This window comes from Mesorhizobium sp. M1423, assembly GCF_040317575.1.
GTDB lineage: Bacteria > Pseudomonadota > Alphaproteobacteria > Rhizobiales > Rhizobiaceae > Mesorhizobium.
The window spans coordinates 54312-109332 of record NZ_JAMYKU010000020.1 but is presented as its reverse complement, the minus strand read 5'-3'; the positions used below and the strand labels follow the sequence as shown (position 1 = coordinate 109332).

At 62.3% G+C, this 55021-nt stretch carries 58 protein-coding genes, 1 tRNA gene and 1 pseudogene (1 of these 60 running past the window's edge); 33 read left to right on the top strand and 27 right to left on the bottom strand.

What is annotated here, in order from left to right; all coding sequences use genetic code 11:
- Positions 1–296 precede the first annotated feature (296 nt).
- Positions 297–1190 (bottom strand): LysR family transcriptional regulator, encoded by an 894-nt coding sequence (locus NKG95_RS23660; protein ID WP_352640271.1) that lies wholly within the window; start codon positions 1188–1190, stop codon positions 297–299.
- 394 nt (positions 1191–1584) lie between these two features.
- Here NKG95_RS23660 and NKG95_RS23655 point away from each other — a divergent pair, with 394 nt between their 5' ends.
- From NKG95_RS23655 to NKG95_RS23635, 5 genes are all read left to right on the top strand, one after another.
- Entirely contained in the window at positions 1585–2700 is a 1116-nt protein-coding gene (locus tag NKG95_RS23655; protein WP_353042700.1) for an alpha/beta hydrolase, read from the top strand.
- Between the two features lie 74 nt (positions 2701–2774).
- A complete protein-coding gene (locus NKG95_RS23650) occupies positions 2775–3245 on the top strand; it encodes a cyclophilin-like fold protein (RefSeq protein WP_352790302.1) in 471 nt (156 codons plus the stop codon).
- Positions 3246–3350: 105 nt separating this feature from the next.
- Positions 3351–3809, top strand: coding sequence for a (R)-mandelonitrile lyase (locus NKG95_RS23645; protein ID WP_353042699.1), 459 nt, complete (start codon positions 3351–3353; stop codon positions 3807–3809).
- 27 nt (positions 3810–3836) lie between these two features.
- Positions 3837–4613 (top strand): carboxymuconolactone decarboxylase family protein, encoded by a 777-nt coding sequence (locus NKG95_RS23640; RefSeq protein ID WP_502900404.1) that lies wholly within the window; start codon positions 3837–3839, stop codon positions 4611–4613.
- A 15-nt stretch (positions 4614–4628) separates the two neighbouring features.
- Positions 4629–5852: an arabinose transporter gene (locus NKG95_RS23635; protein ID WP_352895290.1), complete on the top strand. Its 1224-nt coding sequence runs from the start codon at positions 4629–4631 to the stop codon at positions 5850–5852.
- A gap of 249 nt (positions 5853–6101) precedes the next feature.
- Here NKG95_RS23635 and NKG95_RS23630 read toward each other — a convergent pair.
- Both NKG95_RS23630 and NKG95_RS23625 read right to left on the bottom strand, forming a co-directional pair.
- Positions 6102–6178: transfer RNA gene (locus NKG95_RS23630), tRNA-Arg, on the bottom strand.
- A gap of 325 nt (positions 6179–6503) precedes the next feature.
- Entirely contained in the window at positions 6504–7991 is a 1488-nt protein-coding gene (locus NKG95_RS23625) for a sensor histidine kinase (RefSeq protein ID WP_023718217.1), read from the bottom strand.
- A 334-nt stretch (positions 7992–8325) separates the two neighbouring features.
- Here NKG95_RS23625 and rpmH point away from each other — a divergent pair, with 334 nt between their 5' ends.
- The 5 genes from rpmH (at position 8326) to yihA (ending at position 12113) form a co-directional block, all read left to right on the top strand.
- Positions 8326–8460 carry a 50S ribosomal protein L34 gene (gene rpmH, locus NKG95_RS23620; RefSeq protein WP_008833937.1) on the top strand — a complete coding sequence of 45 codons (135 nt, stop codon included), beginning with the start codon at positions 8326–8328 and terminating at the stop codon, positions 8458–8460.
- Positions 8461–8483: 23 nt separating this feature from the next.
- Positions 8484–8837 (top strand): ribonuclease P protein component, encoded by a 354-nt coding sequence (gene rnpA, locus NKG95_RS23615; RefSeq protein WP_023718216.1) that lies wholly within the window; start codon positions 8484–8486, stop codon positions 8835–8837.
- Between the two features lie 13 nt (positions 8838–8850).
- Positions 8851–10674 carry a membrane protein insertase YidC gene (gene yidC / locus NKG95_RS23610; RefSeq protein ID WP_353042698.1) on the top strand — a complete coding sequence of 608 codons (1824 nt, stop codon included), beginning with the start codon at positions 8851–8853 and terminating at the stop codon, positions 10672–10674.
- 144 nt (positions 10675–10818) lie between these two features.
- A complete protein-coding gene (locus tag NKG95_RS23605; protein ID WP_353042697.1) occupies positions 10819–11457 on the top strand; it encodes a CatB-related O-acetyltransferase in 639 nt (212 codons plus the stop codon).
- Positions 11454–12113, top strand: a complete 660-nt coding sequence (gene yihA, locus NKG95_RS23600; RefSeq protein ID WP_031193748.1) for a ribosome biogenesis GTP-binding protein YihA/YsxC — start codon at positions 11454–11456, stop codon at positions 12111–12113. Before NKG95_RS23605 ends, yihA begins: the two co-directional genes overlap by 4 nt.
- 21 nt (positions 12114–12134) lie before the next feature.
- On the opposite strand, the gene NKG95_RS23595 is transcribed toward yihA, so the two are convergent.
- On the bottom strand, positions 12135–12884 hold the full coding sequence (locus NKG95_RS23595; protein WP_352484315.1) for a TetR/AcrR family transcriptional regulator: 750 nt from the start codon (positions 12882–12884) through the stop codon (positions 12135–12137).
- Between the two features lie 143 nt (positions 12885–13027).
- Here NKG95_RS23595 and NKG95_RS23590 point away from each other — a divergent pair, with 143 nt between their 5' ends.
- A complete protein-coding gene (locus NKG95_RS23590; RefSeq protein ID WP_352484316.1) occupies positions 13028–14206 on the top strand; it encodes an HlyD family secretion protein in 1179 nt (392 codons plus the stop codon).
- A 67-nt stretch (positions 14207–14273) separates the two neighbouring features.
- Positions 14274–15827, top strand: a complete 1554-nt coding sequence (locus tag NKG95_RS23585; RefSeq protein WP_353042714.1) for a DHA2 family efflux MFS transporter permease subunit — start codon at positions 14274–14276, stop codon at positions 15825–15827.
- Positions 15828–16039: 212 nt separating this feature from the next.
- On the opposite strand, the gene msrB is transcribed toward NKG95_RS23585, so the two are convergent.
- The 4 genes from msrB to NKG95_RS23565 form a co-directional block, all read right to left on the bottom strand.
- On the bottom strand, positions 16040–16540 hold the full coding sequence (gene msrB, locus NKG95_RS23580) for a peptide-methionine (R)-S-oxide reductase MsrB (RefSeq protein ID WP_292655897.1): 501 nt from the start codon (positions 16538–16540) through the stop codon (positions 16040–16042).
- Positions 16541–16711: 171 nt separating this feature from the next.
- Entirely contained in the window at positions 16712–17269 is a 558-nt protein-coding gene (locus NKG95_RS23575) for a fasciclin domain-containing protein (protein ID WP_353042696.1), read from the bottom strand.
- 204 nt (positions 17270–17473) lie between these two features.
- A complete protein-coding gene (locus tag NKG95_RS23570) occupies positions 17474–18178 on the bottom strand; it encodes an anti-sigma factor (RefSeq protein WP_353042713.1) in 705 nt (234 codons plus the stop codon).
- Positions 18175–18714 carry a sigma-70 family RNA polymerase sigma factor gene (locus NKG95_RS23565; RefSeq protein WP_353042695.1) on the bottom strand — a complete coding sequence of 180 codons (540 nt, stop codon included), beginning with the start codon at positions 18712–18714 and terminating at the stop codon, positions 18175–18177. The genes NKG95_RS23570 and NKG95_RS23565 overlap by 4 nt, the downstream gene beginning before the upstream one ends.
- Positions 18715–18841: 127 nt before the next feature.
- On the opposite strand from NKG95_RS23565, the gene NKG95_RS23560 reads away from it, so the two are divergent.
- Both NKG95_RS23560 and argB read left to right on the top strand, forming a co-directional pair.
- Positions 18842–20338, top strand: a complete 1497-nt coding sequence (locus tag NKG95_RS23560) for an amidase (RefSeq protein ID WP_353042694.1) — start codon at positions 18842–18844, stop codon at positions 20336–20338.
- Positions 20339–20434: 96 nt separating this feature from the next.
- A complete protein-coding gene (argB, locus tag NKG95_RS23555; protein ID WP_023677482.1) occupies positions 20435–21328 on the top strand; it encodes an acetylglutamate kinase in 894 nt (297 codons plus the stop codon).
- Between the two features lie 132 nt (positions 21329–21460).
- On the opposite strand, the gene NKG95_RS23550 is transcribed toward argB, so the two are convergent.
- The 3 genes and pseudogenes from NKG95_RS23550 to NKG95_RS23540 all read right to left on the bottom strand — a co-directional run bounded on the left by NKG95_RS23550 (position 21461) and on the right by NKG95_RS23540 (position 24206).
- On the bottom strand, positions 21461–21859 hold the full coding sequence (locus NKG95_RS23550) for a RidA family protein (protein WP_352495032.1): 399 nt from the start codon (positions 21857–21859) through the stop codon (positions 21461–21463).
- 221 nt (positions 21860–22080) lie between these two features.
- Positions 22081–23627, bottom strand: a pseudogene (gene bchE, locus NKG95_RS23545) (magnesium-protoporphyrin IX monomethyl ester anaerobic oxidative cyclase).
- Between the two features lie 102 nt (positions 23628–23729).
- The gene (locus NKG95_RS23540; RefSeq protein ID WP_023718203.1) at positions 23730–24206 is read right to left on the bottom strand and encodes an Lrp/AsnC family transcriptional regulator; all 477 of its coding nucleotides are present in this window, start codon (positions 24204–24206) and stop codon (positions 23730–23732) included.
- 140 nt (positions 24207–24346) lie between these two features.
- Here NKG95_RS23540 and phhA point away from each other — a divergent pair, with 140 nt between their 5' ends.
- Positions 24347–25180: a phenylalanine 4-monooxygenase gene (gene phhA / locus NKG95_RS23535; RefSeq protein WP_353042693.1), complete on the top strand. Its 834-nt coding sequence runs from the start codon at positions 24347–24349 to the stop codon at positions 25178–25180.
- Here phhA and NKG95_RS23530 read toward each other — a convergent pair.
- Positions 25175–25675 carry a MarR family winged helix-turn-helix transcriptional regulator gene (locus NKG95_RS23530; protein ID WP_352591278.1) on the bottom strand — a complete coding sequence of 167 codons (501 nt, stop codon included), beginning with the start codon at positions 25673–25675 and terminating at the stop codon, positions 25175–25177. The genes phhA and NKG95_RS23530 overlap by 6 nt on opposite strands.
- Positions 25676–25687: 12 nt before the next feature.
- Between NKG95_RS23530 and NKG95_RS23525 the strand changes: the two genes are divergently transcribed.
- Complete coding sequence (locus NKG95_RS23525) at positions 25688–25936, top strand: hypothetical protein (RefSeq protein WP_353042692.1); 249 nt, start codon at positions 25688–25690, stop codon at positions 25934–25936.
- Positions 25937–26006: 70 nt separating this feature from the next.
- On the opposite strand, the gene NKG95_RS23520 is transcribed toward NKG95_RS23525, so the two are convergent.
- Positions 26007–26768: a GGDEF domain-containing protein gene (locus NKG95_RS23520; RefSeq protein WP_023718199.1), complete on the bottom strand. Its 762-nt coding sequence runs from the start codon at positions 26766–26768 to the stop codon at positions 26007–26009.
- Between the two features lie 161 nt (positions 26769–26929).
- On the opposite strand from NKG95_RS23520, the gene NKG95_RS23515 reads away from it, so the two are divergent.
- Positions 26930–27637 carry a pyrimidine 5'-nucleotidase gene (locus tag NKG95_RS23515; protein WP_023677476.1) on the top strand — a complete coding sequence of 236 codons (708 nt, stop codon included), beginning with the start codon at positions 26930–26932 and terminating at the stop codon, positions 27635–27637.
- Positions 27638–27671: 34 nt separating this feature from the next.
- Here NKG95_RS23515 and NKG95_RS23510 read toward each other — a convergent pair whose 3' ends face one another.
- Positions 27672–28511, bottom strand: a complete 840-nt coding sequence (locus NKG95_RS23510; RefSeq protein ID WP_023718198.1) for an LOG family protein — start codon at positions 28509–28511, stop codon at positions 27672–27674.
- 145 nt (positions 28512–28656) lie between these two features.
- Here NKG95_RS23510 and dapD point away from each other — a divergent pair, with 145 nt between their 5' ends.
- From dapD to NKG95_RS23490, 4 genes are all read left to right on the top strand, one after another.
- Positions 28657–29511, top strand: coding sequence for a 2,3,4,5-tetrahydropyridine-2,6-dicarboxylate N-succinyltransferase (gene dapD, locus NKG95_RS23505; RefSeq protein WP_352484324.1), 855 nt, complete (start codon positions 28657–28659; stop codon positions 29509–29511).
- Positions 29512–29535: 24 nt separating this feature from the next.
- The gene (locus tag NKG95_RS23500; protein WP_031193743.1) at positions 29536–29907 is read left to right on the top strand and encodes a DUF805 domain-containing protein; all 372 of its coding nucleotides are present in this window, start codon (positions 29536–29538) and stop codon (positions 29905–29907) included.
- Positions 29908–29928: 21 nt separating this feature from the next.
- The gene (locus NKG95_RS23495) at positions 29929–30717 is read left to right on the top strand and encodes a hypothetical protein (protein WP_353042691.1); all 789 of its coding nucleotides are present in this window, start codon (positions 29929–29931) and stop codon (positions 30715–30717) included.
- Positions 30718–30950: 233 nt separating this feature from the next.
- Positions 30951–32051 carry a GGDEF domain-containing protein gene (locus NKG95_RS23490; protein ID WP_023718195.1) on the top strand — a complete coding sequence of 367 codons (1101 nt, stop codon included), beginning with the start codon at positions 30951–30953 and terminating at the stop codon, positions 32049–32051.
- On the opposite strand, the gene NKG95_RS23485 is transcribed toward NKG95_RS23490, so the two are convergent.
- Positions 32041–33072, bottom strand: coding sequence for a 2-dehydropantoate 2-reductase (locus NKG95_RS23485; RefSeq protein ID WP_353042690.1), 1032 nt, complete (start codon positions 33070–33072; stop codon positions 32041–32043). The genes NKG95_RS23490 and NKG95_RS23485 overlap by 11 nt on opposite strands.
- A 129-nt stretch (positions 33073–33201) precedes the next feature.
- On the opposite strand from NKG95_RS23485, the gene dapE reads away from it, so the two are divergent.
- Positions 33202–34401 carry a succinyl-diaminopimelate desuccinylase gene (gene dapE, locus NKG95_RS23480; RefSeq protein ID WP_352484327.1) on the top strand — a complete coding sequence of 400 codons (1200 nt, stop codon included), beginning with the start codon at positions 33202–33204 and terminating at the stop codon, positions 34399–34401.
- Between the two features lie 2 nt (positions 34402–34403).
- Positions 34404–35012, top strand: a complete 609-nt coding sequence (locus NKG95_RS23475) for a hypothetical protein (RefSeq protein WP_023718193.1) — start codon at positions 34404–34406, stop codon at positions 35010–35012.
- Here the strand turns inward: NKG95_RS23475 and truA are convergent.
- From truA to def, 4 genes are read right to left on the bottom strand one after another with little or no spacing between them, the layout of a single operon-like run.
- Positions 34994–35749, bottom strand: a complete 756-nt coding sequence (gene truA, locus NKG95_RS23470) for a tRNA pseudouridine(38-40) synthase TruA (protein ID WP_023718192.1) — start codon at positions 35747–35749, stop codon at positions 34994–34996. The genes NKG95_RS23475 and truA overlap by 19 nt on opposite strands.
- Before the next feature lie 18 nt (positions 35750–35767).
- On the bottom strand, positions 35768–36277 hold the full coding sequence (locus tag NKG95_RS23465; RefSeq protein WP_353042689.1) for a GNAT family N-acetyltransferase: 510 nt from the start codon (positions 36275–36277) through the stop codon (positions 35768–35770).
- Positions 36274–37203 carry a methionyl-tRNA formyltransferase gene (fmt, locus tag NKG95_RS23460; RefSeq protein WP_352548109.1) on the bottom strand — a complete coding sequence of 310 codons (930 nt, stop codon included), beginning with the start codon at positions 37201–37203 and terminating at the stop codon, positions 36274–36276. The genes NKG95_RS23465 and fmt overlap by 4 nt, the downstream gene beginning before the upstream one ends.
- A gap of 16 nt (positions 37204–37219) precedes the next feature.
- Positions 37220–37750, bottom strand: coding sequence for a peptide deformylase (def, locus tag NKG95_RS23455; protein ID WP_353042688.1), 531 nt, complete (start codon positions 37748–37750; stop codon positions 37220–37222).
- A 103-nt stretch (positions 37751–37853) separates the two neighbouring features.
- Between def and NKG95_RS23450 the strand changes: the two genes are divergently transcribed.
- Positions 37854–39116: a DNA recombination protein RmuC gene (locus NKG95_RS23450; protein ID WP_023718188.1), complete on the top strand. Its 1263-nt coding sequence runs from the start codon at positions 37854–37856 to the stop codon at positions 39114–39116.
- A gap of 43 nt (positions 39117–39159) precedes the next feature.
- On the opposite strand, the gene NKG95_RS23445 is transcribed toward NKG95_RS23450, so the two are convergent.
- From NKG95_RS23445 to NKG95_RS23435, 3 genes are all read right to left on the bottom strand, one after another.
- On the bottom strand, positions 39160–39564 hold the full coding sequence (locus tag NKG95_RS23445) for a GFA family protein (RefSeq protein ID WP_352484328.1): 405 nt from the start codon (positions 39562–39564) through the stop codon (positions 39160–39162).
- A 67-nt stretch (positions 39565–39631) separates the two neighbouring features.
- Positions 39632–40594 carry a cation diffusion facilitator family transporter gene (locus tag NKG95_RS23440; RefSeq protein ID WP_352548083.1) on the bottom strand — a complete coding sequence of 321 codons (963 nt, stop codon included), beginning with the start codon at positions 40592–40594 and terminating at the stop codon, positions 39632–39634.
- Between the two features lie 106 nt (positions 40595–40700).
- Positions 40701–41510, bottom strand: a complete 810-nt coding sequence (locus tag NKG95_RS23435; protein WP_353042687.1) for a transglutaminase-like domain-containing protein — start codon at positions 41508–41510, stop codon at positions 40701–40703.
- Between the two features lie 214 nt (positions 41511–41724).
- On the opposite strand from NKG95_RS23435, the gene NKG95_RS23430 reads away from it, so the two are divergent.
- Positions 41725–41850, top strand: coding sequence for a hypothetical protein (locus tag NKG95_RS23430; protein WP_013528464.1), 126 nt, complete (start codon positions 41725–41727; stop codon positions 41848–41850).
- A gap of 154 nt (positions 41851–42004) precedes the next feature.
- The gene (sugE, locus tag NKG95_RS23425; RefSeq protein ID WP_353042686.1) at positions 42005–42319 is read left to right on the top strand and encodes a quaternary ammonium compound efflux SMR transporter SugE; all 315 of its coding nucleotides are present in this window, start codon (positions 42005–42007) and stop codon (positions 42317–42319) included.
- Positions 42320–42401: 82 nt separating this feature from the next.
- On the opposite strand, the gene NKG95_RS23420 is transcribed toward sugE, so the two are convergent.
- Positions 42402–42830, bottom strand: a complete 429-nt coding sequence (locus NKG95_RS23420) for a DUF6481 family protein (protein WP_352525883.1) — start codon at positions 42828–42830, stop codon at positions 42402–42404.
- 230 nt (positions 42831–43060) lie between these two features.
- Between NKG95_RS23420 and NKG95_RS23415 the strand changes: the two genes are divergently transcribed.
- From NKG95_RS23415 to NKG95_RS23405, 3 genes are all read left to right on the top strand, one after another.
- Complete coding sequence (locus tag NKG95_RS23415; RefSeq protein ID WP_353042685.1) at positions 43061–44119, top strand: LLM class flavin-dependent oxidoreductase; 1059 nt, start codon at positions 43061–43063, stop codon at positions 44117–44119.
- Between the two features lie 118 nt (positions 44120–44237).
- The gene (locus NKG95_RS23410) at positions 44238–45398 is read left to right on the top strand and encodes an AI-2E family transporter (protein ID WP_353042684.1); all 1161 of its coding nucleotides are present in this window, start codon (positions 44238–44240) and stop codon (positions 45396–45398) included.
- 157 nt (positions 45399–45555) lie between these two features.
- Positions 45556–46557: an LLM class flavin-dependent oxidoreductase gene (locus NKG95_RS23405; protein ID WP_352495038.1), complete on the top strand. Its 1002-nt coding sequence runs from the start codon at positions 45556–45558 to the stop codon at positions 46555–46557.
- 157 nt (positions 46558–46714) lie between these two features.
- On the opposite strand, the gene NKG95_RS23400 is transcribed toward NKG95_RS23405, so the two are convergent.
- Together NKG95_RS23400 and NKG95_RS23395 are read right to left on the bottom strand one after the other, a co-directional pair.
- Entirely contained in the window at positions 46715–47338 is a 624-nt protein-coding gene (locus tag NKG95_RS23400; RefSeq protein WP_353042683.1) for a L,D-transpeptidase, read from the bottom strand.
- 254 nt (positions 47339–47592) lie between these two features.
- Positions 47593–48612, bottom strand: coding sequence for a LacI family DNA-binding transcriptional regulator (locus NKG95_RS23395; RefSeq protein WP_023718178.1), 1020 nt, complete (start codon positions 48610–48612; stop codon positions 47593–47595).
- Positions 48613–48829: 217 nt separating this feature from the next.
- Here NKG95_RS23395 and NKG95_RS23390 point away from each other — a divergent pair, with 217 nt between their 5' ends.
- The 4 genes from NKG95_RS23390 to NKG95_RS23375 all read left to right on the top strand — a co-directional run bounded on the left by NKG95_RS23390 (position 48830) and on the right by NKG95_RS23375 (position 53675).
- Entirely contained in the window at positions 48830–50413 is a 1584-nt protein-coding gene (locus tag NKG95_RS23390) for a sugar ABC transporter ATP-binding protein (RefSeq protein WP_352790260.1), read from the top strand.
- Complete coding sequence (locus NKG95_RS23385) at positions 50410–51723, top strand: ABC transporter permease (protein ID WP_023718176.1); 1314 nt, start codon at positions 50410–50412, stop codon at positions 51721–51723. Before NKG95_RS23390 ends, NKG95_RS23385 begins: the two co-directional genes overlap by 4 nt.
- Positions 51720–52685: a substrate-binding domain-containing protein gene (locus NKG95_RS23380; RefSeq protein WP_353042682.1), complete on the top strand. Its 966-nt coding sequence runs from the start codon at positions 51720–51722 to the stop codon at positions 52683–52685. The genes NKG95_RS23385 and NKG95_RS23380 overlap by 4 nt, the downstream gene beginning before the upstream one ends.
- Before the next feature lie 162 nt (positions 52686–52847).
- Positions 52848–53675, top strand: coding sequence for a DUF5131 family protein (locus NKG95_RS23375; RefSeq protein WP_353042681.1), 828 nt, complete (start codon positions 52848–52850; stop codon positions 53673–53675).
- On the opposite strand, the gene NKG95_RS23370 is transcribed toward NKG95_RS23375, so the two are convergent.
- Both NKG95_RS23370 and NKG95_RS23365 read right to left on the bottom strand, forming a co-directional pair.
- Entirely contained in the window at positions 53598–54449 is an 852-nt protein-coding gene (locus NKG95_RS23370) for a three-Cys-motif partner protein TcmP (RefSeq protein WP_353042680.1), read from the bottom strand. The genes NKG95_RS23375 and NKG95_RS23370 overlap by 78 nt on opposite strands.
- A 143-nt stretch (positions 54450–54592) precedes the next feature.
- On the bottom strand, positions 54593–55021 hold the 3' portion of the coding sequence (locus NKG95_RS23365) for a MarR family winged helix-turn-helix transcriptional regulator (RefSeq protein ID WP_023718174.1). It continues 33 nt past the right edge of the window; the window shows 429 of its 462 coding nt (coding positions 34–462); its start codon lies beyond the right edge, outside the window; its stop codon occupies positions 54593–54595.

The following is a 55021-nucleotide window of genomic DNA, read 5'->3' as shown; positions in this document are numbered from 1 at the left end:
GATCCTGTGCAGGAATGCACCGGCCAAGATTGCACGCCAGTTCCGCCAACTGAACCAGGTCCGGAGGTCAAGCAGGCCGACTGAGCAGCTTCAGCCGACACCGCTCTTTTGGCAGGGATGGCGCTCACTCCTCGCGATCTTCCGGCCGCAGGCGATAGATTCTGTTACCTATGTTCCCGGGGTGGGCATGAGTTTAATGGCGCCGCATCGGGGCGATGATGAGAACTCTGCCTATTGCCTCTAGAACACTCCCAAATGGGGCGTGAGCCAATCGCGCGGGTTTAGATCCTCTATCTTCATTCCCGATGCCGCAATGCGTCGACAATAATCTTGAACGCAGGAAGGTTTTGGCGGCGGCTAGGATAATAGAGGAAATAGCCATCGAAGAAGGGCGACCAGTCGTCGAGGACCTGCACCAGCAACCCTGAGGCGACGTGCCGCTCCACGATGTTCTCGGGAACATAGGCGATACCATAGCCACTCACCGCGGCGTCGATCATGGCGTAGGTGTTGTTGAAGGTAAGTTGACCGTCCACACGGACACGCAGCGCCTGTCCATCCTTCTCGAATTCCCAGGCATAAAGACCGCCGGCGGTCTCGTGGCGCATGTTGATGCAGACATGGCGGATCAGGTCCTGCGGATGGACAGGCACACCGTGCGCCGCGAAGTATCGCGGCGAAGCCACGGCGACCAGGCGCCAGTCCGGGCCGATGCGGACCGCGATCATGTCTTTCTCGACGCTCTCTCCAAGCCGGACACCGGCGTCAAAGCCTTCCTCGACGATGTTGCGGAAGGTGCTGTCCAGGATCAGTTCGACGCCGATGTCGGGATAGGCGCTGAGGACCGGCTTAAGCTTCGGCCAGACCACGCTTTCGAGCGCGTGGTCGGACAGGGTCAACCTGATCGAGCCTGACGGCTTTTCGCGGAACGCCATCAGCGCTGCGATCTCGTCTTCGATTTCACCAATGCGCGGGGTGATCGTCTGTAGCAGCCTTTCGCCCGCAACGGTCGTCGCGACATTACGCGTCGTGCGGGTCAGAAGGCGTATGCCCATGCGTGTTTCGAGCTGCTTGATCGTGTGGCTGAGCGTCGATTGCGCGACGCCGAGCTTTGCCGCTGCCTTGGTGAAGCTGCGCTCTTCTGCGACGGCCTGAAACCACGTCAATTGGTTGAGATCGGTTCTGGCCATGAGCTTCCTTCGTTTGCCATCTCGCAACAGATTATTCGATGTAGTCGATTAGTTCATGCCAATTTCGACGGGTAATCGTTTTATGGCAAAACCACTAGGTTTGCATTGCAACAATTCAGCGGGACCGAACCATATGGCGATCGCCGCCACAGCAGATGCAGGTAGCAACCGGACAGGCGATTTCGATCAGCGGCCTCTTCGCGGTGGCTGCGAGCATGGTCATCACCACTGCTCGGTGCCGTGGTCGGCGGGCTGCTGCTGGCTGGCATGTCAATCTTCGCCGCGTTCGTCGGCAGCGTGATTCTGGCCGGCAATGGGCCGCGTCTGCTCAAGCCTGAATGACCAGCAGGATCGGCCAATCTCAAATCCACTCTAACCTTGCAGGAGATCATAGATGCCTACGAACATCCCTGACGCAACAAACCAGAAAGCCCCGGCCCGAAACATCCACCGGCGTGAGTTGATGAAGCTGACCGGAACAGGCATCGCCGCATTCGGCGCGATGTCACTTGGAAACCTAACCTTCGCAAAGGCTCAAGACATGTCCAACGGTGCAAACAATTTCTATACGAGCGATCAGGTGACGCTGCAGAAAGTCACCTTCAAGAGCCAATACCAGATGAATGTCGCGGGGAATCTGCTCGTTCCCAAGAACCTTGACCGCAATGCACGTCATCCGGCCATCGTCGTCGGCCATCCAATGGGCGCGGTGAAAGAGCAAAGCGCGACCCTCTATGCCACCAAGATGGCCGAGCAGGGTTTCATCGCCATGGCGATCGACCTGCCCTTCTGGGGCGAGAGCGAAGGCGAAGCCCGTCAGATCGTTTCGCCGGATGTCTATGCAGAAGCGTTCAGCGCAGCGGTGGATTTCCTTGGAACACGCGCGTTCGTCGACCGCAATCGCATCGGCGCGATTGGTGTCTGCGGCAGCGGCAGCTTCGTCATCAGCGCCGCCAAGATCGACCCGCGCATGCGCGCCATCGCCACGGTCAGCATGTATGACATGGGCGCGGCGAACCGAAACGCACTCAATCACTCGCTAAGCGTCGAGCAACGCAAGCAGATCATCGCGGCGGCCGCCGAGCAGCGCTACTCCGAATTCGAAGGCGGCCAGATCCAGCATACGGGCGGAACTGATCTCGAACTGACCGCCTCGACGCACCCCATCCAGCGTGAGTTCTACGATTTCTATCGGACATCCCGCGGAGAGTTTACCCCGGCGGGTGTCTCCGACCAGATAACGACCAAGCCGACGCTGACCAGCAACGTCAAGTTCATGAACTTCTACCCGTTCAATGATATCGAGACGATCTCGCCGCGCCCGATGCTGTTCATCAGCGGCGATCAGGCGCATTCGAAGGAATTCAGCGAGGAAGCCTACAGACTGGCAGCCGAGCCGAAGGAACTGGTTCGGGTCCAGGGCGCCGGTCACGTCGATCTCTACGACCGTGTGGACCTGATTCCGTTCGACAGGCTTACCAGCTTCTTCGGTCAGCATCTGGCTGCATAACAGGGCCGTAGCATCGAAGGGTGCGGCCGTGTGCCGGAGCAATGGACATGGCCGCACCGATTGGGAAACCTTAAATGACACGCGACGCCGCATGGCTTTCACGCCGCACCTTGCTGGCAGGTGCTGCCAGCTTCGCGCTTCCCTCTTCGGTGCGCTCTCAGACCTCTACAACCCCGGGTACGAAAGGAGCCCCAATGCGCCTGAGATTTGTTTTTGCAGATCAGGATTTCACGGCGACGCTGGAGAACAATCCTTCAGCGCACGATCTGGTCTCGATGCTGCCGCTGGACCTGACGATCGACGACTATTCGTCCAACGAGAAGATCGCCTATCTGCCGCGCAAGCTCACCGAGGAAGGCAGCGGTCGCTTCGGGAACGAGGCAGCTGGCGATCTTTGCTACTACGCCCCCTGGGGCAATCTCGCGATGTTTCATGGTCTCTATCGCTGGTCGCGCGGCCTGATCCGGCTCGGGCGACTAGACCAGGGACCGGCGCCGCTTCTGATGCGCGGAGAATATCCGCTGCGCGTCGAAATGCTTTCCTGAACCTGGAAGGCCGCTGCGCATCAGCACAAATGCCGCGGGTGTCGGACAAAACCCGCATCATTCACCGAGAACAGCAAGAAGCTGCAAACGCAGAAGGAGACCGACATGAAGAAGATTCTCGCTGCCGCTGCAATCAGCACGGCCGGCCTGATGCCGGCCGAGGCCGAGACCATCGAAATCCGTACGAACGGCGGCACGCCGGCCGTGATCGGAACGGCGGACAACTTCACCGGGCAGGCGGTCATCAGCCAGCTCTATCCGCCTACCGACATTACGCGGGCGAGCACTGGACTGGTGAACTTCGCGCCCGGCGCGCGGACGGTCTGGCACACCCATCCGGCAGGCCAGATGCTTATCATCACGAGCGGTCAAGGCTGGGTGCAGGAAGACGGCAAGGAGCGGCGCGGCATCAATCCTGGCGATGTGGTCTGGATTCCGGCCGGCGTGAAGCACTGGCATGGAGCGACCGCGATCAGCCCCATGGCGCATATCGCCTTGAGCTACATGCAGGACGGCAAGAACGTCGACTGGCTCGAACCTGTTTCCGACGAGCAATACCGCTGACGGGATAACGGAACGAAAGGCTTCATCATGAAAACCTCGACCGTTCTGGCTCTCGCTCTTTCCATGGGAGCCGTCGATACCGCCGCGCAAACCGGATCGCAGACCGGCAGCCTGTCCCGCGAAGACGTGCGAACCGTTTCGCCCGCGCTTGAGCGCTACGCCGATGAGAAGCTTGCAAATGGCCTCTGGAAGAGGCCGGGCCTGTCGCTGCGGGATCGCAGCATCGTCACTGTCGCTGCCGTGATCACGCGCAACCAGGACATTCTCCTGCCGGAGCAGGTGCATCTCGCACTCGACAATGGGGTGAAGCCGGCCGAAATCTCAGAGATTATCACGCATCTCGCCTTCTATGCCGGCTGGGGCAATGCGGTTGCCGCGACGGGCATCACGAAGGAGGTGTTCGCGGCGCGCGGTGTCGGACCCGACCAGCTCCCCAAGGCCATGGTTGATTTCCTGCCGCTGGACGAAAAAGCCGAGGCCGATCGCGCCGCCCGCGTCGCGCAAGGCACGGGACCGGCATCGCCGGGATTGGTGAGGGATACGACCGACGTATTGTTTCGCGACCTGTGGCTGCGGCCCGATCTCGCCCCGCGCGATCGCAGTCTGGTGACGGTCAGCGCCCTGATCTCGGCCGGCCAGGTCGAGCAGATTCCCTACCACCTCAACCGGGCGATGGATAATGGACTGATGCGCATGGAAGCCTCCGAAGCCATCAGCCATCTCGCGTACTACGCCGGATGGCCGAACGCTTTCTCGGCAGCCGCTGTTGCGCGCTCCGTGTTCGAGAAGCGCTCCGCCAACTGAACGCTGCTGGTCGCGATGACTCCTTTGCCCTCATCGTCCAGACCGCCGCCCTCGGCCGCCGTGACGTTGCTGCCGATCATGGCGGCCGTGTTGGCCGGCTTCCTCGTCATCGGCGCGGCCCTGCCGGTGCTGCCGCTGCATGTGAATCAGGATCTCGGCTTCGGAACTTTCGTCGTCGGCCTGGTTGCGGGCTCGCAATTTGCCGCGTCTCTGGTCACGCGCATATGGTCCGGCACCTATTCGGATGCGAATGGCGGCAAACGCAGCGTCGTCCTCGGCCTGATCGCCGCCGCCGGTGCTGGATTGCTGTATCTCCTGTCCTTGACCTTCGTGAGTTCGCCAACCCTCTCTGTTGCGATTCTTCTGGTGGGACGTGCGGTGCTCGGTGGAGCCGAAAGCTTCATCATCACCGGGGGCGTGAGCTGGGGATTGGCAATGGTCGATTCCGGCCATGCGGGGAAGGTCATCGCCTGGGTCGGCACGGCCATGTTCGCGGCGCTCGCCTTCGGCGGTCCGCTCGGCACGATGCTCTTTGTACCGTACGGCTTTGCGGCGATCGGCCTTATCACGACCTTGGCGCCACTGCTCGTTCTGCTGTTCCTATTGCGAGCGCCGAGTCCGCCTGTCCTATCGGCACGGACGAGATCCACTTTTGGCGGCGTGATTGGAGCGGTCTGGCTACCCGGACTTGGCGCGGCGCTTAGCAGCATCGGCTATTGCGCCATTCTCGCATTCAGCTCGCTCCTTTATGCCAATCACGGCTGGCAGCCCGTCTGGCTTGCCTTCACTGCCTTTGGCGCGGCGTTGATCGTGGCGCGAATGATGTTTGGCCATCTACCGGATAAGTTCGGCGGCGCGAGAATCGCCTTGGTGTTCGTTCTGGTGCAAGCGGCCGGATTGATCCTCATGGGATTGGCCCGAAGCACGATGATGGCATCCGCCGGAGCCGCTCTCGCGGGACTCGGCTACTCGCTCGTCTATCCCGGTCTGGGTGTCGAGGCTGTCCGTGACACCTCGCCTGAAAGCCGCGGGCTGGCAATGGGCATCTACACGGTCTTTCTCGATGTCGCGATGGCTCTAGGAAGCCCGGCGTTGGGATGGGCTGCCGATCGAGCAGGTTTGAGCGTTGTGTTCTTTATCAGCGCCGGTGTCACCTTTTGTACGACGGCCATTGCCTTGTATTTAGCCTACAGCACGCACCGAGGCCGACGGGCGCCTGCAAAGAGGTCTTATTGGTAAACTTCGCGGCAATCAGCGGCCTTCTACGTTCGCAACCGAAGTAGATTTAGAGTGAAATGGCTCATGCCACCCAAGTGATATATGGCACGTGCCTGCTGATCAGAAATCAGCCATTCAACCCGAGAGATTCGACCTTTTCCACCGCCTAACGCCGCCGTTTCTACGCCTTTCGCTCGCGGACTATCTCCCGCTCTTTGCGCGGGCGTAGTCTGATGGGAATCGGGCTATATCGTGCGATCGGTGGGTATTTGGCGCGCCCGAAGAGATTCGAACTCCTGACCCCCAGATTCGTAGTCTGGTGCTCTATCCAGCTGAGCTACGGGCGCGCAACAGGCCATGCTTTGCATAGCCCCGCGATCCGATCCTGGCGACCGGCCGCGAATGTGAGCTGTTCCCTAGCGACTGAATTTGCGAAAAGCAAGCCGATCCTGGCCAAAAGTTTTGCCGTCACGTTTTGCCGTCATGCGCCGGCCGGCGAAGGTAAGATCGCGTCACGCGGCGGCTGAGCCGATAGGTCGTCGTCTTGGATCGGTCATTTGCCAATCGGAACGGTCCGTAACGAAACAAGCCGTTGCACGGCGGCCGAGCCGATGACTCTTAGTCCCGGACCAACCATTTGCGAATTGAAACGGTCCGTAACGAAACGGTTCGTTACGCCGGGCGGCGCAGGCCGTTGCGGGCTTGGTCGAGCCGGACCGGCTGGTCGGGAATGGTGACGGCGAATGTGGTGCGGCCGCCGATGCTTTCGACCAGCTCCACCGTGCCGCCATGGGCGCGGATCAATTCATGGGCGATCGCCAGGCCAAGGCCGGTGCCGCCGCTGCGGGCCGAGCCGCGAAACGCCGCGAACAGGTTTTCGCGCGCCTTCGGCGGCAGGCCGGGGCCGGTGTCGGTGACGACGATGCGGCTGACGCTGCCGATGCGCTCGGCCGATATGGTCAGGCGGCGCACTACGGCGCTCTCGGTGTCCGCCGCCATCGCCTGCACGGCGTTGCGGCTAAGATTGGTGAGCACGCGGAACAGCTGATCGGAATCGGCGTCGACCTCGAGCACCGGATCGACGGCGTTGACGAATTCGATGCCGCATTCGATGTCGAGCAGGCCCTGGACGTCCTCGACCAACTGGCGCAGCCGCAGCCTGCGACGCGACGGCGGCGGCTCCTGGGTGCGGCCATAGGACAGCACGCCTTCCGAATAGGACACGGCGCGATCGAGCGCGCGCAGCAGTTTTGGCGCGAAGGCCTGAACAGTCGGGTCCTTTACCTGGCGCAGGCGGTCCGACATCAGCTGCGCCGAGGCAAGGATGTTGCGCATGTCGTGGTTGATCTTCGACACGGCCAGGCCGAGATCGGCCAGGTGCTTCTGCTCGGTCAGCATCTTTTGCAGCCGCTCCTGCATCTGCGACAGCTCGCGTTCGGCGACGCCGATCTCGTCGGCCCGGGCGGCGGGGTGAATGATGCGACCGGGATCGTCGGGCGCCTCGGAAAAGGACAGCATCGAGCGCGTCATCGTCCTGATCGGGCCGATCATGATCAGGTCTATCGCGGCGTAGACCAGCATGGCGGTGAACAGCGAAATCAGCAGCGAGACGAAGGCGACGTTGCGCGAATAGATCAGCATGGCATTGCGCAGGCGGTGGTCGGGCATGATCAGCTCGAACTCCTTGTCGCTGTCGCCGACCGGTCCGAAAACGCGCAGCATCCTCTTGCCGCCGAAAAACAGCGTGTCCAGCGCGCCGGTCATGCCCTTGATCATGCCGACATTGGCGATATCGATATGCTCGTCCACCTGCGGCGGCATTTCGGCCACGACCAGCAGCCGCGAGACGCCGCCGTCGCGCACCGCGATCGCCTTGGCGCCGATCGCCATCAGCACGTCGTTCTGGGCGGCACGCGACAGCGAGGCAGGTTCGCCCTGCACCAGGACGATGGAAACAGCAGCGGCAGTACTCAGCCTCTCCTTCAGCCAACTCAGCCGGTAACTGGCGATCCAGGGCACGAAGATGAGGATTTCAGCCAAGAGCACGAAGACGATGGTGAGCAGCAGCAACTTGGTCGACAGGCCGCGCGCCAAGGGCACCCTGCGGGTGGCGGCCTTCGCCTCGGCGATGCTTTCGTCGGTTGCTGGGACTTCACTCATGCTCGTCGTCACGGCTGCCTGTCATCACGGCTGCTTGTCTTAAGGACTGCTTGTCTTCACGATCGCTTGATCGGGTGAGATTAGGCGATTGCGGCTTTTTTGCCAAATTCATCCTTGGTCGAAGCCGAACAAAGGGCCGCAAGACTTCCCTGCCGGTCCGACAACGCCGGCCCGACGCGCTGGATTGACTTCCAAAACCCTTCTTTCTATAAGCCCGCTCACGCTCGGGCCATTCGTCCCGGCGCGGTTTCGATCGCGCCAAAACCGGCCCGGCAAAGCTCCTGTTACAAAGTGACAGAATCAAGAAGGGCCGCACCCCGCGGTATTTAAACAAATGAAGCGTACTTACCAGCCGTCAAAACTCGTCCGCAAACGCAGGCACGGCTTCCGTGCCCGCATGGCCACCAAGGGTGGCCGCGGCGTCGTCGCAGCCCGCCGCAACCGCGGCCGCAAGCGTCTCAGCGCCTGAGCACCAAGCGAGAGACAAGATCGTTGCCCGCAACCGGCAAGCCAACGGGTCCCCATCCCAAGCGGCTTCTGAAGCGCGCGGAATTCCTGGCTGTCCGCCGCGGCGAAAAGCGCCGCGGACGGCTTTTCCTCGTCGAGGTTCTGGGCCGCGGCGACTGCGAAGCGCCGCGCGTCGGCTATACCGTCACCAGGAAGGTCGGCAACGCCGTCGTTCGCAACCGCATCCGGCGGCGGCTGAGAGAGGCCGTGCGCACGCATGCCGCGGATGACATGGCGCCGGGCAATGATTATGTCATCGTCGGGCGCGAAGACGTGCTTACCACTCCGTTTGGCCAGTTGAAGGCCGAACTCTCCCGCAGATTGCGTGGAACACGATAGGCCAAGGGCTTCGATGGAAAACAACCGCAACTTCTTCATCACCATCGCACTGTCGGTGCTGATCCTGGCGCTTTGGCAATATTTCTATGTGATGCCGCGCAGCGAGATGCAGCGCGAAGCCGCCCGCATCGAAGAGCAGCGCGTGGCGGAGCAGAAGAAGGCCGCCGAAGGCACCAGTCCGGGCGCCAGCGAAACACCGGTACAGCCCGGCGCCATTCCGAGCGCGCCTGGCGGCGACGCGGTGACGCCGGCCGGCCGCGACCAGGCGATTGCCTCGACCAGCCGCGTCAAGATCGACACGCCGAGCCTCGAAGGTTCGATCAACCTCACCGGTGCGCGCCTCGATGACCTCCAGCTCAAGCATTACAGGGAGACGGTCGACAAGACCTCGCCCGAGATCGCGTTGCTCAACCCGGCGTCCCTGCCGAACGGCTATTTCGCCGAGATCGGCTTTTCTGGCGCGCCGGATGTGGGCACGCTGCCCGGCCCCGACACGGTCTGGCAGACCGACGGCAAGGCGACGCTCACACCGGCGACGCCGGTCACGCTGACCTTTACCAACGACAAGGGCCTGACCTTCAAGCGCACCTTCTCCGTCGACAGCCAATATATGTTCACCGTATCCGACACGGTTCAGAACGGCGGCTCGGCGCCGGCGACGTTGTCGAACTATGGCCGCGTTACGCGTTTCGACAAGCCGGCCATCGCCAGCACCTATGTGCTGCACGAGGGCCTGATCGGCGTTACCGGAAGCGAGGGCCTGCAGGAATACAAATACTCCAGCGTCGAATCGGACAAGGAATACAAGCCAGGCAAGTCGACCGACGGCTGGCTGGGCATCACCGATAAGTATTGGGCGGTGACCCTGGTGCCGCCTAGCGGCCGCGACTTTCAGCCCAAATTCTCTTATTTCGAGTTCAAAAGCGGGCCCCATCCGCACAGCTACCAGTCCGATTTCCTGTCCGATCCCGTCACGGTCGCTCCCGGGCAATCGACGACCGTGGAGTCGGAGATATTCGCCGGCGCCAAGGAAGTTTCGACGATCAACGCTTATGAAAAGGACCGTCATATTCGCCAGTTCGACCTGCTGATCGACTGGGGCTGGTTCTATTTCATCACCAAGCCGATGTTCTGGCTGATCGACACGCTTTACAAATTCTTCGGCAATTTCGGCCTGGCGATCCTCGCCACCACCGTCATCGTCAAAGCGCTGTTCTTCCCGCTCGCCAACAAGTCCTATGCGTCGATGGCGAACATGAAGAAGGTGCAGCCCAAGATGCTCGAGATCCGCGAGAAATACGCGGACGACAAGATGAAGCAGCAGCAGGCGATGATGGAGCTGTACAAGACCGAGAAGATCAATCCGCTCGCCGGTTGCTGGCCGGTGGCGTTGCAGATCCCGGTGTTCTTCTCGCTCTACAAGGTGCTCTACATCACCATCGAGATGCGGCACGCGCCGTTCTTCGGCTGGATCCAGGATCTGGCGGCGCCGGATCCGACATCGATCTTCAACCTGTTCGGGCTGATCCCGATCACCTTGCCGCACATGCTGATGATCGGCGTCTGGCCTCTGATCATGGGCGTGACGATGTTCCTGCAGATGCGCATGAACCCGACGCCGCCGGACCCGACGCAGGCGGCAATCTTCACCTGGATGCCTGTGATCTTCACCTTCATGATGGCGGGTTTTCCGGCCGGCCTCGTCATCTACTGGGCCTGGAACAACACGTTGTCGATCCTGCAGCAGGGCGTGATCATGAAGCGGCAGGGCGCCAAGATCGAATTGTGGGACAATCTGGTCGCGCTGTTCCGCAAGAAACCGTCGCCGGCGGAATAGCCGGCGCTCCGATAATGCGAAACCAGAAAGCCCCGGTTCGTCCGGGGCTTTTTGCACAAGCTGCCGGCCTGGATTAAGCGATTGGTACTGCGGGACGGATCGCGCTATTTTGACCTGCCTGGCAGGTGCTCGACGGAGCTCGATATGACCGGACCCAATCCATCGATCAAGCATCCGATCCCGTTGCACACACGCGTCGGCTTTCTGAAACCGCTGGTGACGGCGCCTAATATCGAGATCGGCGACTTCACCTATTATGACGACCCTGAGGGACCTGACAAATTCGCCGAAAAATGCGTGCTGCATCATTATCCGTTCATCGGCGACAGGCTGGTCATCGGCAAGTTCTGCGCCCTCGCCGAGGGCGCGCGTTTCATCATGAACGGCGCCAATCACGCCATGTCCGGCTTTTCGACCTATCCGTTCAATATCTTTGGCCACGGCTGGGAAGAAGGCTTCGACCCGGCGACATGGTCGAAGGAGGTGCGTGGCGACACAATCGTCGGCAACGACGTCTGGATCGGCATGGAAGCGGTGATGCTGCCGGGCGTCAAGATCGGCGACGGCGCCATTGTGGCGGCAAAGTCGGTGGTGACGCACGATGTGCCGGCCTATGCGATCGTCGCCGGCAATCCGGCCAAGGTGGTGAAGATGCGCTTCGATGACAGGACCATCCGGCGGCTGCTGGCGCTGGCGTGGTGGCACTGGCCGGTGGAAAAGATCAGCCGCAATCTCGATGCCATTCGTGGCAGCAACATTTTTCTTCTGGAGGCAGCGGTTTGAACGCGTTGAACAAGACCACGATCGGCATCGAATTGTTCACGCGAGCCTGGATCTTCATCCGCGGCGTGCCGGCGATGAAATTCCTGCCGCCGGAGGGTCCACCCGAGATCGCCTTTGCCGGCCGCTCCAATGTCGGCAAATCGTCGCTGATCAACGCGCTGGTCAACCAGAAGGGGCTGGCGCGCACCTCCAACACGCCGGGCCGGACGCAAGAGCTCAACTATTTCGTGCCGGGCGGATTTTCGGGAGAAGGCGCCGATCTGCCGCCGATGGCACTGGTCGATATGCCGGGCTATGGCTACGCCACGGCGCCGAAGGAAAAGGTCGACGAGTGGACGAAGCTCGTGTTCGACTACCTGAAGGGCCGGGTGACGCTGAAGCGCGTCTACGTGCTGATCGACGCCCGCCATGGCATCAAGGCCAAGGACGACGAGGTGCTGTCGCTGCTCGACAAGGCGGCGGTGTCGTATCAGATCGTGCTGACCAAGACCGACAAGATCAAGGCGGCGGGGGTACCACGGCTGATCGAGGAAACGCTGCAGAAGATCAAGAAACGCCCGGCGGCCTTTCCCTTCGTGCTCGCCACGTCGTCGGAAAAGAGCGAAGGCCTCGAAGAATTGCGTGCGGCGATCGTGCTCGCCGCCAACGGCGGATAGGCAACGGAATCCGACGGCTGGTCAGGCGGGGCTGGAGGTCCGTTCCTGCTCTGCAAGCTGTTCGGTGCCGTAGGCCTTCAGGAACACATCGACGCCCGACCTGACGATATGTTCGATCTCGGCCGCACTTGGCGCTTTGGTGCGATAGGCGAATATGCACTGGCGGAAAAGACCGGCCAGGCACAGCTCGGTGAACTGATAGGCGGCAAGCTCGACATCGTCGATCTTCAGCAGGCCGCGTTCGATAGCCATGTTGAGGAAAACGACAACCCTGTCATGGCCGCGCTTCGGGCCGCGTTCGTAAAATCGCGCGCCAAGCTCCGGAATGCGTTCCGACGCGCCGATCACCGTCCGCTGCGCCAGGATGACCCTCGCCGAGGTGATCTTCATGGACAGCACGATGCCGAACTTCACCAGCGTCTGGCGAAGGTCGCCGATCTGGTCCAGCACTTCGTACATGTTCTTGAAGATCGTGCCGCGTTCTTCCTCGATCAGCGCTTCGAACAGCTCTTCCTTGTTGGCGAAGTAGACATAGATGGTGCCCTTGGACACGCCGGCCTCGCGGGTGATGTCGTTCATCGACGCGGCTTCGAAGCCCTTGTCGATGAAGACACGGCGCGCACCGTCGATGATCTGGCTGCGCTTGACCGGGTCTTGCCCCGCGGCCGGGCGGCCGCGCGGCAGACTGTCCAGCAGATCGCACTGGTCCTTGCCAGCGCCGGGCAATGGGCCTGACTCAGGCAAAGGAGCGGCCTTGGGGGCTTCGGCCATAATGTCACACCTCGTAAAATAATTCGAACCATCCGGTTCGATTGCTCTTGATATGGGCCTCTTTAAGCGCTAAGTCAATGTCGAGATCGAACCGAACGGTTCAGTCTGACAAAATTCAGCGCCAGTTAATTTAGAGAGATATCATGTCCTCGAACGCGCCCACCAGTGCCGAAGTCCGCCCTTTCCCCAGTGCCAAGGTCCAGCCTGCGATCGAAGCGCCGGAAGCCCCTGTCAAACCCGCCGACGTCACCCCGCTGGCTCCCGCCAAAAAGAAGCGCTCGATGCGCTCGATGTTGTTGCCCATCATCGGCCTGGCCCTGCTGGGCGCCGGCGCCTGGTATGGCTATGATTACTGGACCGACGGGCGCTTTATGATCACGACCGACGACGCCTATGTCCAGGCCGACACGGCGTTCATCTCGCCAAAAATCTCGGGCTATGTCGATCAGGTCAAAGTGACCGAGAACCAGCAAGTGAAGGCCGGCGACCCGCTGCTGATCGTCGATGACGGCGACTACAAGATAGCCGTTGCCCAGGCCGAGGCGCAGATCGCCACGTTGAGCAAGACGCTCGACCGCATCGATGCCCAGACTGAGGCGGCGCGCGCCTCGCTCAAGCAGGCGCAGGCGCAGAAGACCGCCGACCAGGCCGCGGCCGATAATGCCAAGCGCGTCCAAGCGCGGGCCGCCCAGCTGCTCAAGACCCGCGTCGGCACCCAGGCCCAGTTGGACGATGCCCAGACGGCGGTCGAGCAAGCCAATGCCGCACTTGCCGGCGCCGACGCGCAGATCGCGGCGGCTCAGGCCAATATCGGCGTGCTCCAGGCGCAGCGCACGGAATCGGCCAGCACGCTGGCCTCGCTGCAGCTTGCCCACGACAAGGCGGTGCGGGACCTGTCCTTCACCGTGCTGCGCGCACCCTATGACGGCGTGGTCGGCAACCGCTCGGTCGAGCAGGGTGACCTGATCAGCCCTGGACAGAAGCTCGCCGTCATCGTGCCAATGGACAAGCTCTACATCGTCGCCAATTTCAAGGAGACGCAGCTTGCCCGGCTGGTGCCTGGTGAAAAGGTCAGAGTGTCGGTCGACGCGATCGACGGCCAGGACATCGAGGGTACCGTGTCGTCGCTGGCGCCGGCTTCAGGAGCAGTGTTCTCGCTGCTGCCGCCGGAGAACGCCACAGGCAATTTCACCAAGGTGGTGCAGCGCGTTCCGGTTCGCATCGACGTGCCAGCGGATGTGCTGAAGACGGGCAAGCTGCGAGCTGGCCTGAGCGTCGTCGTCGCCGTCGACAGCCGCACGGCGCCTTCGGCATCGAAGTAAAGCGGAACCGGGAGCAAAGGTCATGGCGACCGCAACCCTAACTGCAGGATCGGCGCCGGCGCCAGCCATGCCGGTGCCGGTCGACCACATCTCGACACGCCGCGTCATCGCCTTCCTGGCAATGGTGTTCGGCATGTTCATGGCGATCCTGGACATCCAGATCGTCTCGGCCTCGCTGGCTGAGATCCAGGCGGGCCTGAGCGCCAGTTCGGACGAGATTCCGTGGGTGCAGACGGCCTATCTGATTGCCGAGGTGGTGATGATCCCGCTGTCGGGCTTCCTCAGCCGGATGCTGTCGACGCGAGTGCTGTTCACGTTCTCGGCGGCAGGGTTCACCGCGGCCAGCGCGCTGGCGGCGACCGCAACCAATATCGACCAGATGATCGTCTACCGCGCCGTGCAGGGCTTCATCGGCGGCGGCATGATCCCGAGCGTCTTTGCAGCCGCCTTCACCATCTTCCCACCGTCGCGTCGCGCCATCGTCTCGCCGATGATCGGCCTGGTGGCGACGCTGGCGCCAACCATCGGCCCGACAGTCGGCGGCTATATCAGCCATGCCATGTCCTGGCACTGGCTGTTCCTGGTCAACGTCGTGCCCGGCATTCTGGTGACGACGGCCGCCTGGTCGCTGATCGACTTCGACAAACCCAATCTCAAGCTGTTCAGCAAGTTCGACTGGTGGGGGCTTGCCGGTATGGCCGCCTTCCTGGGCTGCATGGAATATGTGCTGGAGGAAGGTCCCAATAACGACTGGCTGCAGGATCAGGCGGTGTTCGTCTGCGCCGTCATCATGACCTTCGGCGCGGTGCTGTTCTTCTGGCGCGTGTTCACCGCCGAGGAGCCGATTGTCGATCTGAGGGCTTTCAGCAATATCAATTTCGCCTTCGGCTCGCTGTTCTCCTTCGTCGTCGGCATCGGCCTCTACGGTCTGACCTATCTTTATCCGGTGTTCCTGGGGCGCATCCGCGGCTACGATTCGATGATGATCGGCGAGGCGCTGTTCGTCAGCGGCCTGGCCATGTTCTTCGCCGCGCCGATCTCCGGCATCCTGTCGAACAAGATGGACCCGCGCATCATGATGATGATCGGCTTCTTCGGCTTCGCCACGGGGACCTGGTGGATGACGCATCTCACCGCCGACTGGGATTTCTATGAACTGCTGATCCCGCAGATCCTGCGCGGTTGCTCGATGATGCTGTGCATGGTGCCGATCAACAACATTGCGCTCGGAACCCTGCCGCCGGAGCGGCTGAAGAATGCGTCTGGCCTGTTCAACCTGACCCGCAATCTCGGCGGCGCCGTCGGCCTGGCCGTCATCAACACCGTGCTGATCGACCGCAATGCCTTCCACTACGCCAGGCTCTCCGAGCACGTGCAATGGGGAAGTGCCGCTGCGCAGCAGAAGCTGCAGAACATGACGCTCAACTTCGAGCAGACCGCCGGGCTCGACGCCTCCAAGGCGGCCATCTCCAAACTGTCAGGCATGGTCCAGCAGCAGGCGTCGCTGCTGTCGTTCATGGACGTATTCTTCATGCTGACGGTTTTGTTCGCGACGCTTGGGCTCTTCACCCTGGTGATCCGCAAGCCAGCCGCTCAGGGCGGCGGTGGCGGAGGCCATTGAGGCGCGCTGGATCCCCCGCCTGGCGCCCTCGCGCATGACCCCGAAAAGCGATTTCGGGATCATGCGCAAAATCAACCATTACGAAGTCTTGGAGCGGCGGACACTCCACCGCTCCAACTTTTTGTTTGAGCATCGGATTTTCCCAAAACCGCTTCGCACTTTTGGGTCCGATGCTCTAGCGCGCTCCGACAAAGTAAGGGGCGCGGCTATCCTCAGGCCGTCGCCGGCTTGAAGGTCAAGGCGACACCGTTGATGCAATGCCGCAACCCGGTCGGCGGCGGACCGTCGTCGAAGACGTGGCCGAGATGGCCACCGCAGCGGCGACAATGGACCTCGGTGCGGGTCATGCCCAACGACCTGTCCACGGTCTTGCCGATCGCGTTGGGGATTTCCTGCCAGAAGCTCGGCCAGCCGGTGCCGGAATCGAACTTGGTCTCTGACGAATAGACCGGCAGGTCGCAGCCGGCGCAAGCGAAGATGCCTTTGCGGTGCTCGTTGAGCAGCGGACTGGTGCCCGGGTATTCCGTGCCCTCCTTGCGCAGCACATTGAAGGCCGCGTCGGACAGGATGGCGCGCCACTCGGCCTCGGTCTTGGTAACCTCGAAAGTCTCGGCCGCGCGTGCATCCTGGGCTCCGCCCATGCGCAGCGCGGTGGCGCCTGCGACAACGCCAATGGCTGCCGCACCACTCAAAAGAAGCTCGCGACGGTTCATGCCCATTCCTCCTGTTACTGCTTGTGCCAAATTCGACCGCCAGACGGAAATCAAAAACCGGTGACGATCGCTGTCCTCAAAGCGGGACTCCGCGCCTATCCACTTGCGTGAACGGCGCGGAGTGTGCGCAGGGAGGCCGTTAGCGATATCTTCGCCGGCAGCGTGCGTTTGTTACATCTTCGGCAGGAGAACCTTGTCGACGACGTGGATGACGCCGTTGGACTGCTCGACATCGGCGATCGTCACATTAGCGACATTGCCGTTCTCGTCGGTCACGGTGACCTTGCCGCCGTCGGTCTTGAGCGACAGTTCGCAACCACCGACCGTCTTGACCTTGTGGGTGCCACCGTCATCCTTGACCATCTTGGCGACGTCGGCGGCCATCGCCTTGGCGCCGATGACATGGCAAGTCAGGATCTTGACGAGCTTGTCCTTGTTTTCAGGCTTGAGCAGCGTCTCCACCGTGCCGGCTGGAAGTGCCGCAAAGGCCTCGTTGGTCGGCGCGAACACGGTGAAGGGGCCAGCGCTTTGCAGCGTATCGACCAGGCCGCCTGCCTTGACGGCAGCGACCAGCGTCGTGTGGTCCTTCGAGTTGACAGCATTTTCGACGATGTTTTTCTGGGCATACATGGCGGCGCCGCCTACCATCGGATTTTGGGCATAGGCAATGGTGGCGAGCGCAGAAATGGCGACCGTGCCGGCAAGCAAAATGGTGGCGAATTTACGCATGATTTCAATCTCCTCGGGTTATCGTTCCCCTTATTCGGGAACGCAAGGAGATACGCGATAGAAAATTCCGGAGTTTCGTCCTCTCCGCAAAAAAATTGTGTCGCTGAAATTTTCCCGGCGCGGATCGACAGCCACCAACAAGCTTTGCAGGCGTTTAAATCGCGGAAGATAGATTTTAGGTCTGCTTCCGGAGATGAGAAGCGGTCAGATGCTCTTCAGATCGCCCGCTGCGACCACCGGTCCAGTCGGCTGGCCGGTCGGTGAACCGCCGGCAGGCTCAACGCTGACCGCGAGCACGGCGCCTTGCGCCAATTTCTCCTGGACGGCGGGCGGGATGGCCAAATGCGCGGTCGCACCAGCCGGGATGACGCCCATCGACACCGGCGCCTTCTTGCCTTCGATCATCCACAATTCGAAGTCCTTGCCGGCGGCCCGCTCGCCGGAAACGTGGGAAAGACCGACCTCGTGACGGGCGGCATCGTAGACGACGAGATATTTGACGTCGCTGCCCTCGGCCGCCAGCGAGGCGACAAGCCGCGTCTGCGGCGGTTCGGTGGACGGGCGGAAGTAAGGCACGGCGATGTAGATCGCCAGCGCCGCAATGGCGGCGGCGGCAAGACCGCGCCAGAAGCCAAGGCTCGACCACAGGCCGGCGCGCGGCTCTGCAGCGAACAGCCGGCGGTCCAATGCTTCCTTGACCCTGATCGGAGGCTCTGTCTCCGGATAGGCGGCGGCCATCGGCGAAAGATGCGCCTCCCAGGCATCGACAAGGCGCGCGAAGGCGGCGTCCGCATCGATGCGGCGCGACGCGATCTCGCGTTCATCGGCGGCTAGAACGCCAAGAACGTATTCGGCGGCGAACAGGTCGTCGCCCCCACGTTCCGGTCCATTGTCGTCAGCCAGCGTCATCTTTCCAGGCATTCTCTCAGTTTCAACAGGCTGCGACGCAGCCAGGTCCGCATCGTGTTCAGCGGTACGCCATAGCGCTCCGCCAGCTCGGCATAGCTTTTGCCATTCAGATAGGCGCCCCGGACGGCCGCCGCCCGGTCCTTCTCCAATTCCTCGAGACAATGGTAGATGCGTCCGGACTCACCGCCCGCCACGGCCATGGCCTCCGGCCCCGGCGCCGGATCGGCCACGTCGAGCGCGGCATCGATATAGGCGGCAGGCTCTCGCCGCGCTCTGATCCGATCGATCGCATGATTGCGCGCAATGGCCACCAGCCAGGAGATCGGGCTTAGATCCGAAACGGCGAAACGGTCCGCCTTCGTCCATATTTTGACGAAGACCTCCTGAAGCGCCTCTTCTGCATCTCCCCGGTCCTTCAATACACGAAGGCAGACGCCGAAAAGTTTCGCGCTGGTCTGCCGGTAGAGCAGATCGAACGCGGCCCGGTCCTTCATCGAGGTCCGGACAATCAGATTGCTGATGTCCTGCGGCGTCATCGGCCGCCAAATTAGGCGATTGCAATGTATTTGCAACGACTGAAATGGTCTGGCCGCACCGGCAGCGCCAGCGTCGATTGCCAAGGAAATCGCCGCCCGCTAGCTTGCCATGAGCGGGAGGGCGACCATGTCGATTGAGCGGGTTCTGTGGGAGCATGACGCAACAGGCCAGGCCGCACTCGTACACAAGGGAGAGATCACACCGCAAGATCTCGTCGATGCGGCGATCGCTCGGGCCGAGGCCACCCGGCCGGAGATCAACGCCATCGCCGAACCGCTTTATGAGGCGGCGCGGGCGCGGGCGAAAACCGTCGACCACAAGCTGCCGCTTGCCGGAGTGCCCTTTGCGCTGAAGGACCTCGGCATCGCCATGAACGGTGTGCCGACGCATGGCGGCAGCCGCATCCCAGCCTACACCCCCGATTTCAACTCGGTGATGACGGAACGCTATCTGGCCGCCGGCCTGGTCCCGATCGCCACCAGCACCGCACCCGAACACGGGCTGAGGCTGGTGACCGAGTCGGTGGCTTACGGCGTCACCCGCAATCCATGGGACACCGCTCACACGACCGGCGGTTCCTCGGGCGGCGCGGCTGCGCTGGTCGCGGCCGGCGTCGTGCCGGTGGCGCACGCCTCGGATGGCGGCGGCTCGATCAGGGTGCCTGCGGCCTGTACCGGGCTGGTCGGGTTGAAAACCTCGCGCGGCCGCGTGCCCTTGACGCCGCTCGTCACTGAAAGCTGGTACGGCTTTGTCGTCGACCATGCGTTGGCCCGCTCGGTGCGCGATACGGCCCTGCTGCTCGACCTGACCCACGGGCCCGAACCGCTGTCGCCCTACGCGGCACCGTCGCCGAACGGCAGTTTCACTGCGGCCGCCGGGCGCGATCCGGGCAAGCTCAAGCTCGCCTTCTACCGAAAATCGCCGCTCGGCCTGCCGATTTCGGACGAGACGTTGAAAGCTCTGGATGCGGCGATTGCGCTGGCGCGCGAAGGCGGGCACAGCGTCGAGGAGATCGACCTGCCCTATATCGACCGCGATTTCATCGCCGATTTCGCCAGAACCGTCGCCGCGGCGGTGGCCGGCACGATGCGTGGCGAGGCCTTGCGCGTCGGCCGCTCCATCTCAGGCGATATCGAACGCGCCACGCGCGTGATGAGCCGGTTCGGTGAAATCCTCTCGGCCGGCGAAATCTATGCCGGCCTGCAGCGGCTGCACGCAACCTCGCGCCGCCTTATCACCGAAACCGCGCACTATGATGCAGTGCTGATGCCTGTCATCGCGCACCCGCCGCTCGCCTGCGGCACCATGGACCCGAAAGGCGCCGACGAATTCATCGAGAATGTCCTGGACAGACTGCGCCTCGCCGGCCTGCTGAAGTTCAAGCCGCTATTCGGCCAGCTGATGGACAAGAGCCTTTGGTTCACCCACTGGCCGGCGATCCAGAACGTCAGCGGGCAACCGTCGATCACGCTGCCGGTTTACGTGACCGATGCCGGCCTGCCGCTCGGCGTCCAGGCCGCCGGCCGCCCCGGTGACGAGGAGACGCTTTTGTCGTTCGCCGCGCAGATGGAAAAGATCTCGGGATGGCTGGGCCGGCGGGCGCCGCTGCAGGTGCCGGCATAGGCGGTGATTTGATCGATCGTGACAGCAAAGCCGTTTGCCCCCTCGTCCAATTCCCGCTAAGACGCCGCCGTTCATGCCAAGCTGGGAACCACGCCGATGACGGATGTCGCCGCCACCGCCGAAATGCAGGCCGCGCTGCTTTCAAGGGCGCTGCCCTATATGCAGCGCTACGAGAACAAGACGGTCGTGGTGAAATATGGCGGCCACGCGATGGGCGACATCGCGCTCGGCAAAGCCTTCGCCCGCGACATCGCACTGCTCAAGCAATCCGGCGTCAACCCGATCGTCGTGCATGGCGGCGGGCCGCAGATCGGCGCCATGCTCAGCAAGATGGGCATCGAATCCAAATTCGAGGGCGGCTTGCGTGTCACCGACCAGAAGACCGTCGAGATTGTCGAGATGGTGCTGGCCGGGTCGATCAACAAGGAAATCGTCGCGCTGATCAATGCCGAGGGCGAGTGGGCGATCGGCCTGTGCGGCAAGGACGGCAACATGGTGTTTGCCGAAAAGGCGCGCAAGACCATGATCGATCCTGATTCCAACATCGAGCGGGTGCTCGACCTGGGCTTCGTCGGTGAACCGGTCGAGGTCGACCGCACATTGCTCGACCTCCTGGCGCGGTCCGAAATGATCCCGGTGCTGGCGCCGGTGGCGCCCGGCCGCGACGGCCATACCTACAACATCAACGCCGACACTTTTGCCGGCGCCATCGCCGGCGCCTGCCAGGCGACGCGCCTGCTGTTTCTCACCGACGTGCCCGGCGTGCTCGACAAGGATAAGAAGCTGATCGACGAGTTGACCGTGGCCGAGGCCAAGGCCCTGATCAAGGACGGAACGGTCTCGGGCGGCATGATCCCCAAGGTTGAAACCTGCATCGAGGCAATCGAGCGCGGCGTCGCTGGCGTCGTCATCCTCAACGGCAAGACGCCGCATGCGGTGCTGCTCGAGCTGTTCACCGAACACGGCGCCGGCACGCTGATCGTGCCGTGAGTGGCCTCAGTCTGTTCAACGCCGCGACAGACCGGAAGACCATCCGATCACCATCGCAGCGCTTGTCGAGACAGGCGGGCGGGCGAACGGTCGACTAGGTAGTCTCCGCCTTCGTCGCTCGCCGCCAATCGATCATCCGGGCTGAGGAAGGCGCGCGATGACCTTTATCTCAAAATCGAAGCCCGCCAGCCAATTCACCCCCACCGCGGTCCAGTTCGGGTAGGGCGGTTCACCGATCGCCCTAAGTCGAACGGCGTCAATCGCCTCCCACTGTTTGGCCGGGTCGGTGTGGAACGTGGTCACGTCAACAATGTCGTCAAACGTGCAACCGGCGGCCTTCAGCACCGCCGCGAGATTGTCGAAGGCAAGCTGGACCTGCTTTTCGAAGGCTGGCTCCGGCGATCCGTCCTCGCGGCTGCCGACTTGGCCCGAGACGAACAGAAAGCCGCCTGAGCGGATCGCCGCCGAATAGCGATTGACTTCGTAGAGGGCCTGCCGACCGGCAGGGAAGATCGCATCGCGTTTGGTCATTGTTTCACTCCAATCAGACAAGGCAGGCCGGTCCCGACCATCGCGATGTGGCTTCTCCGAGAAGGTGAGAGCCGCCCGCAAGACTTCGGGGTTTTGGATCGCTGCGTTCCATTTTCCGGGGCGGTCGCTGATATCCGTCCCGTATCCCGAAGTGGGTACATACATTCCGTATGTCAATATACATACGTTGCGTATGCTTGTTAAAAGATTGCCCGAGCCGGTCAGGCGCGCGACGAAATCGTGGTCGCAGGCGGTGTCAGCCTGCGCGCCGGGTGCGCGACCACCATCGATTCCTCTTCCTCGTCCTGCGGCGCGCCCCAGAATTCGGCGAGCGTCGGGCCATTCTTCAGGCGGCGGTCGCGAACCAGAAAGCCCCAGACTTCGCGGAACCAGACGCGGCGGCCCATTTTGGTGTACCAGCGCATCGAATGCCGTTGCTCCGGATCCTTGTGGAACAGGATGCGCGCCAAGGCCTTGGGCCGCGACTGCACGGCCAGTTCGATCAGCTTGACGGCGAAGAACAACATCCACGGCTTGAGGCGGGTCATCTGCAGCACCTGGTGCTTGTAGTCCCACAGGCGGGCGTCCAGCTGGATCACCTTGCGATCCCTGGCAATCCTGAAGAACGGCGTCCAGCGGTGCGGCGTCACATAGAGCGCCTGGATCTGGTCGGGGTCATAAGCGATCAGCTGGCGGAAGCCGCGCCAGAGGTCGCGGAAACTTTCGTCCTCGAAACCGGCCACCCAGGTCGCCATCGACAAGATGCCGTTGAGGCGCAGCAGCCGTATCGCCTCGCGGTCGGATGAGGTGCTGCCGCCCTTGCGGATCAACTGGAGCGTCTGCTCGTCGGTATTTTCCATGCCAAGCAGCCAGCGGATGACGCCGGCCTTGCGATAGAGATGCAGGCTGTCGGCGTCGCGGACGATGTCGTCGGCGCGGGTGGAGCCGACGATCAGCACCGGCACATTCTCGGCGATCATCGCATCGAGAAAGGCGCGCCAGGCTTTTTTGGACGAGGTCGGGTTCTCGTCGGCAAGGTTGATCAGCTCGACGCGGTGCTCGCGGTATAGCCAGGCAATCTCCCGCGCGAACTTCACGGGGTCGCGGTGCCGCCAGCGCGTCCAGAACCCCGGCTGGCCGCAATAGTTGCACAGATGCGGACAGCCTCGCGAGAACTGCATGACCACCGCACGCTTGCCTCCCCAATAGCTATAGCGAGTGATATCGATCAGTTCCCAGCCGATGCGGTAGTCGTCGAGATTGGCGATCGTCCTTGCCGGCTTGGTGGCAAAAGGCCGGCGCAAATCGTCGCGAAAGGCGATGCCCGCCACATCCGACAGCGGCTGCGTTTTTCAAGCGCTTCGACCAGCGCGACGATGGTCGCCTCCCCCTCGCCACGAACGATGAAGTCGAAGGCCTCCGTTTCGGCCAGTATGTCGCGCCAGTGATAGGTCGGAAACACGCCGCCATAAATCAGGATTGTCGCCAGGTCGATGTGTTTGACCATGCCGGCGATCAGTAGGGCTGTCGGATGCGCAGAGGTCGAGCCGGAATGGCCGATCAGAATACAGTCGGGATGATCGCTCAAGGCGTCCCGGACCAGCGTGGCAAGCGGCATCGGCCCGAATTCGGCGTCCACAAGTCGCACTTGATGTCCCGCGTCGATCAGCGGACCGCCCAGTGCCAGCAAACCGAGCGGCGGCAGATGGTCGTCCGGCACACGGCTGCCGATGGCCGTATGTGGCGGGTTGATCAGGACGATTTTCATGGCGGACCTTATGCAATGGCGGTCCGCATGTCGTAGTCGGCGATCTAGCGCTGGAGATTGGCTCGCTTCAGCAGTTTGTGTGCAGCTTTTCCGCAGAAATGCCTACCGTCTGAGATGTGCAAGCGGGACATGGCCCGGCCCCTTGATGTTCTGCAGCACAAGCTGGGTGTGGACGTCGCGCACGCCTTCGAGCCGCATCAGCCGGTGCATGACGAAGGCATTGAGCTCGTCGACCGACGGCACCATCACATGCAACAGGAAATCATGATCGCCGGTCATGGTCCAGCATGAGGACACCTCGTCCATCCGCTGGACGGCGGCGATGAAGCTTTCGGGCGAGCCGTCGCTGTGGCTGGTCAGGCGCACCTGGATGAACACCTCGACCATCAGCCCGACGGCGCGACGGCTGAGCACCGCGGCGAAGCCCTTGATGATGCCCGCCTGCTGAAGCGCCTCGAAGCGCCGCGCGCAAGGTGTCGTCGACAGGCCGATCTCCTGCGCCAGTTCGGATACCGGCTTGCGCCCGTCGCGCTGCAGGCTGTCGAGCATCTTGATCTCGAATTCGTCAAACTGAGGCATTTTCACTCTCCCAAAGCTCGATCGTGGAGTCTTTTACCTCCAACCCCGCATTTGAGCCACCATCAAAGCTGATTTGCGTCGCGCCATCCGGCTAGAATTTCCGACGATCCGCTGATCATGATTTCCAGGGAGAGCAAGCCATGACGATGAACGTTGCCGACTACGCCCGCGAATGCGCGGCGCGAGGCCTTCGCGGCGATTATTCGGTCTGCCGTGCCGATTTCACCGTGGCGCAGGGCCACAATTATAGCGACGAAGAACAGGCGGTGTGGCGCACGCTGTGCGACCGCCAGACGAAGCTGACCAGGAAGCTCGCCCACCATTCCTATCTCGATGGCGTTGCGGCGCTCGGCCTTCTCGACAAGATCCCGGATTTCGGTGAGGTCAGCGAGAAGCTGCGCAAGCTCACCGGCTGGGAGATCGTCGCCGTGCCGGGGCTCATTCCCGCCCAGCCGTTCTTCGACCACCTCGCCAACCGTCGCTTCCCGGTCACCAACTGGCTGCGAACCCAAAAGGAGCTCGACTACATTGTCGAGCCCGACATGTTCCACGATTTCTTCGGTCACGTGCCGATCCTGACGCAGCCGGTCTTTGCCGACTTCATGCAGATGTATGGCAAGAAGGCCGACAGCGTGATTGCGGTCGGCGGCGACGAGATGATCACCAGGCTTTACTGGTACACCGTCGAATACGGGCTGATACGCGAGCCGGGCCAGCCGCTGAAGGCTTTCGGCGCCGGGCTGATGTCATCCTTCACCGAGCTTCAGTTCGCGGTCAAAGGCGGCGAGGCGCACCATGTCGCCTTCGACCTGGAAACCGTAATGCGCACCGGCTACGAGATCGACAAGTTCCAGCGTGCCTATTTCGTGCTGCCGTCGTTCGACGTGCTGCGTGATGCTTTCGAGACCGCCGATCTTGCGGCGATCGTGGCGCGCCGCAAAGGCGAGCCGGCGCTCGACCCGGCGAGCCTATAGGCTGTCGGCTGTTTCCAGGGCCTCGGATTTCAGCCGGGCAAGCTGGTCGCGCTGAAGGTCGAGCGACGCGGTGACGAAGCGCAGGATCGTGGCCAGCTCGGTGTCGCTGAATGTGGCGATCACCTTTTCTCCCTCCTGCGCGATCGCACCATAATAGCGCGCCGATAGTTCTCGCGTGAGTTCCGTCGCCTCTATGACCACCTTGCGCCTGTCCTCGAGGCTGCGCGTTCGTGTCAGCAGGCCGCGCGCCTCCAGCCGGTCGATCAGCGCGGTGACTGCGGCCGGCGTCAACCCTGTTGCGGCCGCGACCTCGCCAGCCGATTGCGGGCCGCCATAGAGCAGCGCCAGGCAATGGCGTTCCGCCGTACTCAGCTCAAGCCTATCGCCTACTGCCTCGTCATAAGCCTGCGTCGCGTCTTGCCAGCCCATAATGGCAAGGCTGATGGCCGTCTTCATGTCGGCCCGATTCATGCTTGACGAGTTTATTTCGATCATCTAACTATCAATTTGCCTAACATTACGGCCATTATAGTAATACGCTGCGTCGGGCGCAAGGCACGGCCTGTCGCAGCACGCAAGGAGTGGACAAGGAACCAGAACCAGACGCGCGGCCCACTCACACCGGCCGAAGAATTCAAATACGCCAAGCTGGCGATGGAATGGTATGGCTGGGGTTCTCCCATTGGCCTTGGTATTGCACTGGTCGCGCTGGCGGCCGCTGCCCTGCTGTTCCGCATCGCCATCTTCGGATTTTGACAGCACTGGCCGCGGCGCGGTTGAATTCTGATAGGGTAGAATTTTTCCAGCACAAGGCTTAGGGCTGAGCTCACGCCGCTTCGGAAATGTCACGATCGATGATCGACAGGTTGCGGCCGCGATGCTTGGCCTCGTAGAGCCGCTGGTCGGCGGCGCGCATCAGCTCCGACACTGCGGCGTCCTCGCCGCAGGTGGTCCCGCCGATACTGACCGTCAGCGGAACGGTTCGTTCGTCGACGGGCCGGAAACGGATACGCTCTACTTCACGGCGGATGCGCTCGGCGACGCGCCTGGCTTCGTGTTCGGTGGCGCCGATCAGAAAGGCGCAGAATTCCTCACCGCCGATGCGGCCAAGGACATCGCCGCTGCGCACGCCACGCTCTATCGCACTTGCGATCAGGAGCAGCGCCTCGTCGCCGATCAGATGGCCGTAGCTGTCGTTGATGGTCTTGAAATGGTCGGCATCGACGATCAGCAATGCCCCGCGATCGGATTTACGCCGAGAGCCGTCGAGGGCGGCAAAGAAACTTTCGCGGTTGAGCATGCCGGTCATGTCGTCGCGGCTCGCCTTTTCCGCCAAGCGCCTGTGGGCGGCCGCGAGCTGGGCATGGGCGCGGGCGAGTTCGCGATGCGCGGTCTTCAACCTTTCGCCCTGCCAGACCGTATAGGCGCCGGCGCCCCAGGCAAGAGCCAGCGGGCATACGGTAGACGTCAACCAGATGGTGCGATTGATCGGAAAACCCATTGCCGGCACGACGATCAGCGTCAGCAAAAGTGAGACGGCGACGGAGGCGAAAGCGATGGCGGCAGACTTTAGAAATATGCGATTCATCGCTTGCTCCCACTGGTCCGTCTTGGTGCCAGCAAGCGCTGAATGTCACCTTTCGGCGATGCTTAAGATTTTAATCACGGCACCATTTTCACCACCCAGGGCGCGCATAGGTTGTGGATAAACCTCCTGTTAGAAAGATCGTTTCGTGCCATAAGGACGGTATGACCACGCTTCCCGACCCCGCCCGCTTTGCCCATGTCACCGACTGGGTGTTCGATCTCGACAACACGCTCTATCCGCACCATTCCAATCTGTTCTCGCAGATCGATGTGAAGATGACCGCCTATGTCGGAGAATTGCTGACGCTGCCGCGCGAGGAAGCACGCAAGCTGCAGAAGGAGCTCTACCGGGAATACGGCACGACACTGAACGGGTTGATGACGCGCCACGGCATCGACCCCGACGACTTTCTCGAGAAGGTCCACGACATCGATTATTCCTGGCTGGTGCCAGATCCCGTCCTCGGCACCGCCATACGCCAGCTTCCCGGCCGCAAATTCATCTTCACCAATGGCGATCGCCGGCATGCCGAACGCACCGCGCGGCAGCTGGGCATTCTCGAGCATTTCGACGACATTTTCGATATCGTCGCAGCCGGGCTGAACCCCAAGCCGGCGCGACAATCCTACGAGAAATTTGCCGAACTCCACGCCGTCACCGGGCAAAATGCGGTGATGTTCGAAGACCTCGCCCGCAACCTGTCGGTGCCGAAATCGCTGGGCATGACCACGGTGCTGGTGGTGCCGCGCAATTTCGAGCCGACCTTCTCGGAAATCTGGGAACGCGACCCGGCCAACGAGGACGACGTGGACTTCGTCACCGACGATCTCGCCGGCTTTCTCACGGCGATCGTCGAAGTCCCCGCTTGAGGCAGTCGGCGCGCTTCAAATTCTTGCTTGCATATCAGAGCTTATAGAAGCGGCTGACGATCCCCCAGGCCTCGTCGGCGGTGTCGACGAAATCGATGATGTCCTGGTCGCCGGGGGTGATCGTACCTTGCTCGGCGAGGAAATCGAGGTCGATCGCCCGTGCCCAGAAAGCCTTGCCGAACAGGATGACCGGCACCCGTTCCATGCGGCCGGTCTGGATCAGGGTCAGCGTCTCGAAGAACTCGTCCATCGTACCGAAGCCGCCGGGAAACACCGCAACGGCCTTGGCACGCATGACGAAATGCATCTTGCGGACCGCGAAATAGTGGAAGTTGAAGCAGAGTTCCGGCGTCACGTAGGCGTTTGGCGCCTGCTCGTGCGGCAGCACGATGTTGAGACCGATCGACGGCGCGCCTACATCGTCGGCGCCGCGATTGCCGGCCTCCATGACGCCAGGCCCGCCGCCGGTCACCACGACGAATTCGCGATAGTACGAAGTGGCCGACTGCTGCGAGCAGAGGCGGGCGAATTTGCGCGCCTCCTCATAGTATTTGCTGTTTTGCTCGAGATTCTTCTTCTGCGTCTCGTTCTTGGCCGCCCAGGCTTCACCGCCGGGCTCGGGGATGCGCGCGCCGCCGAACAGGATGACGGTCGATTGGATGCCGCGCTCGGCCAGGATCATCTCCGGTTTCAGCAGTTCGAGCTGCAGCCTGACCGCGCGCAACTCGCGCCGCGTCATGAAATCGGGGTCGTTCCAGGCCAGCCGATATGTCTCCGCGCGCGTTTGCGGCGTGTCCGGCACGCTTTTCGACCGCTCCAGATCCTCGTCCGAATGCGGTAGCGGCGTCCACCCCGCCTTTTCCATGGGAGTCATATTTGCTTTACCCGTCCAATCATTCACTTGCGCCGTCCCGTGACGCTGCCGCGATTGACCCTCCCCAAGCCTTCACATAGGGTCCGCGCGACTTTCAAACAGGTTAAGGCGCCGGCCCTTAACAGCTTGGTAATGGAGCGAATTCATGTCGAAGCCCGATCTCGCGAGTCTCGAGAAGATCATCGAGAACGCCTTCGAGGAACGCGACACCATTTCGACCGCAACCCGCGGCGAGACGCGCGAGGCCATCCAATCGGCGCTCGACCTGCTCGACCGGGGCGTCGCCCGCGTCGCCGAGCGGCAGGCCGACGGCAAATGGCACGTCAACCAGTGGCTGAAGAAAGCGGTGCTGCTGTCCTTCCGGCTCAACCCGATGGAGATCATCAAGGGTGGTCCCGGTCAGGCGGTATGGTGGGACAAGGTGCCTTCGAAGTTCGACGGCTGGAGCGCCGTCGATTTCGAGAAGGCCGGCTTCCGCGCCGTGCCGTCGTCGATCGTGCGCCGCTCTGCCTATGTCGCGCCGGGCGCCGTGCTGATGCCGTCCTTCGTCAATGTCGGCGCCTATGTCGATAGCGGCACCATGGTCGACACCTGGGCGTCGGTCGGCTCCTGTGCCCAGATCGGCAAGAATGTGCATCTGTCGGGCGGCGTCGGTATCGGCGGCGTGCTGGAGCCGATGCAGGCCGGCCCAACCATCATCGAGGACAATTGCTTCATCGGCGCCCGTTCCGAAGTGGTCGAGGGCTGCATTGTTCGCGAGGGCTCAGTGCTCGGCATGGGTGTCTTCATCGGCCAATCGACCAAGATCGTCGACCGCGCCACCGGCGAGATCTTCTACGGCGAAGTGCCGGCCAATTCCGTCGTCGTCGCCGGCTCACTGCCGGGCAAGCCTTTTCCAAACAACGAGCCCGGCCCCAGCCTCTACTGCGCCGTCATCGTCAAGCGGGTCGACGCAAGAACCCGTTCCAAGACCTCGATCAACGAATTGCTGCGCGATTGATCTCCCGAGAACGGATGCACCGGGTTGACTGACAAACCTCAATTCCTATGGCTTTTCTTCAGCCTTTCTGGGCGGGTGAATCCGAGCGCTTATGTTTTGGCTGGCCTCTTGCCGGTCATCGTTCAACTCTTTCTGCTCTACCAGTTCGCGCGAACGCCGTTAGGCACTGCCGCGAGCCAGTATTGGGCGCTCGCCTTATGGATCGCTGTGTTCGTCTCGACATGGTCGACCTTTGCGCTAACGGCGAAGCGGTTCCATGATTTCGGCAAGCCTGCCTATTACGCATTGATCTCTCTCATTATCGGCTTCGTCCTGCTTTTTATCCTGGCTTTTTTCAAAAGTGACCCAGGTCCCAACCGCTACGGCAAGCGCACCAACGCACCGGCCGAACCCTGAGCGCCAATCGGACATTTCGTCATGCGCTACCGCTCGCTTGATTCGAAACTGATCCTCGAAACCGCCGAACGGCTGGAAGAGCGCGTCGCCGAGCGCTTTCCCGATGCAGGCCTGCGCGGCGTCGCCGCCGAGCTCGTGTCGCTGTCGCGCGATCTGGCAAAGGCAGCCAAGGCGCTGGAGGCGCCGATCTGGTGGCTGCGCGGCCTCATCATCGCCGCTTTCGTCGTCGGAGCGCTGATGTTCCTGTTCGTCGGCACAATCCTGCCGCTCGGCCGCATCTCGGGAAACCACGATGCCTTCCAGTCGGTGCAAGGCATCGAAGCCTCCCTCAACATGATCATCCTCGCCGTGCTGGGCTTCCTGGCCCTGATCCGCTCCGAGGAGCGGATCAGGCGCAAGCGGGTGTTCCGCCAACTCCACGGGCTGCGGTCGCTCATCCACGTCATCGACATGCACCAGCTGACCAAGGATCCGGCAGCACTTTCAGCCAGTTTCAAGCCGACTGCACATTCGCCAGCCCGCATCACCAACGCCGCCGACCTTGCCCGCTATCTCGACTATTGCTCCGAAATGTTGTCGATCACCGGCAAGATCGCCGCGCTGTTTGCCCAGTCGGTCAATGACGCCGTGGTCATCGATGGCGTCAATGACATCGAGAACCTGGCGTCGAACCTGTCGCGAAAGATCTGGCAGAAGATCACGCTGATCGAAACCCCTCATGGGCAGCCGGCACATGCGAAGAAAACCGATCCCGAGCCGGGTCCGCCGCGTCGGCCTGCAGTCCGCAGACGGCCGGGGCCGGCAAGCTAAGACCCGCGAGCCGGCGGCAGATCCGCTAGAGCGGCAGAGCGGGGAGTTCCGAAACCCCGGTTTTGCGCCGGACGCTCTAAGCGAATGTTAATCACCCTGGCCCAGCATGCCGGCGAAAACTGTGTCGACCGGCACGGAGCGCTCGACTGGCAAGCGACCTATCCCTGACCACCAAGGAGCCGCGCAAAACGTGGAGCGCCGCCGCTCGCCTGTTTGCCTGGTTCTCTTCGCCGATGAGATTGGAACCGGAAGCCGTCCGCGCCCGGCTTCTCGACACCACTTTCGACCGCAAATTCGCAGTCTTGTTCGGCACCATCAGCGTTCTGGTGGTTGCGGTCAGCGCCGCACTTGCCACGAAGGATTGGTGGCCCTACGCCTGGATCGCAGCCGACCTGATGCTTTTCGTCGTCCGCGTTCTGCTGATGCGGGAATGCGAGCAGGCCCGCAGGCGCGGCTCGAAAGGGCCGCTGGCGGGCCTGATGGCAGCCAGCGGTGTATGGTCGGTCGTTTTCGGCCTCGGCTGCTATGGCTGTGTTGCCAGCGGGAATATGGCGCTTTCCGTACTTGCCGCCTTGAATGTCGCAGGTGTCGTTGGCGTGGTGTCGTCACGCAATGCGGCCACCCCGCGCTTCGCCATATTCGTCATGTTGGCCGTAAGCCTGCCTTACGTGGTCGGTGCATTGTTTTCCGCAGCGCCCGGAATGCCGATCGTCGGAATTCAAACGCCGTTCTATGTGGCCGGCGTCATCATCGTGCTGCTTCAGAACCACGCAATCAACGCCCGCATGATCCGCGCCGAGCTGGACAATCGCGACCTGGCGATCAAGGACGCGCTGACCGGCCTGCCAAACCGCATCTTCCTGCAGGAAAAATTGCGCGACATGTGCCGCGACCTTGCGGCGCCGGCCGCCAATGGCGGCAAGCCGTTTGCCGTGCTCAGCATGGACCTCGACGGCTTCAAACAGGTCAACGACCGTTTTGGTCATGCGGTCGGCGACGTGCTGCTGCGCAAGGTGGCCGAACGATTGAAGCGCGGCTTCCGGCCGGGGGACGTGGTCTTCCGTATCGGCGGCGACGAATTCGTCATCCTTTTGCCCGCAACCTCGGAGATCGAGGCCACCTATCTGGCAAAGCGGGCCATCGAAAAGGTCTCGGTGCCTTTCGACCTCGGGGTCGGTTCCGCCATCCATGTCGGCTTGAGCGTCGGCAGCGCCTTTGCACCCGCCGACGGCGGCGATCCGGAAATCCTGCTCACCTGTTCCGACCATGCACTCTACGAAGCCAAGCGCACCGGCAAGGGCCGTTATTGGGCGCCTGTGCGGGCTACGATCTGACGGTCGCAGCGACAGCTTCCGGCGGCAAGCAAGGCGATCCGCGCCTCTCCTGCTCGGCCGCGCGCACCAGTGCAGTGACATGCTTCAGCAAAGGCGCCGGCGTGCCGGCCTTTTCGGCCAAACGCAGGACCGCGCCTTGCAGTTCGCCGATCTCCGTCGACCGGCGGCGCCGCAGGTCATCCCACATCGACGAACGCGCGGCCGGATCGATGGCAAGCATCCGCCGCGCCAAGAACTTGAACAGCCCGTCGGGCAGGCGAAGCACTTTCGGCAGCAGTGCGGGACGCAGGCCGGCGATGCGAGCGGGTTCGATGCCTGTCGCCGTCATTGCCGCCGATGCTTCGTCGATCTGACCGACCAGGATCAGCCGCCAGCGGCGATCGGCAAGCTCTGCCGCCAGCGGCAGACCGGAAAGCGCCACCAGCGCGTTGTTGAGGTTGAGCAGCAGCTTGTCCCATAACACCGCGTCGATGTCACCATGCGTCGCGACGGCAAACCCCTCGACATCAAGCAGTTCGTCAAGGCCCGCCGAGCCCTGTTCGATCATCACTTTGCCGCCGCTGGCGCGGTGCAGGCGAAGCGGCAATTCGCCCTCCGGCGATTGGACCACGTTGAACGGCACCATGCCCGCGAGCACCGGCTGGGCGGTGAGATGGGCTCGCAATTTATCGGCATTGTCGACGCCGTTCTGCAGGCTGAGTATCACCACGTCCGGTCGGGCATGGGCGGCAATCAGCCCGGCCATGTCTTGCGTCGCGCCGCTCTTGACCGTTACCAAAATGACATCGGCATCGGAGAATGCTACCGCCGGATCGGCGGTGACCGACAATGCGTCCGGTTTGACAGAACGGTCGCGGCCGTCAGGGTCGGTGATGCGCAATCCAGCTTCTTGCAGGGCCTTCTCGACGCGCGGTCGCGCCAGCAGAAACACCTTTCGCCCGGCAAGTATCAGGCAGCCGCCGGCGTAGCAGCCGATACTGCCGGCACCGGCGATTACGATCGTCTTGCCACGCGTGACCATGCGATGGCCCTGTTCTGGTCGAGAGACCTTGCCGCAATTATACGACATGAAAACCATAATGTCGGCGGCATGGCTGGCCCTCACGTCTGGCCGTGACAGACCTTGCGCTTTCGACTATCGCTTTTGCCCATGATGCTGCCTACCGATCCGGTTAGAAATCTCGCTGCACTCATCCGCTGTGCTTCCGTGACGCCCGCCGAAGGCGGTGCGCTGCGCGCGCTGGAGGCGATGTTGAAGCCGCTCGGCTTTGCGGTCGAGCGACCGGTGTTTTCCGAAGCCGGCACACCGGACATCGAGAACCTTTACGCGCGGCGTTCCGGCAATGGCCCGCATCTGATGTTTGCCGGCCATACCGACGTGGTGCCGGTGGGCGACGAGGCAGCCTGGACGCACCCGCCCTTTGGCGCCGAGATCGCCAATGGCGAGATGTTCGGCCGCGGCGCCGTCGACATGAAGGGCGGCATTGCTTGTTTCGTCGCGGCGGTGGCGCGACATGTCGAGCAGAAGGGCGGCCCGAAGGGGTCGGTCTCGCTGCTGATAACCGGCGATGAGGAAGGCCCGGCGATCAACGGCACGACGAAGCTGCTCGAATGGGCGGCCGCCAAAGGCGAGAAATGGGATGCCTCGATCGTCGGCGAGCCTACCAATCCCGACGCGCTTGGCGATATGATCAAGATCGGCCGGCGCGGCTCGCTATCGGGCACGGTCGTCGTCAACGGCCGCCAGGGCCACGCCGCCTATCCGCAGCTAGCCGACAATCCGGTGCGCGGCCTGGTGACGCTGGTCGACGCCTTGCTGCACCCCGTCTTCGACAACGGAACAAGGGATTTCCAGCCGACGAATCTTGAGGTGACCTCCATCGATGTCGGCAATCCCGCCACCAACGTCATCCCGGCGAAGGCAGCAGCTACCTTCAATATCCGCTTCAACGACACATGGACCGCCGAGACGATCCAGGCCGAGATCCACAACCGCCTCGACCGGGCGGCGAAACGCAAGAAATACCGCGCCGGCAAGAAGACGCCGGTCGACTACGAGATCGTCTGGCGCGACGGGCCGAGCCATGTTTTCCTGACACGCGACGACAGGCTGATCGAGACGCTTGGCGGTTCGGTCAAAGCGGTGACCGGCAGGAAGCCGGCGCTCTCCACCTCCGGCGGCACCTCCGATGCCCGCTTTATCAAGGATTATTGTCCGGTGGTCGAATTCGGCCTGGTCGGCAAGACCATGCACATGGTCGACGAACGTGTGGCGATTGCCGATCTCGAGACGCTGACGCAGATTTATCTGCGCTTCGTTGAAGACTGGTTTGCGCAGGACATATCCTAGTGATGCTTTCAGCGGATGAAACCTATGCTTCGCTTGCCGGCGCCTGGCGGCTGATGCTCGGCAAGGCCGACGGATTTCGCCTGCTCGACCTTTCGGCGGACGGTTTCTGGAACTCCTTTTTTGCCATCGTCGTCGCGGCGCCGGCATTGATCGTCGGCTGGGTCGGCATTGCCAACGAGATCGGCGATCCCGACGCATTCGTCGGCCGTTTCAGCATGTTGATCCGGCTGGCCACCGTCGATATCGGCGCCTGGGTGCTGCCGCTCATCGGCCTGGCCCTGGTCGCGCCGCGGGTCGGCGTCGGCAGCCGTTTCGTCCATTATGTCGTCGCCAGCAACTGGGCCTCGGCGATCATCGCCTGGATGATGCTGCCATCGGCGTTGATCCGGCTTTTCCTGACATCGGCCAACGAAGTCTCCGGGCTGGTGTCGCTGCTGCTGTTCGCGCTGTCAATGGTATTGACCTGGCGGATGACCAACGTTGCCATCGGCAGGGGTGCGGCTGTCGGCAGCGCTGTTTTTGCCGGCATGTTCGTGGCGTCGCTGATCGTCCTGTTCGGCCTGCAGGCGCTGCTCGGTATCAGCGTGCCGGATCAGCCAGGCGTCGGATAATCGACGCCGACTAGAAACAGCCCGTCGGGCGGCGCCACCTGACCGCAGGCCGCACGGTCGCGCGCCTCGAGCGCGGCCTTGAGGTCGGCAATGGCCCAGCCGCCTTCGCCGACACGTTTGAGCGAGCCGACCATCGAGCGCACCTGGTTGTGCAGGAATGACCGCGCCGAAGCGCGGACTTCGATGAAATCGCCCGCCCGGCTGACATCCAGCCGGTCGAGCGTGCGGACCGGGCTGGTGGCTTGGCACTGGGTCGAGCGGAAGGTGGTGAAATCATGCCGGCCAAGCAGCACTTTTGCCGCTTCGTGCATGGCGGCGGCATCGAGCTGCTTCGGTACCCACCAGATCTTGCCCTTGTCGAGCGCTGCTGGCGCGCGGCGGTTGACGATACGGTAGAGATAGTGGCGGCCAATCGCCGAGAAACGCGCATCGAAGCCATCCGGCACGACGGCGGCCTTCAGGATGGCGATGTGCGCCTTGGCCGCTTGCAGATGCGCGTTGACGGCGTCGCGCACCTTGTCGCCGGGCCATGCCTTGACCAGATCGACATGCGCCACCTGAGCGGTCGCATGGACACCGGCATCGGTGCGGCCGGCGGCGCGCAGAGAGACCTGCTCGCCGCAGAACTTCTCGATCGCCTGCTCGATCGCCTGCTGCACCGAAGGCTGATTGGCCTGGCGTTGCCAGCCGGCAAAGAGACTGCCGTCATATTCGATGTCGAGGCGAAAACGCGGCATTCCCGGATCGAGGCGAAATCAGGCGGCGAGGGCTGAGCCGAAGGCCGAGGCGTAGACCAGCCTGCCGGTCTCCGGCGCCTCGCCCCAGGCAAGCGCCTGCAAAGCCTCGCCTTGGTAGTCGCTCTCGAATTTCGCTGCACGGGCGCGGCTGTAGCCGAAGCGGCCATAGTAGGCCGGATCGCCGAGCACCACAGCGAGCGTCTCGCCGGCGGCTTTCAGGCGGATATGGGCCTCGCGGACCAGGGCACCGCCGATGCCGGTGCTGTGGAACGACGGCTCGACTGCCAGCGGCGCCAGCGCGACTGCCGGGAAGCTCTTGCCGCCATTCTGCACGAAGAGCCGTGAAAACAGGATATGGCCGACCACTTGCCCGTCTTCGTCCGCCACCAGTTCGACGACGGCATCACCGCCGGTGACCAGCGCGTCGACCAGTCCGGCCTCCGCCTGCTGGCCGAATGCGTGTTCTTCGACAAGGCGGATCGCCTCGCGGTCCCGCGGCGTCGCCGCGCGTATGGACATCATGCTCATGACAATTTCATCCCTTTTTCGAGCTTGGCCCCGCGCAGAAACTCCTGCGCGGCAATGGGCCTTCCGCCCGCACGTTGAACTTCGACCAGCCTGATCGCGCCTGACCCGCAGGCAACCGTCAGCCGGTCATCGAGAATTCCTCCCGGTTCGCCGGCGCCTTGCGAGAGCGTCGAGCGAAGCAGTTTCAGCCGTTCCATGCGGCCGCCGATTTCGGCCTCGCACCATGCACCGGGAAAGGGCGACAGGCCGCGAATCTGGTTGTGCACGTCGCCGGCAGGTCGCAGCCAGTCTATGCGAGTCTCCGATTTATCGATTTTCTTGGCGTAGGTCACCCCCACCTCCGCCTGTGTGGTAAATGTCAGCGTATTCCGCTCGAGCCGTTCGAGCGCTTGCACCATCAGCGCAGCACCCAGGATCATCAGCCGGTCGTGCAGATCGCCGGCCGTCATGTCGGGTCCAATGGCGCATTTTTCAACCATTGCCACAGGCCCGGTGTCGAGGCCTTCCTCCATCCGCATCACCATCATGCCCGTCTCGGTATCGCCGGCCATGATGGCGCGCTGGATAGGGGCAGCGCCGCGCCAGCGCGGCAATAGCGATGCGTGGCCATTGAGGCAACCGAGCCGCGGCGCCTCGAGAATAGGTTTGGGCAGAAGCAGCCCGTAGGCGACGACCACGGCGACATCGGCGCGCAAGGTGCGGAACGCCTGCTGCTCCGCCTCGCTCTTCAGCGACACCGGCGACCGCACCTCGATGCCAAGCCGCTCCGCCTCACGCTGCACCGGCGACGGCGTCAGCTCGAGCCCGCGCCGGCCTGCGGCGCGCGGCGGCTGCGTGTAGACGGCTGCCAATTCATGCCCTGCCCCGGCGATCGCTCGCAGCGTCTGCACGGAGAATTCGGGCGTACCCATGAAGATGACACGCAGGGGCATTCGTCGACCCCTATCCCACCATCTTGCCCGGCGCCTTGTCCCTGGCGAGCTTCTTGAATTTCTTGACCACCATGTCGCGCTTCAGCTTGGAGATGTGGTCGATGAACAGCACGCCGTTTAGGTGGTCGATCTCATGCTGCAGGCAGGTCGCCATCAGCCCCTCGGCCTCGAGCTCCTGCAGCTTGCCGTCGCGATCGAGATACTTCACCCGCACCGCTGCCGGACGCTCGACCTCGGCATAGTAATCCGGGATCGACAGGCAGCCTTCCTCGTAGACCGAACGCTGGTCGGAGCTGTCGAGGATTTCGGGATTGATGAAGACGTGCGGTGCCGGCGTCTCGTCCTCCTTGGCGAGGTCGATCACCAGCAAGCGCAAGGGTTCGCCGACCTGGATCGCCGCGAGGCCGATGCCGGGCGCGTCATACATGGTGTCCAGCATGTCGCCGGCCAGTTTACGCAAATCACCGTCGACACGCTCGACCGGTTTTGAAACCTGACGCAGGACGGGATCGGGGAGGATGATAAGCGGCTTGATCGACATGGCGTCTCACCTAAGACCTCGCAGGAAAAGCGTCAACCGGGACGCCTTCTGGTCGTTCACGTTTTGATCTGTGCCGCCAGACCGAATCATCTATGCTGTCGGCATGAACGATCTGGCCACCATCCTGTCCGAACCTGTCGCCCGCCTCGGCGCCACCACGATCACGCTCGGCCATGCCCTGGGTTTCGGCGCAATGCTGTTCCTCGGCCTGTTCGTGGCGCTCGTCATTGCGCTCTGGCGATCGGCCAAGGCGCGTGCAATGGCGGCCGCCGAAGCCGCCGACCACGCCCGCGACGCCGAGGTGCGGATGGCCGGCATCTTAGCAAGCCAGGCGGAAATGCAGGGCCGTATGGGCGCTATCGCCGAAGTGTTCGGGGCGCGTCAGGCCGAACTGACCCAGTCGATCGGCCAGCGCCTCGACGCCATGACCGGCCGCCTCGGCCAGACCATGACCGAGCAGACGAGATCGACGCATGAGAGCCTCGCCAAGCTGCAGGAGCGGCTGGCGGTCATCGATATCGCGCAAGGCAACATCCAGTCGCTGGCCGGCCAGGTCGTGCAATTGCAGGCGATCCTTTCCAACAAGCAGACGCGCGGCGCCTTCGGCCAGTCGCGTATGGAAGCCATCGTCGCCGACGGATTGCCCCACGGCGCCTATGAATTCCAGGCGACCTTGTCGAATGGCAGCCGGCCCGACTGCCTGGTGAAGATGCCGAACGGCGCACCGTCGCTTGCCATCGATGCAAAGTTTCCACTCGAGGCCTGGAATGCCATCCGTGCCGCCGAAGGCGCCGACCTGCAGAAGTCCGCCGCTCAGGCTTTCCGCCGCGACATCGAGGTGCATGTCCGGGATATTTCCGAAAAATACCTGATCCAGGGCGAGACGCAGGACACTGCCTTCATGTTCGTGCCCTCGGAATCGGTGTTCGCCGAAATCCACGAGAATTTCGAGGCCGTTGTCCAAAAGGCGCATCGATCGCGGATCGTCATCGTCTCGCCATCGCTTTTGATGCTGTCGATCCAGGTCATCCAGGCGATCCTCAAGGATGCCCGTATGCGCGAGCAGGCGCACCTGATCCAGGGCGAGGTCATCCGGCTGATGGAAGACGTCTCTCGGCTCGACGAGCGGGTGCGCAAATTGCAGACGCATTTCGGTCAATCGGCCAAGGATATCGAGGACATCCTCGTCTCGACATCGAAGGTGACCAGGCGCGGACAAAAGATCGAGGCGCTGGAGTTTGGCGTGCAGCCGGCGGAGGACACTGCTGGGTCGAATGGCAGCGGAGCAAAAGCGGAAAGCAGCGCGCGTGTTGCCGATTCGAAAACCGGGCAGCTGAGGCTAAGGGTCGTCGAAGGCGACGATTGAGAGCTACGCCGGAACCGGAGCCGAGGCTTCGCCCGGTCTGGCGCTACTGCTCCTCGATGATGGTTGTGCCTTCGAATTCCGGCAGCCAATGCAGCGCCGAGCGATGCCAGATCTGCTTTCTCGGCACCAGTTGATCGCGCTGCCATGCCGTGCCGACCCTGATGCCGTAAACCTTCGGTCCCGCGCCCGCCGACGTGGCGTAGAGATGCGAGCCGCACTCACCGCAAAATGCCTGAGCGCGCTTGGCACCACTCGAACCGGTCTTGATGTAGATTTTCGGCGCGCCCTTGGTGATCGTGTAATTGTCCTCGGACGCCGGCACGGTGACGCGAAAGGCCGTTCCGGTTAGCTTCTGACAATCGATGCAGTGACAAATGGTGGTCTTTTCCGGATCGACCTCGGCCTCGTAAGTAATGGCGCCGCAATGACACCCGCCGTCGATTTTCATCTTCGTTCCTCCTGGAGCTTTTGCGCGCAATCATAACCGGGACTGCCCGATGGCGCAGCCATTTTCCTCAGGCCGGCTCCCCTCCGGACGCCGCCAAGGCCTTGCTCCGCCGTTCCCAGGTGCCGGTGGTCTGCGGCTTGACGAACAGGCGCGTGACCTCCGGCATCTCCGCCTTCAGCCGTGTCTCGAGGCGTTCGACGCAGGTCTCTATCTCGGGCGCCGACAAGTGGTCCTCGAACTCGATGCTCAGAGCGGCGACGATCTCCTGAGGCCCCATATGGAGCGTCAGTACGCCATTTGCCCGCTGCACCGCCGGGTCCTGCTGGACAATGGCCAGCACTTTCATTTGCACCTCGGGCGAGGCCGGCTCGCCGAGCAGCAGGCTCTTGCTTTCGCGGGCCAGGAAGATCGCGGTCGCGCCCAGGATCAGCGCGATGCCGATCGACGCGGCGCCGTCGAGCTTCGGCATGTCCAGCAGTTCCGCCGCCAATATGCCGGCGAAGGCGACAACGAGGCCGAGAAGTGCCGCGCTGTCCTCGAAGAGTACGGTGTAGACACTCGGGTCCTTGCTGAGCTGCACCGCCTCGAGCCAGCCGTGGCTGCCTTTTTGGTGGCGGAACTCGTTCAGCGCCACCAGCCAGGAGGTGCCTTCGAACAGGAAGGAAAGGCCAAGTACAGCGTAGTTCACCTTTGCGTTGGCAATCGGCTCCGGCGCCATGATGTGCGTCACGCCTTCGTAGAACGATATGCCGGCGCCCAGTGCAAAGACGAGGAGCGCGACGATGAAGCTCCAGAAATACAGCTCGCGACCATGGCCTAGCGGATGCGTCCGATCGGCCGGCCGGGCGGCGCGGTGCATGCCGTAAAGCAGCAGGCTGCCATTGCCGGTATCGACGAGCGAGTGGACGCCTTCCGAGAGCATTGCCGAGCTGCCCGTGAACAAGGCAGCGGCGAATTTGGTCAGGGCGATCGCAAGATTGCCGGCGAGCGCCGCATAGATCACTTTTTTCGACCCGCCATGCGCCGCCATGGTGTGCTGCCTTGGTTGATGCACCGAGATTAGCGGAGCACGCCCACGCTCCACAGCTCGAACAACGCCCGAAGTGTCGAGTTGTTCAAAAGGGCAGCGCGAGAGGCTATTCGATGACCTCCTCCGTCCAGACCTTGAAGCCAGCCAGCGCGCCCGGTCCAAAAATGTGGGTGAGTGGGACATCGGCGGCATCGCGTCCGGAGGCAATCAGGATGCGGCCGATGCGCGGCGCGTTGTTGCGCGGGTCGAACGCGTGCCAGCGGCCGCCGAGATAAACCTCCATCCAGGCGGCGAAATCCATGTCCGACCACGGCTTTGGCAGGCCGATATCGCTGATATAACCGGTGCAGTAGCGGGTCGGGATGTTCAGGGCGCGGCAGAAGGCGACTGCGAGGTGGGCAAAGTCGCGGCACACACCACTCTGCTCGCGATAGGCTTCGGCTGCGGTGCGTGTCGGCCGTGCATTGAAATAGTTGAAGACGATATGGTTATGGACGAAGTCGCAGACCGCCTGGACGCGCGGAATGCCGAGCGGGGTGTTGCCGAACAGCCGCCACGCTTCGTTCGCCAGCACATCGCTCTCGCAATAGCGGCTGGGTAGCAGGAACAGCAGCGTCTCCGACGGCAGATCGCGCACCTCGTGCTGCCAGGCCGTCAGGTCGCGCGCCTCGAAGGAGCCGGGGTCGCGGATCACCGCGTCCGTGCCGAACGCAAAGCGCCCGGCCGGCGCAACAAGACGGTTGCACCAATTGCCGAAACTGTCGCGGTAGCTTTCGATCGGCACCGGCGGGTTCGACGTCAGGAAGTCCGGCCGCTCGAGATCGGATGCGCGCGAATAATGGACGTTTAGCATCGCGATCAGCGGTGTTTCCTGCGGGAAGTCGAAGCTCATCTGGCAACCGATGTGGATTCGCATTGTCGTCCTGACCGGCCTGCCCGATCATCAGCCGGCGAAACGCAGGGCTGATGCTGCAGTGCGAAGAAGACCATCGCACGGACCGCCGCGGTTTACGAGGGAATTAGAAAACCAGTTGACAGCCATCGGCCAAGGCGCTCGCATGGCAACGGCCTCTTGCAGTCGAACGTTTCTCTTGTTTCACTTCGCCAGACGTCAACCGGAGGAACGAATCATGGCTAAAGGTGCGATGAAGGCAGGCAAGGAAGCCCGCAAACCGAAGAAGGACGCGAAGAAACCCGCTCCGGCGCCGGCCCTGAAGGCACCGCCGGTGAAGGCGATGAAGCTCAAGGACAAGTAGGGCCGCGACTACCGTTTTGGCTTATTTCCACCGGCCGCAAATGCGGCCGGTGTTATTGTTCATTAAGCGCACGAGCATCCCATATGGATGCAGCGAAGATAGTTTTTGCGCTTTTCAAGAAATCGGCCGGGAGCCATCGAAACGGAGCGTTCCGATGTCGTGGATTTTCCTGTTCTTCGCCGGCCTGTTCGAAATCGGCTGGGCGATCGGCCTCAAATACACCGACGGATTCTCGAAGCCGCTGCCGATCGTCCTGACGGTAGCCTCGATGATCGTCAGCCTGACCTTGCTCGGCCTGGCGCTGAAGGCACTGCCGGTCGGCACCGCCTATGCGGTGTGGACCGGCATCGGCACCGTCGGCACGGCACTACTCGGGATATGGCTGCTCGGCGAGCCGGCGACCGCGATCAGGCTGGCCTGCATCGCGCTTATCGTCTGCGGCATTATGGGACTGAAGCTCGCGGCTTAGCCGATTCCGACAGACCAACGCGTTCGGGGCCGCTGCAAGGCGGCCCTGATTCTTGCGTTCAGCTGATCAGCGCCGGAAGGCGCTATCGCGCGGAGAAGCCAGGCGGCGTCCTGCCGGTGCGCTGCTTGCGCGCCGCATAGCGTGCGTCACGCTTGGCCTTGCGTTCGGCCTCGTCGGCAAGAAAACGGGCGATGCGCTCGTTCTCTTCAGCTTCCCGGATCTTCGCTTCGGCCTGTGCGGCTTCTTCCGCGGCGATGCGTGCTGCTTCGGCAGCTGCCTCGCGCTCGGCCTTTTCGGCCGCTTCGCGCGCCAGTTTTTCCTGCTTCAGCCTGGCCTTTTCGGCCTCGCGTATAGCGCGGGCCTCGAGGATCGCCTTGCGCTCGGCCTGTCGTGCCAGCACCGCAGGATCATCTGCCGCCGGCTTTGACTTGAAGCGCTCCAGAAGCGCCTTCTTTGCCTCGTTTGCGGCATTGCGCCGCTCGAAAACGTCTTTTTCCCTGTAGATAGCCAAGTCCACTTCCCTGGAGTCAATTTGCGAGGCTTACATACGCGTGAAAACCGAGAGTTCAAGCGCCAAAACGGTATGCCAGCCATGAAATTCTGATCTGTTGCAACCGGGAGACGCCATTTCGATCGAATTCGCTGAAAGCCACCCGCACTGTTCACCATCCAGGCCTCTGGCGGCGCAGCGGACTGATCGCTACCTGTAGCGCCAAGACAAAACGCTAGGATGACACCACTATGGAACTCGGTCTCTACACCTTCGCTGACGTCAGCCCGGAACCGGGTCCCGGTGCGATCGGTGCGCATGAGCGGCTGCGCAACCTGATCGAGGAGATCGAGCTCGCCGATCAGGTCGGGCTGGACGTCTTTGGTCTCGGCGAGCACCACCGTCCCGACTATGCTGCCTCCGCTCCGGTGGTGGCGCTGGCGGCGGCTGCCGAACGAACCAAGCGCATAAGGCTGACCAGCGCGGTCACCGTTTTGTCCTCCGACGATCCGGTGCGCGTCTTTCAGCAGTTTGCCACCCTCGATCTTCTGTCCGGCGGCCGGGCCGAGATCATGGCCGGGCGCGGCTCGTTCATCGAATCCTTTCCGCTGTTCGGCTATAATCTCGAAGACTATGACGAGCTCTTTGCCGAGAAGCTCGACCTGCTGCTCGCCATCCGTGATCATGTCAAGGTGACCTGGTCGGGCAGTCTGCGCGCGCCGATCAACGATCGCGGCGTCTATCCCCGGCCCTTTCAGGACAAATTGCCGATCTGGATCGCGATCGGTGGTACGCCGCAATCGGCGGCGCGGGCTGGCGTACTCGGGTTGCCGCTGGCTCTGGCGATCATCGGCGGCGAACCGGCGCGGTTTGCACCACTGTTCGACATCTACAGGGATGCAGCCAGGCGGGCCGGCAGCGATCCGGCGAGCCTTGCTACCAGCCTCAACGTGCACGGCTTCATCGCCGACACCGCCGACCAGGCAGCCGACGATTTCTACAGGCCGCAGGCCGAAGTGATGAACCGCATCGGCCGCGAGCGCGGCTGGGGGCCGACGTCGCGGGCTCATTTCGACCAATCGCGCGGCCCGAACGGCGCCCTGTTCGTCGGCAATCCAGAACAGGTGGCGCACAAGATCATTGCCCAGCACAGGATATTCGGCAACGACCGCTTCCTGCTGCAAATGGCGATCGGCACCATGCCGCACGCCAAGGTCATGAAGGCTATCGAACTCTACGGCACCAACGTGGCGCCGATCGTGCGCCGGGAAACTGCGAAGGCCGTCGCCGCGGCAGCGCCGGTTGCCTGATTCACCAGCAAAGCCGCGAGGCGGCCTTGCCGGTGACGCCGGCTAACGGAACCTTGAAGCCGCAGAGGCGTTTTCGCCAACGGTCTACACCAATCGCGGTGTGCCGCCGAGGGTCAGAATGAAGGCCGAACCCGCCGCTTCGGGCGCAAGCGCTGCCGAAAGCCCGGATTCGCGCGTCGAGGCGCGGGCGGATGCGCATCTGATGCGTTCGCTGCTCGTCGGCATCTTCATCCTCATGGCGATCTACGCGCTTTACTTCGCCCGCGCCTTCTTCATGCCGGTCATTCTGGCTTTTCTGCTGGCGCTGACGCTGACGCCGATCGTTCGCTTCCTGCGCAAGCATGGCATGCCCGATGTCATTTCGGCGACACTGCTGGTGCTGCTTTCGTTTTGCCTCGTCGCCGTCGCGGGATATCTGCTCAGCGGCCCGGTCATCGACCTCATCAACAACACCTCGACGATCGGCCAGCAGCTTACCGAACGTCTGGCACAACTGCGCCGTCCGTTCGAACGGATCGTGGAGATTTCGCGCCAGATCGAGGGCCTGACACAGACGTCCCAGGAGCCGGGCGTTCAGAGGGTGGCGATGGCGCCATCGGGTATTCTCTCGCAGGCCGCCGGCAATGTGCTGTCGGCCGGCGCCAGCGTCACCATCGTCTTCGTCCTGTCGCTGTTCCTGCTCGCCTCGGGCACGATGTTCTATGAAAAGATCGTCCAGTCCTTCCCCAGTCTAAGCGAAAAGAAGCGGGCGCTGCGCGTAGTCTATGACGTCGAGCGTGAAATCTCGCACTATCTGCTTACTGTCACGGTCATCAATACATGTCTCGGCGTGGTCATCGGGCTCGGCCTGTGGGCACTCGGCGTGCCCAACGCGCAGGTCTGGGGCGCGGCAGCGGCCTTGCTCAATTTCCTGCCCTATATCGGGGCGCTGACCACCATCACGCTGGTCACGATCATCGCGCTGATCAGCTTCGACACGATTTCCTATGCGCTGCTGGCGCCGGCCTTCGTCCTCTTATGCGACGTCGTCGAAGGCCAGTTCGTGACGCCGACGGTGGTCGGCCGCCGTCTCGAAATCAACGCCGTGGCGATCCTGATCGCCATCGCCTTCTGGTCGTGGCTATGGGGTTTCGTCGGCGCGCTGATGGCGGTGCCGCTGCTGGTCGTCATCAAGGTATTCTGCGATCATTTCGACGGTCTCAGCCATGTCGGCAATTTCCTCGCGGCGCAGCACACGGCGGTAATCGAGAATGAAGAGATTTCCGAGCCAAAAAGGTAGCGGCTTAAGAGCCCAAAAGCGTCACTGATTGGTGTGCATATCAACGACCTTGCATCGGTTGCACATCCGTCGGGCGCACAGCGCTCTATCAACATTTTGAATTTGCCGCCCCGGCAACGGCTTCCTACATCCGTCCGGTCCACAGGAATCCCCGCCGATGACCGCTCTTTCCGTTCTCGACCTGTCGCCGATCGTCGAAGGCAGCAATGCTTCGCAGTCGCTCGCCAATTCGCTCGATCTCGCCCGTCATGCCGAGCGGCTGGGATATAAGCGCTACTGGCTGGCTGAGCATCACAACATGCCAGGCATCGCCAGCGCCGCCACCTCGGTGGTCATTGCCCATGTGGCCGGAGGTACCCGTACGATACGCGTCGGCGCCGGCGGCGTCATGCTGCCCAATCATTCGCCACTTGTCATCGCCGAGCAATTCGGCACGCTCAACGCTCTGCATCCCGGCCGCATCGATCTCGGCCTCGGCCGGGCGCCCGGCACCGACATGCCCACGGCACGGGCGCTGCGCCGCAACCTCGACGCTGGCGCCGACAATTTCCCGCAGGACGTCGTCGAGCTGATCGGTTACTTCCAGCCAGCCGAAGACGGCCAACGCATCCGCGCGGTGCCCGGCGAAGGCGAAAAGGTGCCGATCTGGATTCTCGGCTCCAGCCTCTACGGCGCGCAGCTTGCTGCCACGCTCGGCCTGCCCTACGCCTTCGCTTCGCATTTTGCGCCGGCCGAGCTCGACCATGCGCTGGAGATCTACCGCTCGCGCTTCCAGCCTTCGGAGCAGCTCGACAAGCCCTATGTGATGCTCGGCCTCAATGTCTTCGCTGCTCCTTCCGATGCCGAGGCGCGGCTGTTGTTCACCTCGCTGCAGCAGGCCTTCGTCAATCTGCGCACCGGCCGGCCCGGCCGATTGCCGCCGCCGGTCGAAGGATATGAGCGCGACCTCGATCCAATGGCCAAGACCATGCTCGGCCAGGCGCTTTCCTGCGCCGTCGTCGGCTCCCCCGAAACGGTCAGGCAAGGCATCGAGGCATTCGTGCGCCGCACCGGCGCCGACGAACTGATGGTCACAGCGCAGATTTTCGACCATGCGGCGCGGGTGCGCTCGTTCGAGATACTGACCGACGCCCACAAATCGCTGTCGGAAGCTGCCTGAGAGCTGGTTCGCCACTTGGCACTGTTGCGGGCAAGGCCGGCCTTAGGCAGGGAACATCGCGAACAGGTGTGCGAAGACATCGCGAACAGTTCGCGCGCTTTACGCGGAGAGTTTTCGATCCGTCATGCTCGTCTGTTAGACGGAAACGCGGCGTCTACTAAATGACGATCACCTTGGTGCCGATTGTGGAGCGGTTGTAGAGATCGATGATGTCCTGGTTCATGAGGCGAATGCAGCCCGCCGACACAGCTTTGCCGATGGACCACCATTCAGGGCTACCGTGCAGACGATATCCAGTGTCACCTTTCTCGTTGAAAAGATAGAGCGCCCGCGCCCCGAGCGGGTTCATGAGTCCGCCCTCCATATGAGCCGGTATGATGCGGCCCCGCTTCTGCTCGCGCACAATCATCGCAGACGGCGCGCTCCAATCCGGCCATTCGCGCTTCCTCGCAACGTGAGCAATGCCATGCCACTCGAAGCCCGCCTTGCCAACGCCGATTCCGTAGCGCAGCGCCTGACCGTCTCCCAACACGTAGTAGAGGAACTTCGCTCCTGTATCGACAATGATGGTGCCAGGCGCCTCTTCAGTCGCATAAGGCACTGTCTGCCGATGGAACTTTTGGTCAACCTTGTAGATCGGAACCGGCGGAACGCGAAAACCGGCGTCGGTGAGGCCGCCATAGGCCGAGGGGAAAGTCTTTAATGCGCCGCCGGTGGTGCAGCCGAAGAATGCGACCATCCCAGCAAGTACCAGCCCGATTAGGATCGATTTCACGCACATGACTCAAGCCGGCGCCCGTGTAGGCGATCAGCCGCATCTCGTCATATTCCTAATCCGACATGCTTCGATTGCCAAGATTTTCCTGCTTGTCGGCGGGCTGATTGTTGCCCACTTGGCTCGATCGGCGCCGCGTCCTTCAATTGCTCGGTTTTCGAACGACGAACGCCCGTAGCGGCTGCGAAGGGCCGGGGTCGGCAGGACAGAGGGAGCGCTGTCCGTCCGGCATTACAACGTTTCTGAACAGAGCCCAAGCGCTACGCGCTGACGCTTTGTGCGATCGCGCCAAGTGGCCGGCATGAATTGCGGATCATCAGGCGTCCCTTGAGCGTCAGCTTGCGCGGCGGCGCATCCCTGTTGCCGGCGAGCCGGTCGAGCAGCAGATTGGCCGCCTGTTCGCCAATCGCCTGCACCGGCTGTGCGACCGTGGTCAATTGCGGCCGGAACACATCCGACCACGGAAAATCGTCGAAGCAGGCGACCGAAATATCCTCCGGACAGGACAGGCCGATATCGCGGATGGCCTTCATCGTGCCGATCACCATCGGGTTGTTGGCCGAAAAGATGGCGCTCGGCCGGTCGTGCAGCGAAAGCAGCTGCATGGTGGCGTTGTAGCCATCGACTTCGTGGAAATTGCCGAAGCGGACGAGCTCGGGCTCGGCCGGCAGGCCCGCGGTCTGGAGGGCTTCCCGGTATCCCGCCATGCGGTCATGCATCGGCGAGATATCGAACGAGCCGGAGATGTAGCCGATGCGCCGATGGCCGAGATCGATCAGATAAGTGATGGCGTCGAACACCGCGCGCTGATTGTCGAGAACGACGGCATCGGTGTCGACACCCTGGCAAACACGGTCGAGTAGAACGACCGGCACATTGGCGTCGTCGACAATCCGTTTGAGGATCGCGCCGTCGCCGACACGCGCGACGATCAGCCCGTCGACCATCCGGTCGAGCAGCAGCCTGATCTGGTCGTCCTGCGTGTTCAGGTGCTCGTCGGTGCAGCACAGCATGACGGCGTAGCCGGCCCTGTCGAAAGCCTGCTGGATCACCGAAACCACGTCGGTAAAGAACGGGTTGGTGATGTGTGGGACGGTGAGCCCGATGGTGCGTGTGGTGCCCATCTTGAGGCTGCGGGCGATGGCGTTGCGCTTGTAACCGATGTCGCGGATCGCCTGTTCGATGCGCTGGCTGAGCTCGGGGCTGACGGTCGCGGTGCCGTTGATCAACGCCGATACGGTGGCCACGGAAACACGCGCCGCTTCGGCCACGTGAAGCATGGTCGGTGCAGTGGATTTGCGCTGCTTTTTTCGTCCTGACGCTGTCATTTTCGAAACGTTTCACCACTCCGCGGCAGCAATACGTACGGAATCTTATGGTTTTGCGCAAGAATTGAAATTGAACAATCTTAGACACCAGATATTGGCTTGACATGATCGAAACGTTTAGATTAGCGTTTGAGGCGTTCGGTGACGACGGAGGGAGGCCGTCCTTGTCATGCAGCACGGCAATTCCATCCCTGCGGAAGGCGTTATGGCGGACGGCTCGGCTATCGTGCTGAGCGCCGAGCACATCTCCAAGTCCTTCGGCGGCATCGCCGCGCTTGTCGATGTCGGCTTCGAACTGCGGCGCGGCGAGGTCCATGCGCTGATGGGCGAGAACGGCGCCGGCAAGTCGACGCTGATGAAGATACTATCCGGCGTCTATACGGACTATAATGGAACGGTCAGTATCGATGGCCATCCGGTGCGCTTTGCCGGCGTCCGCGAAGCCGAGCGCGCCGGCATCGCCATCATCCACCAGGAGCTGAACCTCGTTCCCGAACTCAGCGTCGCGGACAATATCTTTCTCGGCCGCGAGAAGCTGATCGCCGGGCTGATTGTCGACCGCAAGGCGAGCAGCCGCGCTGCCGGCGCGCTCTTGCAAAGGCTCGGCATCGAGCTCGACCCGGATGCGCGCGTCGGTGCCTTGCGCGTCGGCGAACAGCAGCTGGTCGAGATCGCCAAGGCGCTGTCTATGTCGGCGCGCATTCTGATCATGGACGAGCCGACCTCGGCGCTGTCGCCAGCCGAATGCCAGCGGCTGTTCCGCATTATCCGCCAGCTCGCCGATAGCGGCGTGGCGATCGTCTACATTTCGCACCGCATCGACGAGGTCATGCATCTGGCCAGCCGGGTCACCGTGTTTCGCGATGGACGCCACGTCCTGACGCAGACGATGGACAAGCTCGACGAAGACGCCATAATTTCGGCGATGGTCGGGCGAAACCTGCTTGCTTCCTCCCAGGAGCACCGCATCCCCGGTGGCAACACCATCCTTTCCGTAAGCGAGCTGTCGCTATCGAAGCCCAATCGCCATGGCTGGCGCACCGTGCTCGACGGCGTCAGCTTCGATCTTGCCGCAGGAGAAATCCTCGGTATCGGCGGGCTGCTGGGCTCGGGCCGTACCGAAATCCTGGAAACGATCTTCGGGTCCAGCGGAGGACGTGCTGGCGGTGAGATCAGGCTCGATGGCGAGGCAGTAGAAATCCGTTCGCCGCGCGATGCGCGCCGGCTCGGCATCGCCCTGGTCACAGAAGACCGCAAGACGCAAGGCCTGCATCTCGAGGCCTCGATCACCGACAATGTCGCGCTGCCGCTGGTCGGCGCGCTGGCGCGGTTCGGCCTGCGCTCGCTGGCCGGCGAGCAAGGGCTGGCACGGGACGCCGTCAAGGCGCTCGGTATTCGCTGCGAAACCGTCGAGCAGCCGGCCGGCACGCTGTCCGGCGGCAACCAGCAGAAGGTCGTCATCGGCAAATGGCTGGCGACGAGGCCACGGGTGCTGCTGCTCGACGAGCCGACGCGCGGCATCGATGTCGGCGCCAAGCGGGAAATCTACGATCTCATCTTCAAGCTGGCGCGAGACGGGCTGGCGATCGCCGTCATCAGCTCGGAATTGCCGGAGCTGCTGCATCTTTCCGACCGTATCCTGGTCATGGCCGATGGCCGCCAGACGGGAATCCTGTCCCGCGCGCAAGCCAGCGAGGAGGCCATCATGCGGCTTGCAGCGCCGCGACGGACCATGACGAGGCCTGCTGCATGAGCATTTTGCATATCCTGTCCCGGACGAAGCTCTATTGGGGCCTGATCGCAATCTTCCTGATCGGCGTGCTTGGCTCGCCGATCAGCTCCAAGGGCAACAACATCTTCCTGTCCTACGGCAACCTGCTCGATGTGCTGCGCCAGGTGTCGACCACGGGGCTGATTGCCACTGGCATGACAGCGGTAATCATCACTGGCGGTATCGACCTTTCCGTCGGCTCGCTGATGGCGATCTGCACGGTAGTCTGTGCCATGCTGCTGACGGTCCCCGGCGTGACGCCGGCGGTGGTGCTGGGGGTGCCGACAGTTGCCGTGGCAGCCCTTTGCCTCGGCATTCTCGTCACCCGTTTCATCCTGCTGAACATCGAAAAATCCCGCGCCGGCGCGCAGGCCACGCACGACATCAGGTTGGATAGCGTTCGTGGGCTGGTTACCCCCGGCATTGTCGGGGTGATCCTGTGCAGTCTGGTGCTGTGGTTCCTGCTGCCGCAGGTAGGCTCAAAATTCGGCGTGCTCGGCGTGCTGCTGGTGGCGCCTTGCGTCGGCCTGCTGTTCGGCGCGCTCAACGGCTTCATCATCGTCGCCGGACGGCTGCAGCCCTTCATCGTGACGCTGGCGATGATGGTCACTGCGCTCGGCATCGCCCGGCTGACAGCCGGCCAAAACAATGCGGTGCTGCCGGTCTACACCGGCTCGAATGCCACCGCCGATTTCGAAATGCTGCGCTCGCTGGTGTTCGGCGTGATTCCGATGCCGGGCCTGTTCTTCCTCGGCGCGATCCTGATCTACGGCGCCGTGCTGCGCTTCACGCCGTTTGGCCGCTATGTCTATGCCATCGGCGGCAATGAGGAAGCGGCCCGGCTGTCCGGCATCGCCGCCGGCCGCGTCAAGATCGCCACCTACGCGGTTTCGGGGCTGCTGGCCGGCATCGCGGCGGTGCTCTATGTCGCGCAATACCGGCAAGGCAAGCCGGACGCCGGCGCCGGGCTGGAACTCGACGCGATCGCCGCCGTGGTCATCGGCGGCACCAGCCTGATGGGCGGACGCGGCAGCCTCACCGGGACGTTCTGCGGCGTGCTGATCTTCGGGCTGCTCTCTAACATCCTGCAGCTGCACAACATCAATTCGAACCTTCAGCTGGTGCTGAAGGGGATGATCATCATCGGTACCGTGCTCGTACAGGAGCGCAATGCCGGCGATCTTCTCTTCTATCTGCGATTGCCCGGTGGGCAAGCGCACAAGGAAACGGCCGCGGCAAAGCGGCCGTCGCAAGAGACCGCGTCTCTGAATATTGGAGGAAACAAGAAATGAAACGACGTGAATTGTTGAAGCTTGCCGCGCTGACAGCGGCACTCCTGACCACGACCGCGATGCTTGCCGGCGGTGCCCACGCGCAGGACAAGAAATGGAAAGTCGGCTTCTCGCAGGTTACGACCATCGAACCCTGGCGTGCCCAGTTCAACAAGGATATCCTGGCCGAAGCGGCCAAGCATCCGGAAGTCGAGCTGATCGTAACCGACGGCGAGGACAAGACCGAGAAACAGGTCGCCGATGTCGAAAACCTGATCCGTCAGGAGGTCGATGCGCTCTTGGTGTCGCCGAAAGAGTCCGCCGGCCTGACCGGCGTCGTGCAGCAGGCGATCGATGCCAAGATCCCGGTCTTCGTGCTCGACCGCAACGTCGAAACCAACGACTACACGCAGTTCGTCGGCGGCGACAACAAGCTGATCGGCCGGGCTGCCGGTGAATATGCCGTCGAGCTGCTTGGCGGCAAGGGCAAGGCCGCCGGCAACGTCGTCGAAATCTGGGGCGGCATGGGCACCCAGCCGGCGCATGACCGCCATGACGGCTTCCATGAATTCACCGACAAGGAGCCGGGTATCAAGAACCTGCTCGACCAGCAGTCGGGCGACTGGAAGCAGGACCAGGCCTACAACATCATGGCCACGGCGCTGCGCAACAACGAAAAGATCGATCTCGTCTACGGCCACAATGATCCAATGGCCTATGGCGCCTATCTTGCCGCCAAGGACGCCGGACGTGAGAAGGACATCAAGTTCATCGGCATCGACGGCCTGCCCAATGAAGGCGTGCAACTCGTCGCCAATGGCGAGCTGACGGCGACGTTCACTTATGTGACGCCGGGCGCCGAAGGGCTGCGGCAGGCGATCAAGTTCCTGAACGGCGAGAAGGTGGAAAAGACCATCATCCTGCCGACGCAGAAGATCACCAAGGAAAATGCTGCCCAGATCCTGAAGGACAACGGCCTCTGAAGCCTATTGCCGGAGAAGGCGGCTCCGGTGTTCAGGATTCGGCCACGGCTCTCCTGCTCTTTGGGTGGGAAAGCTGTGGCCGAACCCTACTCAGTCGTCAAAACCCGATAACGGAAGCTTCATCACCTTGAATTAACCATCAACGTGAAGGAGAATCTTCCTATGGCTGAGACCTCAATCGAATGGACCGACGCGACGTGGAACCCGGTGGCCGGCTGCACGATCCTAACCGCCGGCTGCACGAACTGCTACGCGATGCGCATGGCGGCACGGCTAGAAGCCATGGGCGTGAACAAATATCAGGGCCTGACGCGCAAGACGGGCGGCCGAGCGAAGTGGACCGGCAAAGTAATGACCGATCCGAAATCACTGTCGATCCCTGTAACTTGGTCGAAACCACGCCGCGTTTTCGTGAACTCGATGTCTGATCTCTTTCATGTCGACGTGCCGGCAGATTTCATTCGACAGGTATGGGCTGTGATGGAAGAGACGCCGCGGCATACGTATCAGATTCTGACGAAGCGCCCGGAAGTTATGGCCAAGGTTCTGACTCGTGGCGACTTTCCCGTTCTGCCGAATGTCTGGCTCGGGACCAGTGTTGAAGATCATCGAGTGCTGGGTCGGCTGGATGACCTTCGCCGTGCACCAGCAGCAATCCGGTTCGTTTCTCTAGAGCCGTTGATCGGGTCTGTAGCCGGTGCCAATCTCACCGATATTCATTGGGCGATCGTTGGCGGTGAAAGCGGGCCAGGGGCACGATATATGAATCCTCACTGGGTCGACGAGATCCAAACGATGTGCCGACGCGCGGGCACGGCATTCTTCTTCAAGCAGTGGGGAGGCAATAACAAGAAAGCCGCCGGCCGCACGCTCAATGGTCGTATCTACGATGAAATGCCGGCAGCTACCGGCCTAGAAAAGGTTGCCTTGTCTCTGCTTGTTAGCCGCGACCTTCCAAAACGCCAGAGCGAGTTCATGCTTGGCGACTAGCAGGAGCCAATAAAGCGGCTGGTTGCCGGGCCCGGTTATTAGCTTGGGTTCCGGGGAGGGCCACACGCCAAGTCGCCCAACAAGCTCGGACCAATAGCGCAAAATTGCCTGGCGTGTTGCCTTGGCGTTTCCCGCTTTGATGGCGCTACGCCAGCCAGGAATGAAGGCATCGAAAACCGCCGAGTCGCCCGACGAGTATTTGTCGAGGTTTCGCTGCAGGTCCATCTGACTGACATGTACGAGTATGTCGACGTATCGGAGGTCTGACAGCGTCCTAATCATCTCGAAATTGAGAGTCTCCAGGTTGTAAGGATCCAGGTATGCGAAGTTCAGGCTATGAGGATTCACAAGGCTGACGATCGTCTTGATGGTGGCAACAGCATTACCCGTGATAGCCACGACCGGAGCGTTCAGCGCGCGTAGCCGTTTCTCGCAAGCCTCAACCCGCTCGGTTTCGATGTCTCCGATATATACCGCGGAGAATGGCGTTTTGCTGTCGGCGCTCTTTTTCCAGGCGGCAACCACACCGCCATCAATAAATTCGCTGGTACCGCGAATCCTGCACCTGCCTGGTCCACAGAACGGATCAATCAGAGTTGCGCCAGCTTTTCCCTGGTCGAGCCATTTCGATCGAACACCGCGACTGATGTCGACATAGCGACATAGATACTCGTGCTTGGTTTTGGCCCAAGCGCCGACCACCTCTACAGGCGATCCATCGTCGCCTTCAATAAGCTCCCCCACCAACGCCCCCGTTTTGATCGATCCAACCACCTTTAGTGTCAATCGACAAGCGAGGAGCTAACCACATCCTCCTAAGGCACCCCCCGACTGATACGCCGCCACCCTTCCCATTTCATGTGGACGAGCAAGCTAAGCCTTGCCAAGTCAGGCCATTCTCTCGTGGCAGCGCCGCCCTAAGCCAGCTTGGCCAGCAGCTTCATGAAAATGGCCGCCTCCTTGGCGGAAAGCGGCGCCAGCGTTTCCTGCGTAATCTCGCGGGCAAGCGGAATCAGCCGCTCGATCGCGTCGCGCCCCTCGGCCGTCAGATTGACCAGCAGGCGCCGTTTGTCGACTTCGTGTTTGCTAAGTTCGACAAAGCCTCGCGCTTTCAGCCGGTCGATGACACCTTTCACCGTCGCCGCATCCATGGCGATCAGGCTGCCAAGCTGGTTCTGCGAGGTCTCGCCGACGTCGCGCAATTTGGCCAGGGCGGCAAATTGCGGCGGCGTCAGATCGGCGATGTGTGCGGCGAAGATCGAGACATGGCGCTGGTGCGCCTTGCGCAGGATAAAGCCGACCTGCTCCTGCAAGCGATAGTCGTTTTCGTCAGGCTCCTCGGCCTC

Coding starts and splice junctions, on each gene's coding strand:
- NKG95_RS23660 (WP_352640271.1), bottom strand. CDS start 1,190: ATGGCCAGAACCGATCTCAACCAATTGACGTGGTTTCAGGCCGTCGCA.
- NKG95_RS23655 (WP_353042700.1), top strand. CDS start 1,585: ATGCCTACGAACATCCCTGACGCAACAAACCAGAAAGCCCCGGCCCGA.
- NKG95_RS23650 (WP_352790302.1), top strand. CDS start 2,775: ATGACACGCGACGCCGCATGGCTTTCACGCCGCACCTTGCTGGCAGGT.
- NKG95_RS23645 (WP_353042699.1), top strand. CDS start 3,351: ATGAAGAAGATTCTCGCTGCCGCTGCAATCAGCACGGCCGGCCTGATG.
- NKG95_RS23640 (WP_502900404.1), top strand. CDS start 3,837: ATGAAAACCTCGACCGTTCTGGCTCTCGCTCTTTCCATGGGAGCCGTC.
- NKG95_RS23635 (WP_352895290.1), top strand. CDS start 4,629: ATGACTCCTTTGCCCTCATCGTCCAGACCGCCGCCCTCGGCCGCCGTG.
- NKG95_RS23625 (WP_023718217.1), bottom strand. CDS start 7,991: ATGAGTGAAGTCCCAGCAACCGACGAAAGCATCGCCGAGGCGAAGGCC.
- rpmH (WP_008833937.1), top strand. CDS start 8,326: ATGAAGCGTACTTACCAGCCGTCAAAACTCGTCCGCAAACGCAGGCAC.
- yidC (WP_353042698.1), top strand. CDS start 8,851: ATGGAAAACAACCGCAACTTCTTCATCACCATCGCACTGTCGGTGCTG.
- NKG95_RS23605 (WP_353042697.1), top strand. CDS start 10,819: ATGACCGGACCCAATCCATCGATCAAGCATCCGATCCCGTTGCACACA.
- NKG95_RS23595 (WP_352484315.1), bottom strand. CDS start 12,884: ATGGCCGAAGCCCCCAAGGCCGCTCCTTTGCCTGAGTCAGGCCCATTG.
- NKG95_RS23590 (WP_352484316.1), top strand. CDS start 13,028: ATGTCCTCGAACGCGCCCACCAGTGCCGAAGTCCGCCCTTTCCCCAGT.
- NKG95_RS23585 (WP_353042714.1), top strand. CDS start 14,274: ATGCCGGTGCCGGTCGACCACATCTCGACACGCCGCGTCATCGCCTTC.
- msrB (WP_292655897.1), bottom strand. CDS start 16,540: ATGAACCGTCGCGAGCTTCTTTTGAGTGGTGCGGCAGCCATTGGCGTT.
- NKG95_RS23575 (WP_353042696.1), bottom strand. CDS start 17,269: ATGCGTAAATTCGCCACCATTTTGCTTGCCGGCACGGTCGCCATTTCT.
- NKG95_RS23570 (WP_353042713.1), bottom strand. CDS start 18,178: ATGACGCTGGCTGACGACAATGGACCGGAACGTGGGGGCGACGACCTG.
- NKG95_RS23565 (WP_353042695.1), bottom strand. CDS start 18,714: ATGACGCCGCAGGACATCAGCAATCTGATTGTCCGGACCTCGATGAAG.
- NKG95_RS23560 (WP_353042694.1), top strand. CDS start 18,842: ATGTCGATTGAGCGGGTTCTGTGGGAGCATGACGCAACAGGCCAGGCC.
- argB (WP_023677482.1), top strand. CDS start 20,435: ATGACGGATGTCGCCGCCACCGCCGAAATGCAGGCCGCGCTGCTTTCA.
- NKG95_RS23550 (WP_352495032.1), bottom strand. CDS start 21,859: ATGACCAAACGCGATGCGATCTTCCCTGCCGGTCGGCAGGCCCTCTAC.
- NKG95_RS23540 (WP_023718203.1), bottom strand. CDS start 24,206: ATGCCTCAGTTTGACGAATTCGAGATCAAGATGCTCGACAGCCTGCAG.
- phhA (WP_353042693.1), top strand. CDS start 24,347: ATGACGATGAACGTTGCCGACTACGCCCGCGAATGCGCGGCGCGAGGC.
- NKG95_RS23530 (WP_352591278.1), bottom strand. CDS start 25,675: ATGATCGAAATAAACTCGTCAAGCATGAATCGGGCCGACATGAAGACG.
- NKG95_RS23520 (WP_023718199.1), bottom strand. CDS start 26,768: ATGAATCGCATATTTCTAAAGTCTGCCGCCATCGCTTTCGCCTCCGTC.
- NKG95_RS23515 (WP_023677476.1), top strand. CDS start 26,930: ATGACCACGCTTCCCGACCCCGCCCGCTTTGCCCATGTCACCGACTGG.
- NKG95_RS23510 (WP_023718198.1), bottom strand. CDS start 28,511: ATGACTCCCATGGAAAAGGCGGGGTGGACGCCGCTACCGCATTCGGAC.
- dapD (WP_352484324.1), top strand. CDS start 28,657: ATGTCGAAGCCCGATCTCGCGAGTCTCGAGAAGATCATCGAGAACGCC.
- NKG95_RS23495 (WP_353042691.1), top strand. CDS start 29,929: ATGCGCTACCGCTCGCTTGATTCGAAACTGATCCTCGAAACCGCCGAA.
- NKG95_RS23490 (WP_023718195.1), top strand. CDS start 30,951: ATGAGATTGGAACCGGAAGCCGTCCGCGCCCGGCTTCTCGACACCACT.
- NKG95_RS23485 (WP_353042690.1), bottom strand. CDS start 33,072: ATGGTCACGCGTGGCAAGACGATCGTAATCGCCGGTGCCGGCAGTATC.
- dapE (WP_352484327.1), top strand. CDS start 33,202: ATGATGCTGCCTACCGATCCGGTTAGAAATCTCGCTGCACTCATCCGC.
- NKG95_RS23475 (WP_023718193.1), top strand. CDS start 34,404: ATGCTTTCAGCGGATGAAACCTATGCTTCGCTTGCCGGCGCCTGGCGG.
- truA (WP_023718192.1), bottom strand. CDS start 35,749: ATGCCGCGTTTTCGCCTCGACATCGAATATGACGGCAGTCTCTTTGCC.
- NKG95_RS23465 (WP_353042689.1), bottom strand. CDS start 36,277: ATGAGCATGATGTCCATACGCGCGGCGACGCCGCGGGACCGCGAGGCG.
- def (WP_353042688.1), bottom strand. CDS start 37,750: ATGTCGATCAAGCCGCTTATCATCCTCCCCGATCCCGTCCTGCGTCAG.
- NKG95_RS23450 (WP_023718188.1), top strand. CDS start 37,854: ATGAACGATCTGGCCACCATCCTGTCCGAACCTGTCGCCCGCCTCGGC.
- NKG95_RS23445 (WP_352484328.1), bottom strand. CDS start 39,564: ATGAAAATCGACGGCGGGTGTCATTGCGGCGCCATTACTTACGAGGCC.
- NKG95_RS23440 (WP_352548083.1), bottom strand. CDS start 40,594: ATGGCGGCGCATGGCGGGTCGAAAAAAGTGATCTATGCGGCGCTCGCC.
- NKG95_RS23435 (WP_353042687.1), bottom strand. CDS start 41,510: ATGCGAATCCACATCGGTTGCCAGATGAGCTTCGACTTCCCGCAGGAA.
- NKG95_RS23430 (WP_013528464.1), top strand. CDS start 41,725: ATGGCTAAAGGTGCGATGAAGGCAGGCAAGGAAGCCCGCAAACCGAAG.
- sugE (WP_353042686.1), top strand. CDS start 42,005: ATGTCGTGGATTTTCCTGTTCTTCGCCGGCCTGTTCGAAATCGGCTGG.
- NKG95_RS23415 (WP_353042685.1), top strand. CDS start 43,061: ATGGAACTCGGTCTCTACACCTTCGCTGACGTCAGCCCGGAACCGGGT.
- NKG95_RS23410 (WP_353042684.1), top strand. CDS start 44,238: ATGAAGGCCGAACCCGCCGCTTCGGGCGCAAGCGCTGCCGAAAGCCCG.
- NKG95_RS23405 (WP_352495038.1), top strand. CDS start 45,556: ATGACCGCTCTTTCCGTTCTCGACCTGTCGCCGATCGTCGAAGGCAGC.
- NKG95_RS23400 (WP_353042683.1), bottom strand. CDS start 47,338: ATGTGCGTGAAATCGATCCTAATCGGGCTGGTACTTGCTGGGATGGTC.
- NKG95_RS23395 (WP_023718178.1), bottom strand. CDS start 48,612: ATGCTTCACGTGGCCGAAGCGGCGCGTGTTTCCGTGGCCACCGTATCG.
- NKG95_RS23390 (WP_352790260.1), top strand. CDS start 48,830: ATGCAGCACGGCAATTCCATCCCTGCGGAAGGCGTTATGGCGGACGGC.
- NKG95_RS23385 (WP_023718176.1), top strand. CDS start 50,410: ATGAGCATTTTGCATATCCTGTCCCGGACGAAGCTCTATTGGGGCCTG.
- NKG95_RS23380 (WP_353042682.1), top strand. CDS start 51,720: ATGAAACGACGTGAATTGTTGAAGCTTGCCGCGCTGACAGCGGCACTC.
- NKG95_RS23375 (WP_353042681.1), top strand. CDS start 52,848: ATGGCTGAGACCTCAATCGAATGGACCGACGCGACGTGGAACCCGGTG.